This is a genomic window from Pseudomonas helleri (assembly GCF_001043025.1).
GTDB lineage: Bacteria > Pseudomonadota > Gammaproteobacteria > Pseudomonadales > Pseudomonadaceae > Aquipseudomonas > Aquipseudomonas helleri.
On sequence record NZ_JYLD01000018.1, the window covers coordinates 57,672 to 106,014 of the forward strand.

At 57.2% G+C, this 48,343-nt stretch carries 38 protein-coding genes (1 of these 38 running past the window's edge); 23 read left to right on the forward strand and 15 right to left on the reverse strand.

From position 1 onward, the window contains the following. Positions 1-744: the final stretch of a translocation/assembly module TamB domain-containing protein gene (locus TU84_RS22530; protein ID WP_048373116.1), read on the forward strand. It extends 2,940 nt beyond the left edge of the window; only the last 744 of its 3,684 coding nucleotides appear in the window; the start codon falls outside the window, past its left edge; its stop codon occupies positions 742-744. Between the two features lie 136 nt (positions 745-880). On the opposite strand, the gene TU84_RS22535 is transcribed toward TU84_RS22530, so the two are convergent. After that, complete coding sequence (locus TU84_RS22535) at positions 881-1,876, reverse strand: aldo/keto reductase (RefSeq protein ID WP_048373117.1); 996 nt, start codon at positions 1,874-1,876, stop codon at positions 881-883. Between the two features lie 110 nt (positions 1,877-1,986). Between TU84_RS22535 and TU84_RS22540 the strand changes: the two genes are divergently transcribed. Further along, positions 1,987-2,892, forward strand: a complete 906-nt coding sequence (locus TU84_RS22540) for a LysR family transcriptional regulator (protein WP_048373119.1) — start codon at positions 1,987-1,989, stop codon at positions 2,890-2,892. A gap of 66 nt (positions 2,893-2,958) precedes the next feature. Here the strand turns inward: TU84_RS22540 and TU84_RS26640 are convergent, their stop codons facing one another. After that, positions 2,959-3,093: a hypothetical protein gene (locus TU84_RS26640; RefSeq protein WP_256677180.1), complete on the reverse strand. Its 135-nt coding sequence runs from the start codon at positions 3,091-3,093 to the stop codon at positions 2,959-2,961. Between the two features lie 116 nt (positions 3,094-3,209). Here TU84_RS26640 and TU84_RS22550 point away from each other — a divergent pair, with 116 nt between their 5' ends. Then, on the forward strand, positions 3,210-3,398 hold the full coding sequence (locus TU84_RS22550) for a hypothetical protein (protein WP_048373123.1): 189 nt from the start codon (positions 3,210-3,212) through the stop codon (positions 3,396-3,398). On the opposite strand, the gene TU84_RS22555 is transcribed toward TU84_RS22550, so the two are convergent. Next, the gene (locus TU84_RS22555; RefSeq protein ID WP_048373124.1) at positions 3,395-3,781 is read right to left on the reverse strand and encodes a fe2+ zn2+ uptake regulation protein; all 387 of its coding nucleotides are present in this window, start codon (positions 3,779-3,781) and stop codon (positions 3,395-3,397) included. The genes TU84_RS22550 and TU84_RS22555 overlap by 4 nt on opposite strands. A 268-nt stretch (positions 3,782-4,049) precedes the next feature. Between TU84_RS22555 and pvdQ the strand changes: the two genes are divergently transcribed. Further along, positions 4,050-6,341 (forward strand): bifunctional acylase PvdQ, encoded by a 2,292-nt coding sequence (gene pvdQ / locus TU84_RS22560; RefSeq protein ID WP_048373127.1) that lies wholly within the window; start codon positions 4,050-4,052, stop codon positions 6,339-6,341. A 12-nt stretch (positions 6,342-6,353) separates the two neighbouring features. On the opposite strand, the gene TU84_RS22565 is transcribed toward pvdQ, so the two are convergent. After that, positions 6,354-7,355 carry a FecR family protein gene (locus tag TU84_RS22565; RefSeq protein ID WP_048373128.1) on the reverse strand — a complete coding sequence of 334 codons (1,002 nt, stop codon included), beginning with the start codon at positions 7,353-7,355 and terminating at the stop codon, positions 6,354-6,356. 162 nt (positions 7,356-7,517) lie between these two features. Here TU84_RS22565 and TU84_RS22570 point away from each other — a divergent pair, with 162 nt between their 5' ends. Further along, complete coding sequence (locus tag TU84_RS22570) at positions 7,518-7,796, forward strand: PepSY domain-containing protein (RefSeq protein ID WP_048373129.1); 279 nt, start codon at positions 7,518-7,520, stop codon at positions 7,794-7,796. 75 nt (positions 7,797-7,871) lie between these two features. Here the strand turns inward: TU84_RS22570 and TU84_RS22575 are convergent, their stop codons facing one another. Then, the gene (locus TU84_RS22575) at positions 7,872-8,426 is read right to left on the reverse strand and encodes a GNAT family N-acetyltransferase (protein WP_048373130.1); all 555 of its coding nucleotides are present in this window, start codon (positions 8,424-8,426) and stop codon (positions 7,872-7,874) included. 341 nt (positions 8,427-8,767) lie between these two features. On the opposite strand from TU84_RS22575, the gene TU84_RS22580 reads away from it, so the two are divergent. Next, a complete protein-coding gene (locus TU84_RS22580; RefSeq protein ID WP_048373134.1) occupies positions 8,768-12,415 on the forward strand; it encodes a toxin VasX in 3,648 nt (1,215 codons plus the stop codon). 323 nt (positions 12,416-12,738) lie between these two features. Next, complete coding sequence (locus tag TU84_RS22585; protein ID WP_082148792.1) at positions 12,739-13,560, forward strand: hypothetical protein; 822 nt, start codon at positions 12,739-12,741, stop codon at positions 13,558-13,560. Positions 13,561-13,580: 20 nt separating this feature from the next. Here TU84_RS22585 and TU84_RS22590 read toward each other — a convergent pair whose 3' ends face one another. Beyond that, the gene (locus TU84_RS22590) at positions 13,581-13,838 is read right to left on the reverse strand and encodes a DUF2790 domain-containing protein (protein WP_048373140.1); all 258 of its coding nucleotides are present in this window, start codon (positions 13,836-13,838) and stop codon (positions 13,581-13,583) included. Positions 13,839-14,205: 367 nt separating this feature from the next. Between TU84_RS22590 and zapE the strand changes: the two genes are divergently transcribed. Beyond that, positions 14,206-15,324, forward strand: coding sequence for a cell division protein ZapE (gene zapE / locus TU84_RS22595; RefSeq protein WP_048373142.1), 1,119 nt, complete (start codon positions 14,206-14,208; stop codon positions 15,322-15,324). Between the two features lie 44 nt (positions 15,325-15,368). On the opposite strand, the gene dkgB is transcribed toward zapE, so the two are convergent. Then, complete coding sequence (gene dkgB / locus TU84_RS22600; protein WP_048373145.1) at positions 15,369-16,172, reverse strand: 2,5-didehydrogluconate reductase DkgB; 804 nt, start codon at positions 16,170-16,172, stop codon at positions 15,369-15,371. A 191-nt stretch (positions 16,173-16,363) separates the two neighbouring features. On the opposite strand from dkgB, the gene pvdP reads away from it, so the two are divergent. After that, the gene (pvdP, locus tag TU84_RS22605) at positions 16,364-17,983 is read left to right on the forward strand and encodes a pyoverdine maturation tyrosinase PvdP (protein ID WP_048373147.1); all 1,620 of its coding nucleotides are present in this window, start codon (positions 16,364-16,366) and stop codon (positions 17,981-17,983) included. Positions 17,984-18,045: 62 nt separating this feature from the next. Here pvdP and TU84_RS22610 read toward each other — a convergent pair whose 3' ends face one another. The 3 genes from TU84_RS22610 to TU84_RS22620 are packed head-to-tail and all read right to left on the reverse strand — an operon-like array spanning position 18,046 to position 22,591. Then, a complete protein-coding gene (locus TU84_RS22610; protein ID WP_048373149.1) occupies positions 18,046-19,440 on the reverse strand; it encodes an efflux transporter outer membrane subunit in 1,395 nt (464 codons plus the stop codon). Positions 19,441-19,447: 7 nt separating this feature from the next. Next, positions 19,448-21,418 (reverse strand): MacB family efflux pump subunit, encoded by a 1,971-nt coding sequence (locus TU84_RS22615; RefSeq protein ID WP_048373150.1) that lies wholly within the window; start codon positions 21,416-21,418, stop codon positions 19,448-19,450. Then, a complete protein-coding gene (locus TU84_RS22620; protein WP_048373152.1) occupies positions 21,419-22,591 on the reverse strand; it encodes an efflux RND transporter periplasmic adaptor subunit in 1,173 nt (390 codons plus the stop codon). A 309-nt stretch (positions 22,592-22,900) separates the two neighbouring features. On the opposite strand from TU84_RS22620, the gene TU84_RS22625 reads away from it, so the two are divergent. The 7 genes from TU84_RS22625 (at position 22,901) to TU84_RS22660 (ending at position 33,605) form a co-directional block, all read left to right on the forward strand. Further along, on the forward strand, positions 22,901-23,380 hold the full coding sequence (locus tag TU84_RS22625) for a sigma-70 family RNA polymerase sigma factor (RefSeq protein ID WP_048373154.1): 480 nt from the start codon (positions 22,901-22,903) through the stop codon (positions 23,378-23,380). Between the two features lie 117 nt (positions 23,381-23,497). Further along, positions 23,498-24,835 (forward strand): lysine N(6)-hydroxylase/L-ornithine N(5)-oxygenase family protein, encoded by a 1,338-nt coding sequence (locus TU84_RS22630; RefSeq protein WP_048373156.1) that lies wholly within the window; start codon positions 23,498-23,500, stop codon positions 24,833-24,835. 748 nt (positions 24,836-25,583) lie between these two features. Continuing rightward, the gene (mgtA, locus tag TU84_RS22640; RefSeq protein WP_048373159.1) at positions 25,584-28,346 is read left to right on the forward strand and encodes a magnesium-translocating P-type ATPase; all 2,763 of its coding nucleotides are present in this window, start codon (positions 25,584-25,586) and stop codon (positions 28,344-28,346) included. Positions 28,347-28,698: 352 nt separating this feature from the next. After that, positions 28,699-29,325: a response regulator transcription factor gene (locus tag TU84_RS22645; RefSeq protein ID WP_048373160.1), complete on the forward strand. Its 627-nt coding sequence runs from the start codon at positions 28,699-28,701 to the stop codon at positions 29,323-29,325. After that, positions 29,326-32,595 carry a transporter substrate-binding domain-containing protein gene (locus tag TU84_RS22650; protein WP_048373161.1) on the forward strand — a complete coding sequence of 1,090 codons (3,270 nt, stop codon included), beginning with the start codon at positions 29,326-29,328 and terminating at the stop codon, positions 32,593-32,595. Between the two features lie 112 nt (positions 32,596-32,707). Beyond that, complete coding sequence (locus tag TU84_RS22655) at positions 32,708-33,037, forward strand: ANTAR domain-containing protein (protein WP_048373162.1); 330 nt, start codon at positions 32,708-32,710, stop codon at positions 33,035-33,037. A gap of 82 nt (positions 33,038-33,119) precedes the next feature. Beyond that, positions 33,120-33,605, forward strand: a complete 486-nt coding sequence (locus tag TU84_RS22660) for a GNAT family N-acetyltransferase (RefSeq protein WP_048373164.1) — start codon at positions 33,120-33,122, stop codon at positions 33,603-33,605. Between the two features lie 151 nt (positions 33,606-33,756). On the opposite strand, the gene TU84_RS22665 is transcribed toward TU84_RS22660, so the two are convergent. Further along, positions 33,757-35,496: a phosphoethanolamine transferase CptA gene (locus tag TU84_RS22665; RefSeq protein ID WP_048373165.1), complete on the reverse strand. Its 1,740-nt coding sequence runs from the start codon at positions 35,494-35,496 to the stop codon at positions 33,757-33,759. A gap of 426 nt (positions 35,497-35,922) precedes the next feature. Here TU84_RS22665 and gnd point away from each other — a divergent pair, with 426 nt between their 5' ends. From gnd to nudC, 5 genes are all read left to right on the forward strand, one after another. After that, positions 35,923-36,903: a phosphogluconate dehydrogenase (NAD(+)-dependent, decarboxylating) gene (gene gnd, locus TU84_RS22670; protein WP_048373167.1), complete on the forward strand. Its 981-nt coding sequence runs from the start codon at positions 35,923-35,925 to the stop codon at positions 36,901-36,903. Continuing rightward, positions 36,900-38,423 (forward strand): glucose-6-phosphate dehydrogenase, encoded by a 1,524-nt coding sequence (gene zwf / locus TU84_RS22675; RefSeq protein ID WP_048373173.1) that lies wholly within the window; start codon positions 36,900-36,902, stop codon positions 38,421-38,423. Before gnd ends, zwf begins: the two co-directional genes overlap by 4 nt. Continuing rightward, positions 38,420-39,238 carry a Cof-type HAD-IIB family hydrolase gene (locus tag TU84_RS22680; protein WP_048373175.1) on the forward strand — a complete coding sequence of 273 codons (819 nt, stop codon included), beginning with the start codon at positions 38,420-38,422 and terminating at the stop codon, positions 39,236-39,238. Before zwf ends, TU84_RS22680 begins: the two co-directional genes overlap by 4 nt. A 123-nt stretch (positions 39,239-39,361) precedes the next feature. Continuing rightward, positions 39,362-40,174: a crotonase/enoyl-CoA hydratase family protein gene (locus TU84_RS22685; protein WP_048373176.1), complete on the forward strand. Its 813-nt coding sequence runs from the start codon at positions 39,362-39,364 to the stop codon at positions 40,172-40,174. Positions 40,175-40,217: 43 nt separating this feature from the next. Then, positions 40,218-41,048 (forward strand): NAD(+) diphosphatase, encoded by an 831-nt coding sequence (gene nudC, locus TU84_RS22690; protein WP_048373178.1) that lies wholly within the window; start codon positions 40,218-40,220, stop codon positions 41,046-41,048. Here nudC and TU84_RS22695 read toward each other — a convergent pair. Together TU84_RS22695 and TU84_RS22700 are read right to left on the reverse strand one after the other, a co-directional pair. Further along, positions 41,016-41,801 carry a TSUP family transporter gene (locus TU84_RS22695; protein ID WP_048373180.1) on the reverse strand — a complete coding sequence of 262 codons (786 nt, stop codon included), beginning with the start codon at positions 41,799-41,801 and terminating at the stop codon, positions 41,016-41,018. The two genes, nudC and TU84_RS22695, sit on opposite strands and share 33 nt — an antisense overlap. A 187-nt stretch (positions 41,802-41,988) precedes the next feature. Further along, the gene (locus TU84_RS22700) at positions 41,989-43,098 is read right to left on the reverse strand and encodes a sigma-54 interaction domain-containing protein (protein ID WP_048373181.1); all 1,110 of its coding nucleotides are present in this window, start codon (positions 43,096-43,098) and stop codon (positions 41,989-41,991) included. A gap of 334 nt (positions 43,099-43,432) precedes the next feature. Here TU84_RS22700 and TU84_RS22705 point away from each other — a divergent pair, with 334 nt between their 5' ends. Next, positions 43,433-44,602 carry a cysteine desulfurase family protein gene (locus tag TU84_RS22705; protein ID WP_048373183.1) on the forward strand — a complete coding sequence of 390 codons (1,170 nt, stop codon included), beginning with the start codon at positions 43,433-43,435 and terminating at the stop codon, positions 44,600-44,602. A 55-nt stretch (positions 44,603-44,657) separates the two neighbouring features. Continuing rightward, a complete protein-coding gene (locus TU84_RS22710; protein WP_048373186.1) occupies positions 44,658-46,469 on the forward strand; it encodes an aminopeptidase P family protein in 1,812 nt (603 codons plus the stop codon). Positions 46,470-46,530: 61 nt separating this feature from the next. Here TU84_RS22710 and TU84_RS22715 read toward each other — a convergent pair whose 3' ends face one another. Both TU84_RS22715 and rhtA read right to left on the reverse strand, forming a co-directional pair. Then, complete coding sequence (locus TU84_RS22715; protein WP_048373188.1) at positions 46,531-46,812, reverse strand: hypothetical protein; 282 nt, start codon at positions 46,810-46,812, stop codon at positions 46,531-46,533. 165 nt (positions 46,813-46,977) lie between these two features. Beyond that, entirely contained in the window at positions 46,978-47,865 is an 888-nt protein-coding gene (rhtA, locus tag TU84_RS22720; protein ID WP_048373190.1) for a threonine/homoserine exporter RhtA, read from the reverse strand. Positions 47,866-48,343 lie beyond the last annotated feature (478 nt).

Sequence of the window (48,343 nt, forward strand, 5' to 3'; positions counted from 1 at the left end):
GACACGGTGATCGTCGGGCAAGACACTGGCGATGAGTCCGCGTCGCCACCGATGGTGGTCGACATGGACATCAACGTGGTGGTGGGCCAAGAGTTGCTGACGTTCTCCGGTTTTGGGTTGAACGCCGATCTGGCGGGGCAGTTTCATATCGGCAACGACCTGGACACCCGCGGCGAACTGCGCCTGATCAATGGCCGCTACCGGGCCTATGGTCAGAAGCTGACCATCCGCCGGGCTCGCCTGTTGTTTGCCGGGCCGATTTCTCAGCCTTACCTGGACATCGAAGCGGTGCGCCAGACTGATGACGTGATTGCCGGGATTCGCCTTACTGGCAGCGCCGAACAGCCGACCACGCAGATCTTCTCCGAACCGGCCATGAGCCAGGAACAGGCGTTGTCTTATCTGATTCTGGGGCGTCCGCTGACCGGTACCGGTGAAGACGACAACATGCTCGCGCAAGCGGCGTTGGGGTTGGGCTTGATGGGCAGCTCGGGGGTGACCACCAGCTTGGCCAACCACCTTGGGCTCAAGGATTTCGAGCTGGATACCGAGGGCAGCGGCGACAACACCGCTTTGGTGGCCAGTGGCAAGATCAACGAGCGCCTGAGCGTGCGTTACGGTTATGGCGTGTTTGAGCCAGCCAGCACCATTGCTTTGCGTTACAAACTGAGCAAGCGGGTGTACGTCGAAGTGGCCAGCGGCCTGGCCAGTTCGCTGGATATTTTCTACAAACGGGATTTTTAGAGCAAAAAAACCCCGTAGTCGCTGACGAGGTACGAAGGCTGCGATGGGTTGCGAAGCGACCCTGGACGGCGGTCCTGCGGCCCGTATCGCAGCCTTCGTGCCTCGTCAGCGACTACGCGGTTTACGCCGTGCTGTTTCAGCGATTCAAATGCTTCATCGACTCTTCGCCATAACGCAAACCCGACACCGCGCCCGCCGGGAAGATGGCGGCCAGGGCGGCCCATTCGCTTGAGCTCAACCGGACGTCCAGCGCAGCAACGTTTTCTTCCAGGTATTTGCGTTGCTTGGTGCCCGGAATCGGGATCAGGTAGTCGCCCTGTGCCAATACCCAAGCCAGGGCCAATTGCCCGGCGGTGACACCTTTATCGGCGGCCAGCGCTTGTACTTGCTCCACCAGCCGCAGGTTTTTGCCGAAGTTCTCACCTTGAAAACGCGGGTTGGTGCGTCGGAAGTCGTCTGCGGCGAAGTCATCCGGGCTTTTCAGGGCACCGGTCAAAAAGCCTCGCCCCAGCGGGCTGTATGGCACGAAGGCAATGCCCAGGCGCTCACAGGTGGCCAGACAGCCGTTTTCTTCCTGGTCGCGGCTCCACAGCGAGTACTCGCTTTGCAGTGCGCTGATGGGGTGCACCTTGTGTGCCCGTTCAAGGGTGGCCGCCGAAGCTTCGCTCAGGCCCAGATAACGAACCTTGCCTGCCTTGACCAGATCCGCCATCGCACCCACGGTCTCTTCAATCGGCACGTTAGGGTCCATGCGGTGCTGGTAGTACAGGTCGAGGGTGTCGACCCCAAGACGTTTCAGGCTGCCTTCAACAGACGCCTGGATATAGTCGGAACGCCCGCTGATGCCGCGGGCCGACGGGTTGGCTGGATCGCGCACAATGCCGAATTTAGTCGCGAGAAATACCTGGTCGCGCTTGCCACGAATTGCTTGGCCGATGAGCTCTTCGTTGGTGTGCGGGCCATACATGTCGGCGGTGTCGAGCAGGTTGATGCCCAACTCCAGCGCGCGGTGCAAGGTGGCCACGGCTTCACGGGTATCGCTACCGGTGGTGTAGAAGTCAGTCATGCCCATGCAACCTAAACCTATCGCGCTGACGTGCGGGCCGTTGTTGCCGAGTTGGCGAGTGTGCATGTGAGGTGCTCCTGAGTGGGGGTGGCGCTATTGTTTACCTCGACACGCAGCGGATAAACCGGGTAGAAACGCTATCACTGTTCGTATTTTCTAAATAATAGGGGTGGGGCATGGACCGATTTAATGCGATGCTGGTGTTCACCCGTATCGTCGAGCTGGGTGGTTTTGCCAAGGCCGCAGACAGCCTGCAAATGCCCCGGGCATCGGTAACGGTATTGATCAAGCAACTGGAAGCGCATGTGGGGGTGCAGCTGTTGCATCGCACCACGCGGCAAGTGAGCCCCACCCTCGATGGCGCTGCGTATTACCAGCGGTGTGTGCGGTTGTTGGCGGACCTTGAAGAGTCCGAGGGATTGTTCCGGGGCAGCCAGCCCAAGGGCACCTTGCGGGTTGAGATGCCAGCAGCCGTCGGGCGCCTGGTGGTGTTCCCGGCGCTGCCGGAATTTACCGATCGCTACCCGCAGATTGATTTGGAAATCGGTCTTAATGATCGGCCCGTCGACCTGATTCGCGAGGGGGTGGATTGCGTGATCCGCGGCGGCCTGACTGTCGACGATTCACTGGTGGCGCGACCTTTGGTGCAGATGGACCAGATGACCTGCGCCAGTCCGGATTATTTGCGTGCCCATGGCGTGCCGCAATCGCTGGACGACTTGAACGGGCATCGCATGATTGAGTATTTTTCCAGCGCCTCGGGCAAGCGCTATGGGCTGGAGTTTCAGCTTGGCGATGACGTACGTTTGATCAACCTGCCCAAGCAAGTCTCGGTCAACAGTGCCGAGGGTTACCTGGCTGCGTGCGTGGCCGGTTATGGATTGGTGCAAACGCCGCGCTATCACGTGGCGCAACAGGTGCGGGAGGGGAGCTTGCAGGAGGTACTAAGTGATTGCTTGCCGCCGCGTCTTGCGTTGACGGCGTTGTATCCGCCGCATCGGCAACTGTCACCGCGGGTGCGGGTGTTTGTCGACTGGCTGGTAGACCTGTGCAGCCGGCCCGACAGCGGTTTTAAACGGTAAACGGCTGTAGGAGCGAGCTTGCCTCGCGATCTTTTGATCGTTAAAAAGATCGCGAGGCGTAAAGGCTTAACGCTGGTAATACCCAGGGCCACCACCGTAATAGCGGTGATCGTGATGCCATCCATGGTCAGGGAAAAATACGCACCCGCTCATGGCCAGGATGAGCAACAGCGGAACCAGCCGAATGACACGACGTAACATCTGTAAATCCTCAGGGTTGAGCCGGTGGCAGCTAAAAAGCTTCCCCGGCTGTAAGATGAGACCCTGTTTGTTTCAATTCATCTCCGGCAATTCACATTATTTTTCAGGAACAGGTAATGACTCCTAAGCAACGATTGGTGTACTCGATTTTGATCGCTCTGGTGGTGCTGGGCATCATGTTTGGTCTGTCGTATCTGCAAAACACCGGCGTGATCACCGAAAAAACCTTCCAGTACATCGCCATTGGCGTGGCTGTGGTTGTGGTGGTGATCAACGGTGTGATGCGCCGCAAGACCAAGCTTTAAGCCTCGATTTTACCCATCAGCACGGCTTCAGCCTGTGGATGCAGGCTGTAGCTCTTGTCGCTGTTGAGGACCACCACGCCTTCGCTGCATAAGCGCTTGAGCACTTCACGCACACTCAGAAACGACAGCGGGATATCCAGCGCCAGCAAGTGGCTGTGCATGCCACGCACCCCCAGCCTGCGGTCGTTACCGGCGGCAGTCAGCAAGGCATCGATGACCTTGAGACGCACCAGACTGGTTCGCAGCCCGAAGCATTTGAGTAGCTGGCGGATCCGTTCATTACCTTGCAAAGGCGCAAGCGCTTCCAGCAGGCCTGGGTCAGGCTGAAAAGCGGTATTGCGACGCTGTGGGTTGCCATCCGTTGGCAATTGCGGGTTCTGCATGCAAAAACTCCTTTCAGAGCCTGATCAGGAAAATAAAAAAGCGCTCTTACTTAACTAGACGAATGAGCGGCGTAAATCATGAACATCAAAATGTAGAAATTTTGTCGTGAATTATTCTCAATCGCGATTCGATCCCGTGTGGCCGGGGGTTTTAGGCGATTATTAATTTTTTTTAACCTGCTTCGTTTCTTGTACAGGCTGTTCCCGGCCCGCGGTTTTCAATCGATGACGCAGCCGGGCCTTTTGTACTGATCGAGCAGGAGTCCGCGTGAGTATTTTCAAGCCGCTGAGCAAGTCGTGTTGTGCTGCGTTATGCCTGAGCCTGAGTGTGTCCGTATGGGCTCAGACACCTGCCAGCGAGGTGAGTGCAGAGATTCGTCGTACCACGTTTGGGGTGCCGCATATTCGCGCGGCCGATGAGCGCGGGTTGGGCTATGGCATCGGTTATGCCTACGCCCAGGACAACTTGTGCCTGCTGGCCAATGAAGTGGTTACCGTCAACGGCGAGCGTTCGAGGTACTTTGGCCCAGAGCAGATGACCCTCGAAGAGCGCGATAACCTCTCCAGCGACCTGTTTTTTACCTGGCTCAATACCCCGCAGGCCGTGGCTGCTTTCTGGCAAGCGCAAACGCCTGAAGTGCATGACCTGATCGAAGGCTATGTGGCCGGTTACAACCGTCAGCTCGGCGAACGCAAAGGCCTGCCTGAGCAATGTGATAACCCGTCGGTGCGGCCGATCACCACGGCTGATGTGGTCAAGTTGACCCGTCGCTTGCTGGTCGAAGGCGGTGCCGGCCAGTTCGGGGAAGCGTTGGTGGCTGCTGCGCCACCGCTCACAGCATCGCACGCGGCAACTCTCAATCCGGGGGCTGAGCGCTTTGCCGTGGCGAGCGAGCGGATGCAGCGTTTTGCCCTGGATCGCGGCAGCAATGCGGTTGCCATTGGCAGCGAACGCTCGCAAACCGGCCATGCAATATTGCTCGCTAACCCGCATTTCCCGTGGGTGGGCGGCATGCGTTTTTACCAGATGCAATTGACCATCCCCGGCAAGCTGGATGTGATGGGTGCGGCTCTCCCGGGCTTGCCGATGATCAACATCGGCTTCAATGCGAACGTGGCCTGGACCCATACGGTGGATACGTCCAGGCACTTCACCCTGTATCGACTTGAGCTCGACCCCAAAGACCCGACACGCTACCTGCTCGACGGCCAATCGCGAGCGCTGGACAAACAAACCCTGACGGTCAACGTCAAGCAGGCCGATGGCAGCCTGGTGCCGGTGTCGCGCACCTTCTACAGCTCGGTATTCGGACCGGTGGTGCAATGGCCGGGCAAGCTCGATTGGGATAACCGCGTGGCGTTCAGCCTGCGTGATGCCAACCTGAACAATGACCGTGTCTTGCAGCAGTGGTACGCGATGAATCAGGCGCGCAACCTTGATGCCCTGCAGGCATCGGTAAACACCCTGCAGGGGATTCCGTGGGTCAACACCTTGGCGGTAGATGACCAAGGGCAGGCGTTGTACATGAACGTGTCGGTGGTGCCCTACGTGGACAAGGCCAAGCTGGCGGCGTGCAGTGACCCGCGTGCGGGCCTTGAAATGATTTTGCTCGATGGCAGCCGCAGTGCCTGCGACTGGACGATTGACCCGAGCGCGGCGCAGCCGGGTATTTACCCGGCCAGCCAGTTGCCACAATTGCGCCGTAACGATTACGTGCAGCACTCCAACGACTCGGCCTGGATGGCCAACCCCAACGCGCCGCTGAGCGGGTTTTCACCGCTTATCAGCCAGGACGGCCAACCGCTGGGGCCGCGTGCTCGTTTTGCCCTGCAATGCTTGAGTCAGCCGGGGCGTGTCAGCGTCGCAGATTTGCAAGGCATGGTGATGGATGACCGGGTGTACCTGGCAGGGCAAGTCATGCCCGACCTGCTGACCGTGTGTGAAGCCCGGCAAGGGCCCGTGTGTGCCAGCCTCAAGGCGTGGGATCAACAAGCGAATCTGAACAGCGGGATGGGGCTGGTGCATTTCCAGAACATCATGGCTCAGTTGCTTGATGTCCCGGATGTGTGGCGGGTGCCTTTCAATCCGGCAGACCCGCAGCACACCCCGCGTGGTCTGGACCTGGAGCAACCGGCCGTGGTTGAAGCCGTGCAGCACGCGCTGCAAGCGTCAGCAGCTACCGTGGCAGAGCAGGGTTTAACGCCGGAGATGGCTTGGGGTGATATCCAGGGGGTCAACAGCGCAGGTCAGCGGATTGCGATCCACGGCGGCCCGGCCACGCTGGGGGTGTACAACGCCATGCAAAGTGTTCCGGTTGAGGGCGGCAAGCGTGAGGTGGTCAGCGGCACCAGTTACTTGCAAACCGTGACCTTCGACGAGCACGGCCCACAGGCGCAGGGCTTGCTGGCTTTTTCAATCGCCAGCGACCCGGCTTCAAAGCATTCGCGTGATCAGACTGAGGCGTTCTCAAACAAGCAGTGGCCGCGCTTGCCCTTCACCGAGGCGCAGATCAAGGCCGATCCACAGTATGAACTGACCACGCTTCGGGGCCATTTGTAATTTTGCAGCGCTCTAGCCGCGAGGCAGGGCGTTGATCACCGGCAGGCCGTTTTGATCGACGCGCACATACACCGGCAACACCTTGGGCAAGGACGCCACCAGGTTCGGGATCTCTTTCGTGTTGAAGACCCCGCCAATCCGCAACTGGCCAGTGGCGGTGTCGGCCAGTGACAGCGGCGTGCTCAGGTAGCGGTTGATCATGGGCAAGGCGTCGGCCAGGGTCAGGTTGTCGAGAATCAGCTTGCCATTACGCCAGGCCAGGTCGGGGGCGTTGGCATAGGTCTGGCTGATTTGCGGCGCGTAGTCGCCCCCTCTGTAGCTGGCCTGCATGCCGGGCTCCAGACGCAAGCCGTCGCCACTCAGGTTCTTGTTGCTGGTGACCAGAACTGACCCTTCCAGCAGCGTGACCCGCACCTGATCTTCGTACATCCACACATTGAACTGGGTGCCGGTGACCCGGATACGCCCGTCAGCCGCCTGAACGACAAACGGGTGCGTCACATCGTGGCTCACCTTGAAAAACGCCTCGCCTTTGTTCAGGGTGACCTGGCGCTGGTCTTTGTAATTGAGGTAGGTCAGTTGGCTGCCCAGGTTCAGTTCGACCTGGCTGCCATCGGGCAACGTCGCGTTGACCACGCTGTTGTCTGCCTCAAGGCGTTTGTACGCGCTGGGGATGACGCCGAGTTGCCAGCCGCTGTAGGCCGCCACAGGCACCGCGACAAGAGCAATGGCGGCCGCTATGGCCACACGCTGCCAAAGGCGGCGCTGAGCCTTGCGGGGCAGGGGCACGACCTGTGCGACAGCGGGTTGTGGCCGTGGCAAATGCTCGCTGGTGTCCCAGATGTCGAGCATTGCTTCATATTCAAAGGCGTGCAGCGGATCAGCGTTTAACCACACAGAAAAAGCGGCACGTTCCTGGTCAGTACAGTCAGGCTCGTGCAAGCGCATGCACCACTGAGCCGCAGCCTCGGTGATGGCATCGTATTCAGCTTCTGTGAGGCGTGTTTCGCTCATGTGCGCTCCTTGGTGAGGTGCATTCTAACCCTGCGCTTGTGCTAACGAGAACATGAGCCATGTCAAAAGGATGTCATTTATTGCGATGCCAGGTTTTTTCTCTGCTACGGTTACTTCGGCATCTTAGTACCAGACGCAACATCAATTAATGGAGTTAAGAACATGTTGAAGAAAACTTTTGCTGCTGTGCTCACCACTGCTGTTTTGCTGGGCTCCAGCGTTGCGATGGCGCAGCCGAATCTGGATCCGAACTGGGCGTTCTCCAAAGAGCTCGTTGAAGTGCTGAAGAACAAAAACGGTTACACCGTGATCAAGAAAATTGAAGCGGAAAACCCTGCCAATGGCCTCTGGAAAGCTGAAGGCATCAAAGCGGCTGATGGTGTTCAGTACGAAATCATTTTCGACTCGACAGGCAAAGTGATCTCCGAGAAGAAAGACTGATTCTCGCCGATTTCAGTCCAGGCACTCACTGAGTGTTTGCAGCCCGATCCTGCCTGTGCGGATCGGGCTTTGTTTTTAGCGCCTGGCTCTGTGTGCGAGCCATTGTTCGCGAGTAATTTCCCATAAGTCGCACGCAAATTTGCCACCGACAAAGCTGCTTTCCTGAGTGCTCACCAGACGCATTGCGCCACGCTCCGAGATACGCCGAGATCCCGCGTTAGGGGCCGCCTTAGGCACGCGCATCACTTCGCGGCCCAGCGTCTCAAACCAGTAAGCGTCCACCACAGTGCAGGCTTCGCTCATCAGTCCTTGACCTTGCCAGGGCGGTGACAGCCAGAATCCCCGGTGGTTATCGACGTGATCCATCAAGCTGATACTGCCAATGACCTCTTCTGGCCGGGTGCGCAAACGCAGTGTCCAGTGCCATTCTTCGCCGCGGGCCATGGCCGGCAGAGCGACGTCACGCAGGTAACTGAGGGCGCCGTCATCCGGGTACGGCCACGGCACGACATCGTTCAGGTAACACACCACTTCCCAATGCGGGAAGCGTTGCTGGATGGCATCAGCATCCGCCAGGCTCAAGGGCTGCAGGATCAACCGCTGGGTTTGCAAGGTGGGCGGCGCGTCCATGTGAATGGCTCCTTGCCATTAATTTGCATCGAGATTAACTCTGAATACACATCTGCGCTTTACGAGTGCGCAAAAACTTGCGCAGTTAAACGCTGTTTTTACATGGATTAACGTGCTGTAAGCCCCGTGAATAAAGGGCTGTAGCGAACTGCGCAACTTCTTGCGCAGTACTGAGCAGCTTTTTGCGCACTTTTAACCTGTTTGTGCCAGTTTCGGTGGTGGTTTTGGCCGTTAGTTAGCGCCAAACGTTTGTTTTATATGGAGTGTTTTGTTTCTGGCACGGTGCTTGATATCTCGTATGGATCTAGTAGGCGAGCGTTGCGTTCGCCGGAGGCTCCAAGATGTCAAAGCCCTTCTGGCCCAAAAACCCCAATAACGTCAACCTCTCCCGCGATGATGCGCGAAACAGTATGGGCACCTGCCCGCTGATGAAAACCACCGTGCAGTTGATCCCGCTGCGCTACGCCATCGTCGACAATCCGGGACTCGATCCCGCGAGCGAGGTTGCCATGCCCTACAGCCTCGACGCCCGGCCGCTGGGTATCCGGCTGTTGCGCGATGGCTGGTTGTACGTGATTGAGGGCAGCAGTGGCACCTTGTCCGAGTACCGTATTGAAGACGGTCTGGTCAGCGCCATGCTGTGGCAAGGTCGTGAGGTATTCGAAGACGACCGTGAAGCACCGATCCATGAACCGAGGCTGATTTACGCCAAAACCAGCACGCTGTACGTCACTTATTCTGAAGTTCCGTGGACCGCGAAAAAGTGCCAGCAGGTGCTGAGTTCAACGTCCGAGCGTAATCACTTCATGCAAGCGGTCGACTTGAGCAAGGCCAAGTGCGACACCGGCGGGCCCCACCTGCTGACCCCGGACATGACCGAGCATTGGCTGGCCGAAGTCGCCACCGAACGAATCGAGGCAGAACAACAGAACCCTGCCACCACGCTGGCCGAGCACACCAGCAGTACCCAACAACGGCTGGACGCGGAACTGCCCGAGCACGAGCGTTTGCCCTACCTGTGGGAAACCCCCGCGCGTTTCTCCCAAACCTCCATGAACCGCCTCACTGGCTGCATTCATCCACAGTACCGGCACGACACGCTGTATCTGGTGCTGGAAGACACCTTGGGGGTGATGCGCGACCTGGCCAATTATCAGGACCACGTGGTTGGCTGGATCGACGACTGGAGCAATGGCGGGGCGAAACCGGGCCACAACGAACGCGACTATGTACTGGCGTGCTACATCGAATCCCTCAGCCAGCTCAATGCGCGGGATGTCAAAACGCTGATCGGTGAGAGTACGGACCCTGCGCACAAAGCACTGCTGGATGATTTGCTGTGCATGGCTCAGCCGCAGTACGGTGTGACAGATGCCGCGATTATTGAGTACCTCGAAAGAGGTGGCTTGATGACGCCGCCCGCGGGCAGCCCGGTGCCGGCGGAGCTGGAGGTGTTGCGTCAACGGGCGCAGGCGCTGGCCGAGAACATTGACTATTCACGTGGCATGAGCAACAGCGCTGATGCGCTGAATGTACTTGAAGACGTTGATCGTCGTTTCTTCACTCGTGAACACTTTCGCGTAGCGCCACCGGCATTTGTCGATGAACACTTCGAAGCGTTGATTGCTCTGGGTAAGCAACAGAGCCAGCAGATCACTGGAGTTTTGTATGGGACCAAGCTGGGCCAACGCGGCGTCAATGAACTGATCGACCGCGAAGCAATGGACCGAGAATTACTCGCCCATCGAGCCGGGCTGGCGCGCTGGAACCACCTGCTCGATGCCATCACTGCCGACCGGGTCAAACTGACGTGTTCGGGCGCGTTTCATAAAGCGGGCTGGTACTTCGACCCGATGGACATCGGCCACGCCGGGCACGCGTTTGCCACTGAATATGCCTGCCTCAAAGACATTTGCCGCAGCGACGACGCTTGTGAACAACTGCTGGCGTACAGCGAGCGCAACCCCCAATTCAGCCGCCCGCTGTATTACACCTTGCCCTACAGCGACCAAACCACGCTGTGGGTGCACTACGCATTTTTGCTGGCCGCGGGCATGGTCCTGTTCAACAACAGCCCTGAACTCCTGGCCCGCCTGCGCAGCATTGAACAGAGCCGTTTACCGGCACTGGACGATCTCCCCGACAGCACCCGCTCAGTGGCCAATGCCGCCCTCAACACCCTAACCCCGGCGCTTAATCGCGGGTTGGAAAACGTGCTGGTCAACTTTGACGAGTTCTTCAAAAACAACGCCATGCCCGACGTTGAAGAACTGCTGCGCAAACTGCCCGTGGCCCTGAAGTCGCGGATAGTGCAGGCCGCCAAAACCGAAGGCGTGACGTTCCATTTTGCGACACCGCAAGAACAGGCCGCGTTACGCGAAACGCTGAGTGAAACCTTCAAGCTGCGCCAGGAAATAGCCCTGCTTAAAAAGAAGCGGGCCCAATCCAATCGTCAACACGGGCACAAATCGCAGACCTCTCGGGAACTGCTGGAGAAAATCCAGTACGACAGCCAACGGCTGGATCTGGAGCAAAGACGGCTGGCAGCCAGCCTGAGCCCCATCCCGGAGTTGCCGGATGAACATGCGCGGATTTTCGGTTCGACGCAGGGCAAAGCAGGGCTGATGGTGATCTTCCCGAATGAAGGCAAACGGCAAGTGGCCGGGTTGATGGATAACTTTCGTAAAGGTGTCCATCGCGCGCCGGTAATGAACGTGCTGGGGGATGGCGCGGCGTTGTTGCTGTTTGTGGCGCAGGCGGTGAATTTGGTGCAGGTGGTTAAAGAAACAATGGCTGTTTCGAGTGATAAGAGGGTTTGGGTGCCTTTTGTGAGTGCTGCACTTGCAACGGGTGCGGCTGGCTTTGCAGCTGCGCAAGGCATATTTGATACCGCCTTAAGTGCTCAGGCTAAAAATCTCGGCGAGGTTCTCGCAAGAAACTCGCTTAGCCGGCTGCAGGTCACCATGGGTAAGTTACATATTGGATTGGGCTTTGTAACTTATGCTTTGGGTTTTGCTGCGGCTTTAGTAAGTTTCAACGGCTATCAAAAACAATGGTCTCAAGCCGTACTTACAGGCAATCGCGGAGCCCAAAATGGTGCATTGATCGCAATGGTCGCATCGGGAGGTTTGGCCACTACTAATGCTTATGGTTTTGGTCATACCGCAAAAGCCGGTTATCAAGTGCTGATGGCTGCCAAAGGTGAGGCCCGTAAGACGGCGTGGAAGGTCGCTGGAGCGCGTCTTGGCAGCGTCTTTTTCCGTTCCAGTTGGGCCGGTGGGTTTTTCACGATACTGGAGCTGGCCGGCACCTGGCTTTACAACCGCTACAACACCAGTGGCCATGATCAGTGGCTGCAAAGTACTCCGTGGGGGCGGGATGTTGATAAGCGCAAAGATTTAAGTCTTCAAGAGTTCCAGCATTACTTGACGTTGCAGCAGCAGGCGCCCTTTGTAGAAGTCAAACGTTCAGACGATGAGCCGTTTTGGCAAAGCATGTTGGGTGGCACTAAGCCGGGCGAGATTTTCGTGATCCTGCCGGGGCTGACCCTGGCCGATTATCAAGACAGGCTGGACGGGCGGGCCAGTCATGGCCTTAAGATCGGCGCACAGCGAATCACAACGTTTCTTCGGGGGGATCGAGGCATTCCCGTGGAGCAGCGTGAGGTTGTAACCGAGCAGGTGCAGGCAGGGTTGTATCGAATGGTGAGCAAGCCCGAAAAAGAACAGAGCGGGCCAGCACCCTTATTGATCAAACTGACTTATCCACGCAATACTGAACGCACTATCGGCAATATTTCCGAGGAGTTATTGATTGAGCTTGAGCTCCAGTCGTTAGATGACGAGGGGCAGTTGGTCCGGCGTAATTACCGTATTCTCTTCAATCCTCTTGAAGGTGGACGCTTTCTCTCGGCGAAGCAGCATTTCGATTCGAGCGTAGAAATGCCTTTGTTAGGGATTGATGTCATGGCAATGGAGCCTTTGCAATGAGCCCTTCCAAGTCCATATCAATTCAACAATCATTAGAAGGTTCTCCTAAAAAAGCGGGTGACATAGAGTTTTGTCTTGCTGGACGACAAACCTACTTGGCCCCTTTACCGCTGCCCACAGAGACAGATCCTTGCTGTCCCTATATCAGTGATTACAACGATATTTATTTGGACTTTGGAGGGGGAGAGCCGAATGTCTTTTCGTACCAAGTTAATCTGGGTGGGCCATTTAGCTGTGCATGCTTGGTCGCAATTGTATGTCCACTATTAGGTGGCTTTATTGCGTTAACTTTAGGTTACGGTGCTGATGAGAGCTTGGAGGCTGTGAGCGGAATATTTTTGGTGGCGTGGGGCATCGCTATAAAAATGTGGCTAGCAACCTCAGCTGTCTGCTTCGTCATTTGGCTCCACCACCACAAACTTTTCACCAAAGTCATCCCCACCCGCTTCAACCGCCAACGCCGTGAAGTCTGTTTTATCCCCGAAGGCGCCACAGAACCCTTGTTCGTCCCTTGGGAATCCCTGTCTGCCTGGGTGGTTCAAGGCCAAAGCGCGACGCAATACGGCGTGACCCGTCACTACGGGATGGGCATGGGCTTTATGCATGAAGGCGAGCTGGTCAGCGTCGAATTCCAGTGCGGTGCCCTGCAACTGGCGATTGCCAATTGGGAGGCCGTTCGCGGTTATATGGAGTACGAACTCAACGACCTGCACGCCATCCAGGATCCGCTGGAACTTCAGGCTCCCGGCGACCCGCCCCATGAAGGTCTGCACACGTTTCGCAATGCTCGCGCCAGTTTGCATCGGCGTATCCGGGAGAAAGAAGTGGGGTGGATCTACGGCTTTTTTTGGTACGTCTACCACGTCATGACGTTATGGACCCTGCCCAACCATTTGGTTGAGTGGGAGATAAAACGCATCGCCAAGGTCGGCCGCAAAGCGCTGCCCGAGGCGATGCGTGAATGGTCCGAGCCGCTGCCGCCCGAGCAATGGGCCAAGCCCAGCGCCGAGTTGCTCCGATTGAGCGCCAAGGTCAAGGCGTTGATCAAACGCTCACCACGCAAGTTGATTACCGAGGTGTTTGCTGAGGCGTATCGCAGTGAGCCCACCCATAAAAAAGCCCCCGTCAAACGGGGGCTGATCTGAGGCTTAGGTTGCTGCGGGTGTTAGCCGTTGGTGCAACCGTTACCCATGACGCGGTATTCGATGATGTGACGCTGACCTTGATGGTCTTCGTACGTCATTTTTGCCGGAACCACTCCACACACATCGGCGACAGGCGACACATTAATGACTTTGGCGATGTCCAGGTCGGTGGCGTAAGTGTATTGCTCAACGGCAGGTTGGGCTTGTGCAACTTTAAGGTCGTCTGCCATCGCCAAAGTAGACAGACCCATCAGAGCAAGTGCAATCAAACGTTTCATTTTCAATAAGACCTTAAAACAATCACGACTAACTGACTTCAAGTGCCGGATGGCGGTAGAAGTTGCCAGACCACTGAGTGTGTGTCTGCCACGAAGTACCGTGCCCTGTTTCAATGTTGTTTCTAGGGGGTGGTTCAATCATAAGGTTTTGCCGGGCAGGTTAAAGACCGAATGCTGCCATGCACTTATGCAGGATCGGTAACAATCCTGTAGGAGCGAGCTTGCCTCGCGATCTTTTCAACGATTAAAAGATCGCGAGGCAAGCTCGCTCCTACGCAGGGTTGGTTCAGCAATTAATCGTTTAAGTGCCTGTCGGACAAAAACCGCTGGCATACTGCCGCGTCTGATTCAGGAGCCAAACCCAACAATGAATGTCGAGTCCCCCCTCAGTGCCTGGCAACGGGCCGTTGAACAGCAAGGTTTTGTCCAGGATCCTGCGCAATGGCAGGCGGTGCAGGTGTTGCAGCGCTCTCACGAGGCCTTGCACTCAGGGGCTCGTTCGGTCAAAGGCGTGTACCTGTGGGGGCCGGTCGGGCGAGGTAAGACCTGGCTCATGGATCAGTTCTACGAAAGCTTGCGCGTCCCGGCGCGGCGTCAGCATTTCCATCACTTTATGCAATGGGTGCATCAACGGCTGTTTCAGCTAACCGGCGTCGCTGACCCGCTCAAGATCATCGCCAAGGACTTGGGCAAAGAACTAAAAGTGCTGTGTTTTGACGAGTTGTTCGTTAATGACATTGGCGACGCGATCATTCTTGGGCGGTTGTTTCAAGTGATGTTCGACGAGGGCGTGGTGCTGGTGTGCACCTCGAACTTGCCACCGGAACAGTTGTATAGCCACGGCCACAACAAAGAGCGTTTTGCCCCCGCGATCACCGCCATTCTCAAGCACATGGACGTCGTCTCGGTGGACGGCGCTGAAGACCATCGCCTGCATCCCGGCATTGCGCAGCATCGTTATTGGGTGAAAGCAGCAGATCAGCCGAGTGTGATCGGGCAGGTGTTCACGGAGCTGACACAAGGTAAGGAAACTTCGGATGCTCCGATTGCTGTAGGTCATCGCTCGCTGAACGTTGTGCGAGCCGGTGCGGGGGTGTTGTGGTGCAGCTTTCATGAGTTGTGCGAGCAACCGTTGGCGGCCACGGAATTTATGCAGATCTGTGATCAATACACGGTGATTTTGCTCAGCGACGTGCCTTGCCTGAGTGCCGAGCAACGCGAGGGCAAGATCGCCCGTGGTACGGAAGATGGACCGGTGAAGGTCGAGGCGGGTGATCGCGATCTGCCGCAGTTGTCGATCTATGACGACAGCGTGCGGCGATTTATTGCGCTGGTCGACGAATGCTACGACCGCAAAGTACCGCTGTGTATTGAGGCGCAGGTGCCGATGGACCAGTTGTATACCCAGGGCTACCTGGAGTTCGCTTTCCGCCGGACCTTGAGCCGCTTGCAAGAAATGCAATTGCAGCGCTTTGGTGTGCATTGACCCTGTAGCCGCAGCCTGCGGCAGCGGCTACAGGTGTTTAGCGTTTAATCCCACTCAGGCGCCACGCTTTGCGGATTGGTCAGGCGATGCCCGCGATCCAGCTGGGCAATCTGCGCCATGTCTTCTGCGGTCAGCTTGAGCGATTGTGCCTTGAGGTTGCTCTCAAGGTTGGCGCGCTTGGTTGACGACGGGATTACCGAATAACCCAGTTGCATCGCCCACGCCAGGGTCACTTGTGCCGGGGTGGCGTTGTGGCGTTTGGCAATGTCGACAATCACCGGATCTTTCAGCACTTCGCCGTAGGCCAGGGTCATGTATGAGGTGATATGGATCCCGTGGCTTTGTGCGAACTCCACCACTTTGCGGTTCTGCAAGTAGGGATGCAGTTCGATCTGATTGGTGGCGATGTTCTCGGCACCCACCGCGGCAATCGCTTCTTTCATCAGCGCGATGGTGAAGTTGGACACGCCGATGGCCTTGGTCAGACCTTGTTTCTTGGCTTGTAGCAGTGCACCCATAAATTCTGCGACCGGTACTTCATGCTTGGGTGAAGGCCAGTGAATCAGCGTCAGGTCCAGGTGATCGGTGCGCAGTTTTTTCAGGCTCTCTTCGAGGCTTGGAATCAACTTGTCTTTAGTGAAGTTGCTGACCCAGATTTTGCTGGTGATATACAGCTCACCACGCGCAACGCCGCTGCTGGCAATGGCCTGGCCGACGTCGGCTTCGTTCTCATAAATTTGCGCCGTGTCGATTGCCCGGTAGCCCAGTTCAAGGGCGTTGGTAACCGAATCAATAACCACTTGGCCCTTGAGGCGGAAGGTGCCGAGGCCGAATGCTGGGACTGTCATGGATAACTCCTGGGTGGTCGTAAGAATGGGGTGAGTATCTACGGCTTGAGCGGTGGGAAAAACCATAGCCCACGCAAAGCAATCTTGACCGCAAGGCATGAATGAATGATCCCCGTGCGAGTTAAATTTCATCGTTGAGCAAACGTTCTAGCTTGGATAACGCCTGCATTCAGGCTTGGACAGGTAGTGCAATGACGATTTCTCGACGATGGTTTATCGCTGGTTTGGCGATCACCGGCGCAGCAGCGCCTGCGGTGTATTTTGGGCATCGCGAGCTGACCCGGGTCGATGAGCCGATTACGCCCGGTGAAGCAACTGTCGATTTGGCAGACACGGCGGGCCAGCAGATCGCCGATCAATTGCGTGGGTTGTGGACGATCCGTTTCACTGGCCGTGATGCCGGGCTGGACGGTTTGCCTGCGGATGACCTTGAAGTGTGGCTGGATATTGCGCCGCGTGGGCGTGGGGTGCGCGGTTATCTGGACACAGCACAGGTGCTGCACAGTGAGCAAACGCCGCGCTATCGCATTTTGGCTGATCTGGTTGAGCCGGACCCCAAGCACATGTACTGGCGCCTGACCCGCAGCGCCGCCGCCAACGGTCAGCCAGATTACGAGTTCAGTTTCAGTCTTGATGAGGTCTGGGGCATGTTCGGCAACGCTGGCAGTGGCACCCTGAGTGGCCGTGTGCAGCGTCTGGACCGAGCACTGGCGTTGCCCGAGCAAGACAACCGTTTTGTCGCGCTCAAGCGCACCTTTCCCGAGGCCCGGCAACGTATCCCGCTCAACCCCACATTGCTGGACTGGCTGGTATCGCCTGAGCACCGCTTGTTCCACCAGCTGTGGCATGCCTCGCGTGATACTTGGCATGAGCTGTCCGAGGACAAGCGCAATGCGCTGCGCGGTATTGGCTGGCAGCCCGGTCAGCGTGACAGGGAGCGCGATGCGCGTGGCCCTCGTAAAGACCGTAACGGGTCGGGCGTCGACTTTTTTTTCATGCACCGGCACATGCTGATGGCTGCACGCTCGATGCAGGACTTGCCGTCGTGGCCTTCGTTCCCGATGCCGCAGCCCGAGCTTGAACGCGACCGGGCCGGATTTGCCCGTTATTTCGACAACCATGATGGCAGCGCCTTGCCGCCGGCCTGGCTGGCAGAAGGCGATGACACCTATACCCAATGGCTGAGTGATATCAAACAGGCCGAGACGTATCACAGCAACTTCGAAGTCTGGGAGTCGCGATATCGGGACCCGCGCTACCTGTCGACACTGACCCTGGGCCAATTCGGCTCTGAGGTAGAGCTGGGCCTGCATGACTGGTTGCACATGCGCTGGGCATCAGTACCACGTGACCCGTCCAACGGCGCGCCGGTGCCCTTGGCGCGGGATCCGGCAGACTTCGCGGCACGTTGGTACGTGGCGGAGAACGATTTTCTGGGCGACCCGTTTTCGTCTCATATCAACCCGGTGTTCTGGCGGTTTCATGGCTGGATCGATGATCGTCTGGAGGACTGGTTTCGTGCCCACGAACGGTTTCATCCCGGCGAGTTGACGCGCCTGGAGGTCAACGGTGTGCCGTGGTTTGCGCCGGGGCGCTGGGTTGAAATCGATGACCCGTGGTTAGGCCCGGACACCCACGGTTGCAGCACCACACCGGGGTTAAGTGTGGGCAAAAGCGTCGAGATGGACCCGGAAACCATGAAGCTCGCGCTGCGCATTACCTTTGGCGATGACAAGAAAATTGGCGACTTGCTGCGCCGGGTACCGCGTCGGCCGTGGTATGCGCGGCATTTGGTGGTTAAACCCGTGTGAGCCCCAGGGAAGATCAAAAGATCGCGAGGCAAGCTCGCTCCTACATCGCGATCTTTTGGTTGTTATTGCACCTGCCAGCCCCCGCCCAACGCTTTGTATAACGCGATGCTGGCTTGCAAGCGAGCCATGCGCAGTTGCACGTGCTGGTCTTGTGCCTGATACAGCGTGCGTTGGGTTTCCAGTACGGTCAGCATGACTTCGGCGCCGGCTTTGTAGCGGCTTTGGGCAATGTCGAAGGCCTGTTGCGCCTGTTGCAGTTCTTCGTCTTGCCATTGCCGTTGCTGGTCCAGGCCACTGGCGCTGTTGAGGGCTTTTTCAACGTCGGCAAAGGCGCTGATGATGCTCGCGCGATAGGTTTGCAACAGCTCTTGCTGGCGCGCCACGGTTTTGTCGCGCTCTGCGCTAAGGCGGCCGTTGTTGAAGATCGGTGCGGCCAACCCGGCCGTCAGGTTGTAGAAAGGGCTGCGCAACATGTCGCCAAAGCGGTCCGCGCCTGAGCCCAATGTCGCGCTCAAGGTCAGACTGGGCAGCATGGCCGCACGTGCGACGGTGATATCGGCTGAGGCCGCAGCCAGTTTGGCTTCGGCGCTGGCAATGTCGGGGCGTCGGCTCAGCAGTGCGCTGGGCAGCCCGCTGCCGATGTCTGGCCACTGCAATTGGGCAAATGCCGTGTCGCCCAAAGTGAGGCGTTGCACGGGTTCGCCCAACAAGACTGCGAGGGTAATACGGGCTTCCTGGGCCTGTTGCGCCATCAGTGGCAATTGCCGTTGTTGAGCGGCCACCAGGCTTTTTTGCTGAGCCAGCTCAAAGGCCGTGGCAGAGCCTGCGTCATAGCGGGTCTGGACCACGTGCAAGACGCTTTGGGCGTTGGTCAGGTTGAGCCGCGCAATGCGCAGTTGCTCGTCAAAGGCCAGGGTTTGTACGTAGCTGCTGGCGACGCCGCTGAGCAAGGTCAGCTCGACGGTGGCCTGGTCAAACTCGCTGGCATTGAGTGTGTGCAGAGCGCTGTCACGGGCTGCGGCTTTGCCACCCCAAAAGTCCACTTCGTAGCTGGCCGTCAGGTTGGCGTCAAAGTAGTCGACTGCCTTGTTGTTGTCGGTGGCGTCCAATTGGCTGTAGCCCTTGCCGCGCAGCAGTTTTTCACGGTTGGCGCTGCTGGCAAACTTCACTTCGGGCAGCAGCGGAGCGCCAGCAATAACGGCTGTGGCACGGGCTTGCTGGACGCGGGCAATGGCAGCAGCCAGGTCGTAACTGCCAACCCGGGCTTGAGCGATCAGACGGTCCAGGGCCGGGCTGCGAAAATGACTCCACCATTGCTGGCTGCTCAGTTGGCTGGCCTGCGTGTGGGGCGATTGCCAGGTCGGGGGCAGTTGCACCGGGTGCTCGTCGTGCGGCGGGGTTTGGCTGCATGCGGCCAGCAACAGGCACGTGGTCAACAGACTCAAAGACGGCTTCATCAATAGATCATTCACTGGTAAGGGCCGTGACCGGGTCAAGCCGGGCAGCTTTGCGGGCGGGCATAAAACCGAAAATAACGCCGGTCACCAGCGCACAGGCAAACGCGCCGAAGACCGCAACCATAGAAAATGCCACGGCCACATCGCACAGCAGCAAAACCCCGCCGATGATAAAGGCCAGGGTGATGCCCGCCAGGCCGCCGACCACCGACAGCATCAGGGCTTCGGTCAGGAACTGGCGCAGAATGTCACGCTGGCGGGCACCGGTTGCCATGCGAATGCCAATCTCACGGGTGCGCTCACGCACGGTCATCAGCATGATGTTCATCACCCCGATGCCGCCGACCAACAGCGAAATGGCGGCAATCGAGCCGAGCATCAACGACAGCGTGTTGCGGGTTTTGGCTTCGGCCTGGATCATCGCGGCGTTGTTGGTGATCTCGAAATCGCGCTTGCCGTGGTGGAGCTTGAGCATCAATTGTTCGATGGATTTTTCGGTCTGTTTGACCTTGCTCGCATCGGCGGCGGCAATCACCACGTATTCCGGATTGTGCGTACCGAACAAACGCACGCTGGCGGCGGAGTAGGGCACCACGATGCGGGAGTCACTGTCTGAGTCTGCTGAGCTGGCGCCTTTTTCAGCGAGGATTCCGACCACGCGAAACGGCACGTTCTCCAGCAGGATGTATTGCCCGATGGGGTTGGGCACGTCCTTGAGGACTTTGTCGCGGACCTTTTTGCCGATCACCGCCACGGCGGCTGCGGCGTCTTCATCGGCCTGGCTGAAGAAGCTGCCTTGCACCACCGGCCAGTTGAAAATGGCCGGGAAGTCGATGCCGTTGCCGCCGGTGTACATCGTGTGGTCGACGTTGCCATAGCGCACGCCGATCTCGGCGCCGTTGATGGGCATGATCATCTTTACTTGAGGCAAGGTCGACAGCGCGGCCACGTCATTGAGCGTGACAATTCCTAGCGGCGCCCGGGGCCGGGGTGACATGCCGCTGAGGTAGATGATGTTGGAGCCAAACGCACCCATTTCGGCCATGACCTGGCGTTTGCTGCCTTCGCCGACAGCCAGCATCACCACCACCGATGCCACGCCGATGACGATGCCGAGCAAGGTCAGGGCGGTGCGAAAGCGGTTGATCCACATGACTCGCCAGGCCGCGTGCAGGGCGTCGACCAATTCGCCTTTCCAGGCGCCGCGGGCTTCACTGCCCTCATTCAGGCGCTGACGCAGGTCAATTGCTTGCAGTGCCTTGGGGTTTTCGCTGGTAGGCGCTGTGGCACCATTGGCGCAGTCGCTGATGATCTCGCCGTCGCGCACCTCAATGATCCGATTGGCCCGCGCCGCGACCTCGCGGTCGTGGGTAATCAGGATCACCACATGGCCCTGGCTGGCCAGCTCATCGAGCAGCGCCATGACTTCTGCGCCGCTGTGGCTGTCGAGCGCACCGGTGGGTTCGTCGGCCAGGATGATGTGCCCGCCGTTCATCAACGCGCGGGCAATCGATACGCGTTGTTGCTGACCGCCCGACAGTTGATGCGGACGGTTGCCGGTGCGCGTGCCAAGGCCCAAGCGGTCGAGCAGGGCGGCGGCGCGGGCATGCCGCTCGGCCGCTGGAGTGCCGGCGTAAATGGCGGGCATTTCGACGTTTTCCTGGGCCGATGCCGAGGGGATCAAATGGTAGCCCTGAAAGACAAAGCCGAACGCCTCGCGGCGCAGCCAGGCGAGCTCATCGCTGGCGAGGTGGGCAACGTCTTCGCCGGCAAACAGGTAGCGCCCTGAGGTGGGCCGGTCGAGGCAGCCAAGGATGTTCATCAAGGTGGATTTGCCCGAGCCCGACGCGCCGACAATGGCGACGAATTCACCAGCGTGAATCGACAGGCTGACGCCTTTGAGCACGTGAACTTCGGGCGTGTCGATACCGGCGTAGACCTTGCGGATGTCTTGCAGTTCAATCAGGGGAGTGCGCATTTAGCCTCCGTTGCCGGTGGCCGGGCCGATCAGCAAGTGATCGCCCTCGTTTAACCCTTCGAGCACTTGCACGCGCAGGCGGTCGCTGATGCCGGTACGAATGTCGCGGTGTTCGATCTTGCCGTTTTTGCTCACCACGTTTGCGCTCTGCCGATTACCCTCGGTGCTGCCTTGCAGCGCGACAATCGGGGCCAGCAACACGTCTTTGGCTTGATCAGCAACGAAGAACACTTGCGTGGTCATTTCTGCCATCAACGCCTGGTCGCTGTTGTCGACATCCAGCAGCACGGTGTACAGCACCACTCGCGCGCTGCCGCTTTTGCCCGAGCTGGCCGGGCTGCCGCCACCCTGGCTGGCTTCATTTAGAGGTTTGGGCGGGACCGGAAGAATCTGCCGCACGGTGCTGTTCCAGCGCCGATTACCGCCACTCAAGGTGGTGAAGTAAGCCGGCATGCCCGCTTTGACGTGGCCGATATCGGCCTCAGAGACTTCGGCCCATACGGTCATCGGTGAGAGTTTGGCGATGCGCAGGATCAACGGGGTTTGCTGTTGTGCATTGAGGGTCTGGCCTTCACGCGCATCAAGGGCGACCACGGTCCCCGTCATGGGCGCGTAGATGCGCGTGTAACCCAGCTCGGCTTCATCGCTGCGCAGGCTGGCCTGGGCTTGGCGGATTTGCGCCTGGAACATGTCAATTCGGGCCTGGGTGGTTCGCACTTCAGCCTGTGCTGACTGAATGTCTTCTTCGCGGGTAGCGCCGCCTTTGGCGAGGTTTTGCTGGCGCTGGTATTTCTGTTTGGCCAGGTCGTGCAAAGCGCGTTGTTCCTGGAGCTGGGCCGTGAGGTTTTCAACGGCATAGCGGCTGGCGTCGAGCTTGGCTTTTTGAGTGGACGGGTCAATTTCGACCAGCAATTGGCCTTCTTTAACCTCGTCACCGACCTCAACGTGAATCGTCCTGATTTGCCCGGAAGCCTGCGCGCCCACGTCTACATATTGTCGGGGTTGCAGTGTGCCCAGCGCTGTCACGCTGCTTTCAATGTCGCCGCGGGTGATGGGCACGGTGTCATAAGCGTCGCGGCCAGTGGTCAAAAAGGGCCATGCCGCCAATGCGGCAACCAGCAGTAAAAACAGGGCAACAAAGAGCGCACGGCGGGTCTGTCGAGGGCGTTTCATTCAGGGTTCCGGCCAATGGGGATCGGCCCGTCTTCGTTGCACTGGCACAAAAAGCCCGGGGCAATCGCTGTCGAGCAATCGACAAACACGGGGAGCTGTTGAGTAAACGAAGGATTTAGCTAGATATTTAGGCGTTTAATCCTGTGTCTGTGACTAAATATTTCGAGGCTGTTTTTTCAACAGGCCTTAAATCTATATGAGAATTACTATAAATTACGGTCGCAAAAGTGCCATCATCATGCCGCTTACTCATTCGGTCTGTTTCTGCGCTCATGGAATGTTGCCGCGCTGCTGCGGCCGGGAGTCCTGTTGGAAAACTACTATCGCGAACTGGTGAGCTTTTTGAGTGCCAGATTGGGCAACGCTCAAGCGGCAGAAGATGTGGTGCATGACGCTTATGTACGGGTGCTGGAGCGCACCAGCGATGAGCCGATTGAACAGCCACGGGCGTTTTTGTATCGCACCGCGCTTAATCTGGTGATCGACGGTCACCGCCGCAGCGCCTTGCGCCAGTCTGAACCGCTGGAGGTGCTGGACAGCGAAGAGCGTTTTTTCAGCCCGTCGCCACAGCTGCTGATGGACCAGAATCAGCGCCTGCAACAGATCCAGCAGGCGCTCTCGGAATTGCCGGCGGCGTGCCGTGAGAGCTTTTTGCTGCGAAAGCTGGAAGGCTTGTCCCACGTTGAAATTGCCGAACGCCTGGGCGTGTCGCGCAGCGTGGTCGAGAAGCACATCGTAAATGCCATGAAGCATTGCCGGATTCGAATTCGGCAGTGGGACAAGTCTTAAATTTTTTTTCCGTGTCCTCGTCCCTACTCAACAGACGACCTGCTGATCTGTCACAGAACAGTCGGGTTACGGGTTTTTTAATCCCTCTGTTGAGGGGCAATCCAGAGGACACTGGAAATGACACAGGCAATCGCTTCGGCCGTCGTTCATGATCTGATCGGCATCGGTTTCGGGCCTTCCAATCTGGCCCTGGCCATCGCCCTGGAAGAGAGCGGGCAGGTGCACGGTCCCTTGGATGTGCTGTTTTTAGACAAGCAGGCGGACTACCGCTGGCACGGCAATACGTTAGTGACCCAGAGTGAGTTGCAGATTTCCTTCCTCAAGGATCTGGTGACGCTGCGCAATCCCACCAGCCCTTATTCGTTCGTCAATTACCTTAAAGCCCACGATCGTCTGGTTGATTTCATCAACCTTGGGACCTTCTATCCTTGCCGGATGGAGTTCAACGACTACTTGCGTTGGGTGGCTTCACACTTTGAAGCGCAAAGCCGGTATGGCGAAGAAGTGCTGGCCATCGAGCCGGTGCTGCACCAGCAGCAGGTTGAGGCGCTGCGGGTTATCTCCCGCGATAGCCAGGGCCAGCACCATGTGCGCACGACGCGTTCAGTGGTTGTCAGCGCCGGGGGCACGCCGCGCATTCCGGCCGCCTTCAAGGCGTTGAAAGATGATGCGCGGGTGTTTCATCACTCGCAGTACCTTGAGCGCATGAGCCGCCAGCCCTGCGTTAATGGCCAGCCGATGCGCATTGCAATCATTGGGGGCGGGCAGAGTGCTGCCGAAGCGTTTATCGACCTGAACGACAGCTACCCGTCGGCGCAGGTGGATTGGGTGTTACGCGGTTCGGCGTTGAAACCGGCGGACGACAGCCCGTTCGTCAACGAAGTGTTTTCGCCGGAGTTCACCGATCTGGTGTATCAGCAGGGCACTGCCGAACGCGAGCGGTTGATCACTGAATATCAGAGCACCAACTATTCGGTGGTGGACATCGACTTGATCGAGCGCATCTACGGCATTTTTTATCGTCAGAAAGTGTCCGGTATTGCCCGCCATGTGTTCCGCAGCCTGACCAGCATTGAAAGTGCAACCTCAGACGAGCAGGGCGTCAAGTTGGTTCTGCGCAACAGCGCCAGCGGTGAAGTCAGCGAGCAGCACTACGATGCAGTGATTCTGGCCACCGGCTATGAGCGGCAAATGCACCGTCATTTATTGGCGCCGCTGGCGCAATACCTAGGTGATTTTGAGGTGGATCGTGACTACCGGATCGTCACGGACAAACGCTGCAAGGCCGGGATCTACATGCAGGGTTTTTGCCAGGCCAGCCATGGTTTGAGTGACACCCTGTTGTCGGTATTGCCGATTCGCGCGCAAGAAATTTGTGCTTCGTTGTACGCCCATGACCAACATCACAAGCAGGGCAGCCTGACGGATGAGCGGGTGTTGGCGGCGGCGATATAACCATGTAGTCGTTGACTCGCAGCGCGAGGCTACGTCCGATGGCGCAGCGATCGTGAATCCCGAACCTGTGTCTTTACTGAAAGACTGCGGTTACCTGATTTACGACTGCTATGCAGCCGGACGTAGCCTCGCGGTGCTCGTCAACGACTACGCAGAGATGTAGGTGCGCGCAAACTGAACCCTTCCTGAAGATAAATCTGATTCATAAAACGCAAGCTTTCCTGCGGTTTACTCTGCGAAATGCCGGGAGTAAGCTTTCCACGTTTTCATCAAGAGCGCAGATCCTAAGTGGGTAACAGTTCGAGTGACAGTAGTCGGCCGGTTTTGAAGACCGGCACATTCTCGGCAAGCTAACGCGCAGATTCCCCTGTCGTTGCTTGCTGACCAGCGAGCAGCGGCATCCTGAACGGGGTTGTGACCCCGAACCCGAAGCCCTCTCCCAGACACTGAAACGTGTTGCGCAGTGCAACACGACGTTCGCGCGTGCCTTCGGCACGGGGCGCACGTTCGGCTGTGCCTGCTTCAAGGCTGCGTTGACCGTTAGGGGAAGCACCATGACGCACTTTTTTACGCCCGTTCGCCGTCGCCAGCATCGTCCAGCCTTACCTGGTTGCGTGTACGCCAATAATTGACGGCGGGCATCAGGCCCGCTGACCGAGACTAAAAAATGAATGACGGTTCGAGTTTAAGGCTGCTTGGGTAATCACGCTGAACAGGGTGACTACGCAGGCAGCGCAGGAGTAGCACCATGAAACACACCCTGAAAGAGTTCTTCGCAGGCTTTCTACGCACTCGCCACATTGGACGGCATTTTCGCCGTCTGGCATTGCTCGACAGCCTGACCAACACCACGGTCAGCCGTGAAGTACCGCCTACCCTGGCACAAACCCTGGTGGCTTCGGCCAACACCGAAAGTGCGGCGTTGATCGACAAGCTCGGCACCCATACCGATGGCTTGAGTGAAGCTGAAGCACAGACACTGCGTGACCGCCACGGCCTCAACGAGATTGAACACGAGCAGCCCCTCAGCCGCTGGGTGCACCTGTGGCACTGCTACAAAAACCCGTTCAACTTGCTGCTGACCTTGCTCGCGGCGGTCTCGCTGGCCACCGACGACGTTCAGGCGGCAGTGGTCATCAGCACCATGGTGGTGCTGTCTACCCTGCTGCGTTTTTGGCAAGAAGCCCGTTCGAACAAAGCAGCCGACGCTCTCAAGGCGATGGTGAGTAACACCGCCACGGTCATGCGCCGGGACTTCAGCGCAGAAGCGTCACCGATGTTTGGCAAGTTCTATGGTGCAGCCCAGCTAATTAAAGGTGCGCAACGCATTGAGTTGCCGATCAAACAATTGGTTCCGGGTGACCTGATCGTGTTGTCGGCAGGGGACATGATCCCGGCCGATTGCCGGGTATTGAGCGCCAAGGATTTGTTTGTCAGCCAAGCGGCCATGACCGGTGAGTCGATGCCGGTGGAGAAGTTTGCGCATCACTCTGACAGCCAGACCATCAACCCGCTGGAGCTGGAAAATATTTTGTTCATGGGCACCAACGTGGTGTCCGGTGCCGCCTCCGCTGTGGTCCTGACCACTGGTAATAACACTTACTTTGGTGCGCTGGCCCAGCGTGTCGGGGCCACCGATCGTGGACCGACTTCTTTTCAGACCGGGGTTAACAAAGTCAGCTGGTTGTTGATCCGCTTTATGTTTGTGATGGCGCCGTTGGTGCTGTTCATCAATGGTTTTACCAAAGGTGACTGGACTGAAGCGTTGCTGTTCGCGCTGTCGGTGGCGGTGGGCCTGACCCCTGAAATGCTGCCGATGATCGTGACCTCGACCCTGGCCAAGGGCGCGGTGTTTCTGTCGCGCAAAAAAGTCATCGTTAAACGTCTGGACGCTATCCAGAACTTTGGTGCGATGGACGTGCTGTGTACCGATAAAACCGGGACTCTGACCCAGGACAAAATCTTCCTGGCGCGCCATGTGGATGTGTGGGGTGAAGAGTCTGACGACGTGCTGGAAATGGCCTACCTGAACAGTTACTACCAGACCGGCCTGAAAAACCTGCTGGACGTGGCGGTGCTGGAGCATGTGGAAGTGCACCGCGAATTGAACGTGGGCACAGCGTTCAACAAGGTTGACGAGATTCCGTTCGACTTCACCCGCCGCCGTATGTCGGTGGTAGTCGCCGAGCAGGATCAGCCGCACCAGTTGATCTGCAAAGGCGCTGTCGAAGAAGTGCTGTCGGTGTGCAAGACCGTTCGCCACGGCGATCAGGAGGAAGCCCTCAGCGACGAGTTGCTGGCGCGTATTCGCCAGGTAACGGCGGCCTTCAACGAGGAAGGTTTGCGCGTGGTCGCGGTGGCTGCGCGTTCGATGGCTGCGGGCCGTGACACCTACAGCCTGGCAGATGAGCAGGAACTGACGCTGATCGGTTATGTTGCGTTCTTGGACCCGCCCAAAGAAAGCACTGCGCCTGCGCTCAAAGCGCTGGCCGAGCATGGTGTAGCGGTCAAAGTGCTGACCGGTGACAACGAACTGGTGACGGCCAAAATTTGCCGCGAAGTGGGCCTTGAGCAACAAGGCTTGCTGATGGGCAATGACATTGAGCGCATGACTGACGCCGAGCTGGCGGTTGCGGTCGAGACCACTAACGTCTTTGCCAAGCTGACACCCACTCACAAGGAACGCATTGTCCGTTTGCTCAAGGCTAACGGCCATGTGGTGGGCTTTATGGGCGACGGGATCAACGACGCCCCGGCGTTGCGCACTGCTGACATCGGGATTTCAGTGGACAGCGCGGTAGACATCGCCAAAGAAGCGGCCGACATCATTCTGTTGGAAAAAAGCCTGATGGTGCTGGAGGAGGGCGTGCTGGAAGGCCGTCGCACCTTCGCCAACATGCTCAAGTACATCAAAATGACCGCCAGCTCGAACTTCGGTAACGTGTTCTCGGTGTTGGTCGCCAGTGCGTTCATTCCGTTTCTGCCGATGTTGCCGATGCACCTGCTGGTACAAAACCTGCTGTACGACGTGTCTCAGATCGCGATTCCATTTGATAACGTCGATGACGAAATGCTGAAAAAACCACAACGCTGGCAGCCAGCGGATGTCGGACGTTTCATGCTGTTCTTCGGGCCCATCAGCTCGGTGTTTGACGTGCTGACCTTCGCCCTGATGTGGTACGTGTTCAAGGCCAATACCCCTGAGCATCAAACCCTGTTCCAGTCGGGCTGGTTCGTGGTCGGGCTGCTGACGCAAACCCTGATTGTGCACATGATCCGCACACCGAAAATTCCGTTCCTGCAAAGCCGTGCAGCGACGCCGTTGATGGTGATGACCGGGGTGATCATGGCCATCGGTATTTTCCTGCCGATGGGGCCGCTGGCCAGCTACTTCAAACTGGAGGCGCTGCCACCGCTGTACTTCATTTTCCTGCCGGTGATTTTGCTGGCGTACATGGCGCTGACTCAAGCGGTTAAGGGCTTTTATATCCGTAAGTTTGGCTGGCAATAAGGACTTTCAAAGCGTGGGCTGCGGCATGTAACGATCGCAGCCCATGCCCCTTGGAGGCATTTAATCTCGGGCGCGCCCCATCATTTAAGAAATTTCCTACATCCAGTGTGGTACTTTCCCTTCTCGTAAGTTGCACCCGAATGGCGATTATTCGCGGCTTGATTTCAATCGGGTATCGCGATGTTGCGTTCAAGTAGCGGTGAGGACGCACGGGAGGTTTGTAGGAAATATCCTATACTTTCCCTTGTATTCATAAGCATGTTAATCATGAGGAAGTTACGGAGTTATCTATTCAAAAAAATAGATAAAGCCGCCCACGTCCTGTTATTGGCAGTTTTTGGCAGGGGGTCAAATGTATAAAGTCTTGATTGCCGATGATCACTCCTTGATTCGCACGGCTGTGCGACTGCTGTTGGAGAATCAGGGTTACACCGTCGTGGCCGAAGCGACTAACGGAATTGATACGGTGCAGTTGGCGCGCCAGCATGCGGTCGATCTGGTGGTACTGGACATCACCATGCCGGGTCTGGACGGTCTGGAGGTGATCAGCCGGATCAAGGCCTCAGGGCTGAGCTGCCGGATTTTGGTGCTGACCTCCCAAGCGGCGCTGTTTTATTCGCAGCGATGCATGAAGGCCGGTGCAGCAGGGTTCGTGACAAAAAATCAGGAGCTCAGTGAGTTGCAACGGGCGGTCAGAACGATCATGGACGGTTATACGTTTTTCCCTAACTTGGCGATCAGTTCGGTTCGAAACAGTGATGCAACATTGACGGACATCGAGTTGATTGAAAGTTTATCGGCCCGCGAGTTAACTATTTTGCAGCAACTTGCTCGAGGTATCAGTAATAAACAAATTGCACTGGATATGACCCTGAGCAGCAAGACAATCAGTACCTATAAGGCACGGTTAATTGAAAAGTTAAACATGAAGTCAGTTGTTTATCTGGCAGAGTTTGCCAAACGTAATGGCTTGATTTAAATGAAGCTTTTTGTGCGGCACGGGCTGTTGATCGTGTCGCTGGTTCTGGGATGGCCTTACGCACTGGCGCAGCCGACGGTGCAGTCGTTGCAGTTGTTGGGCCGCTCAAATGTTGAAGCCTACAGCGTGGTGCTTGAGGCGCCCGACTGGCAATGGCTTAAACAGCACGACACCTTGCGGCTGGGCATTTCGGCACCGGATTACGCACCCTTTGACATGACCGGTAATGATCAGGACTTTGAAGGGCTGACGGCGGATTACATGCAGCTACTGTCCGAGTTGTTGCACGTTAATGTTGACGTTAAACGGTATGCCTCAAGGGCGCTGGCGATAAACGCGCTCAAGCGCGGCGAGCTGGACTTGCTGAGCAGCGCCAACGGCTTTGAAGCGCAAGATCGCGCACTGGTGCTGAGCCAGGCCTATGCCGACGACTCGCCCACGCTGGTAACGCGCAGCGCTAACCAACCGGTGATGCCGGCTGATCTGGCAGGCAAGCGCTTGGCCATGCTAGATCACTATTTGCCGCCGCAAGAAGTCCGGGCGTTTTACCCCAAGGCCGAGTTGCAGCTTTATCCCTCAACACTGAGTGCTATTGGCGCTGTGGCGTTTGGTCAGGCTGATGCTTACCTGGGGGACTTCATCAGCGCCAACTACCTGATCAATAAGAACTACCTCAACAATGTGCAATTGGCCGACTTCTCGCGCATCGATGTCAGCCCTTTTGCGTTTGCACTGGCGCGCGATAACGCCCGGTTGCTGCGTATAGTCAATGCAGGGCTGGCGGCGATTCCGGCCAGTGAGCGGATGACGATTCTGCGCCGCTGGAGTTCGGAAGGGCCGCAAGTGAGTAGCCATTCGCGGCTGAACCTGACCGCCAGTGAACAGCGTTGGCTGGATGCGCATCCGCGTCTGCGGGTGGCGATCAATGATCAATACTTGCCGCTGTCGTTTATTGACGAGCAGGGTGTGTTTAAAGGCGTCAGTGCCGATGTGCTGTTTAATATCAGCGCGCGCACCGGCATTGAGTTCGAGGTGGTTAAAGGCCACTCGGTGCAGGACCTGATCAGTCTAGTCAGCAGCGGCAAAGCCGATGTTATCGGCGCCTTCACCCCTAGCGTCTATCGCGAAGCGCAGTTGCTGTTTACCCGGCCTTATCTGACCACGCCGTTTGTGCTGGTGACCTCTACCCGACTTGAGAGCCCTGACACGCTGGATGAGATGGCGGGGCAACGCCTGGTACTGGTGCGAGGCAATGTGTTGCGCGAGTTTGTATTGCGGCACTACCCCCGCATCCAATTGCTGGAGGCAGACAACGCTGCCGATGCCATGGCGATGGTGGTTGCAGGCAAGGCGGATGGCGCCATCAACGCATTGATCAGTGCGCGCTACATGATTTCGCGGCGTTTTAACGGGCAGTTGCACATCACCAGTACGGTGGGCACTCAGCCCGCACAGATCGGTTTTGCCACCGCGCGCGATGCACCTGAACTGCATGGGATTCTGGACAAGGCGTTGCTGAGTATTTCTCCTGAAGACATGAGCGTGCTGACCAATCGCTGGCGCGACGACTCGCCGGAGAGCGAAAGTTATTGGTTGCGTAATCGGGCTGCGATTCTCCAGGGCTTTGCCATTGCGGCAGTGCTGCTGTTGCTCGCGTTTGGCTGGATTGCCTATTTGCGTCGCAGTGTCGCCAGGCGCCAGCAATTGCTGGAGCAAGTGCAAATTGCCAAGCAACAGGCCGATGAGGCGAACCGCGCCAAAACCACGTTTTTAGCCACCATGAGCCATGAAATCCGCACGCCCATGAATGCGGTGATCGGCATGCTTGAGCTGGCGATGAAAAAAGCTGATCAGGGCGTGATGGACCGGCTGGCCATTGAAGTGGCGTCGGGGGCTGCTCGCGAATTGCTGGAGTTGATCGGCGATATTCTGGACATCGCCCGCATTGAGTCCGGGCATCTGTCATTGAGCCCCAAGCGCGCCAATGTGCAGGCGTTGGTGATGTCGGTCGTGCGTATGTTTGATGGTTTGGCCCGGCAGAAACATCTGAGCCTAGTGTATGAACCCGCTATATCGGCGGCGGATATCGACGTGTTGATCGACCCAATGCGCTTTAAACAGATTGTTTCCAATGTGCTGAGCAATGCCATCAAGTTTACCGAGCAGGGTGAAGTCCGCCTGACGTTGACCTTGCAGCCTCACCCTGACGGGTCGCAGGTAGCGATTGGTATACGGGTTGATGACACCGGAGCAGGCATTGGCGAGGAGGATCTGCGTCGACTGTTTAGCCCGTTTGTTCAGGCCAGCAACAATCATCAATCGGCGCGCAGTGGCTCAGGGCTGGGGCTGGTGATTTGCCGCACGCTCTGCGAAATGATGGGCGGGACGATTCAGATGAGCAGTGAGCCGGGCACAGGCACCCACGTTGATATCAGCCTCAACGTGACGCGCCTTGAACCCGATGCCGGGCTGGCCGATGACGAGGTAGAAGGGGTGGCCTCGCCGGGCTCGATGAGCATTCTGGTGGTGGACGACTACCCGGCCAACCGGGTGCTGCTGGCTCAACAATTGAGTTACCTGGGGCACCGCGTCATTGATGCCGAGAACGGTGCCCAAGGCCTGGCGGCGTGGCGCGCGGGCAGGTTTAACGTGGTTATTACCGATTGCAACATGCCGGTCATGAATGGCTACGATTTGGCCCGCGCCATACGCAGCGATGAGGCCGTGCGGGCGATTGATCCATGCCTTGTTTTGGGCCTGACAGCCAATGCCCAGCCAGAAGAAATTGAACGTTGTCGGCAAGCAGGGATGGATCAGTGTCTGTTCAAGCCGATCAGCCTGCAGGACTTGAGTCTGTGCCTGGCCGCCGGAACTCCTGGCCTTGAAAGCGTGTCTTACGCCGAACCTCTTGCCGAGGGCAGCGATGAAATTGACTTGGCCTACCTCCAACAATTGGCTCAGTGCGATGACGCGCTGGTGCATCAGTTGCTGACGGATATGGCCGTCAGCACCGATGAGGATCTTGCGCAGTTGATGCAGCTTTTTGTCAGCGATGATTTTGAAGGGCTGGCTGCGCTGGCGCACAAGATCAAAGGCGGCGTTGCCCTGGTCCAGGCCAAAGGCTTGATGCGTTGTTGCGAGCAACTTGAGGCCGCGTGCGCATTGGGCGATCCGCCGTTAATCCTTCCGTGTGTGGATGCGTTGCATGCAGAGATGGAGCGCTTTGCCCAGGCACTGGAGGAGCATATGCAGCATCAGGGAACGCAGTGATCCGCAGACAAGCGGTGCCTTGAAAAACAGGGCACGCCACCTATTAATCGTTGAACCGGGCTGTTTTGTTTAAACATTCAACGCAACGACGTGTGACGACGGTTAAAGCACTATGCCGAATAAGTCTTTACGAATATTGATCGCTGACTCCGATACCGAGCAGGCGTTAAAAATAGACAGGGCGCTCAATCTGGCGGGATACCACCGGGTCGCCCCTCTGCGCGCAGTTGATGCGCTAAAAGGGCTTCGCGACGCCAAACCTGGTGAGTTCGACTTGCTTTTGATCAGCCAGAAAATGGCCGGTGGTCCGGCTGTCGATGCAGCGCAATACCACCGCGACAACGCGCAGTTTCGGCATATCCGCATTTATCAGGATGCCGACGCGCTGGCCGCGAATATTGTTGAACTGATGCAGAGCATTGACCCGCCAAAGCGCCCTTGAGACGAATACTTGTTTGCGTCACTGCTGGCACGCTAAGGTCGCAGGCTATCAAAATAAAATCAGACCTTGGGGAAGATGCGCGATGTCGCAAGTGGTAATCGTACAAGCAAACTATACGGACCCGGTTCATGCTCAAGCACTGCGAGATGTTTTGAACCACTACGCGCAGGACCCGATGGGTGGTGGCGAGGCGTTATCAGCCCAGGTGCTGGAACAACTGCCGGGCGAGTTGGCCAAGCGTGCACATGCATTCAGCGTGCTGGCTTTTGTGGATAGCCAGGCCGCCGGGCTGGTTAACTGTTTTGAAGGTTTTTCGACGTTTGCCGGGAAGCCGCTGGTCAACGTGCACGACGTGTCAGTGGTCGATACCTACCGTGGCTTGGGCCTGAGCCAAAAAATGCTGGACAAGGTCGAGGCCATTGCGCGGGAGCGCGGCTGCTGCAAAATCACCCTCGAAGTTCTCGAGGGCAACCCTGTGGCTCAGGGTTCTTACCGCAAATTCGGGTTTAGCGCAGGGCAACTGGACCCGGCCCACGGGCGTATGCTGTTTTGGAACAAGCCGCTGTAACAGCGCGATGCTGTTCTTTTGAGCGATATTTTGCGCCTGTGGGAGCGGGCTTGCTCGCGATGGTCTTCAGAGCACCTGATTTACTCAGTTAATACGCGTCATTGTTAACGACCATAGCGAGCAAGCCCGCTCCCACTTTGAGTAGCATCTATTAATTGACCGCGCTTTGCACCGGCGCCGCTTTGGGCTTGATCAGACTGAAATCAATCAGGGCTTTTTGCGGGCGAGAGTAGGGGTCGCCTATCAATTGCGGGCGTACGACAAACTCGTCGCTGACCAGGCTCTTCTTGTCATCCAGCTCTTTAGCGCTTAACCCGGCAAGATCCGCCCAGGTGTGGATGAACTGTGAGCTGCTGTAAGGGCGCTCCAGATCACCGGCGAAATCCCAGGTGTGGTCTTCACGCCATTTGGGTGAGGCCCAGGCCAAAAAGGGGATGGTGTACATCGGCGCGGTTGGCTTGGCCTCGTTGCGTCCCAACGTGTTGTGGCCCACAGAGTCGAACACGTCTTCACCGTGGTCGGACAAATACAGCAAAAAGCCGTTCGGATCGGTTTTGGCGAAGTCCTTGATCAGGCTCGACACCACGAAGTCGTTATACAGCACCGCATTGTCATAGCTGTTGTAGGTGGGGATCTGGTCATCACTCAACCCGGCAGGCGCACCGGTACGGTCGGTGAATTTGTCGAAGGTCGGTGGGTAGCGGTACTGATAACTCATGTGAGTGCCGAGCAAGTGAATCACGATGAGTTTGCGCGGTGCGCTGTCGGCCAGGATCTTGTTAAAAGGCTCAAGGACATCGCCGTCATATTGGCGGGCGTTCTGGTTGCGGTTGTTATTGAGGTACACCTGCTGGTCGGCCTGCTCGGAGAAGGTGGTGAGCATGGTGTTGCGTTTGGTCATGGTCTGCTGGTTGGTGATCCAGAAGGTTTTGTAACCCGCTTGTTTCATCACGCTGACCAGCGACGGGGTGCTGAGGTACAAGTCCGGGTTTTCTTCGTCGGCGAAGGTCAGCACTTGTTGCAGGGCTTCGATGGTGTAAGGGCGTGGCGTGACGACGTTGTCAAAGATCGCCAACTGGTCGCGCAATTTGTCCAGGTTGGGCGTGGTTTCGCGAGGGTAACCGTACAGGCTCATGCGCTGGCGGTTGGTGGATTCACCGATGACCAGAACCAGCGTGGTCGGTTGGCCTGCTTCTTCGTCTGTGAGGTTGGTGAGCGGCGGGATTTTGCTGGCGCTGGCGAGCATGCCCTGCATGCTGTCCAGTTGTTGCAGATAACGACGATAAGCGACCACCATTTGCCATGGCACGGCGGGTTCTACGCGGCTTTCAAAGCTTTCGAGGGCTGAGGCGAAGGTGTCGTGTTTAAGCGTCTGTTTGATCAGCGGGTAGCCGACCACTGCGAGCACGATCGCCAAGGCTGCGGCCCAGGCTTGGGCGCGGGGCAGGTACACAGGGCGCAGACGTGTCCAGAGGAAAACCGCGAACGCGGTGTGTGCCAGGAAGGCCAGCACCATCCACCAGGCAAAGTATTGCGTCATGTACTCGCCGGCTTCAGAGGTGTTCGACTCGAACATGATGAAGATGACGCTTTGCGAGAACTCTTGCTGGTAGATAAAGAAATAGCCAAGGCTGGCCATGGAGCAGGCCCACAGCACCACGCCGATCACCGCGGCCATGATCCTGGTGCGGGCGGGGAACATCAGCATCGGCGCCAACCACAGGGCGCTCATCACGAATGCCTGGCGAAAGCCTGAAAAGCCCGAAGTACCGGTGAGCTGTATCAACAGTTGAGTGATGCCGGAAAAGTACCAGAAGAATAGAAACAACCAGCCTAAACCAGCCCAATCGAACCCGTTCGCAGATGCATTACTGCGTTTAAACAACCCCATACAACACTCCAGCGCAATACAGCTTGAATGGTCGACGCCGGATGACCCGGCACAACGCGTGCGGGCTGTCTGAAAATAAAACAGCCACAAAGTGATCAATTGTCACAAAAGTCATGTGAAAACTTTGTGCGGGAGATGAAACCTCAAGAGGGGTGATGGCCGTAGGAGCGAGCTTGCCTCGCGATCTTTTGATCTTTAAAAGCTCACGAGACGAGCTCGCGCCTACACGTTAGGGAGGGGTTTTTAGTGTTTTTTTGTGCAGATCGCCGTTCATCCGTCCGCTGAGTGGATTCAATCGGGAATCTGCCCCGCTGCTTGTGCGAAACTATGCGCCATGCGATAGGACTAATCCTTAGCCGAGCACCTTAAGCATTGCTGAACTAAGGTGCTGTACACCTATTTATTTGCCGTTGGGAGCAACAGTACATGCAGTTGGGAATTATTGGATTGGGCCGTATGGGCGGGAACATCGCACGGCGTCTGATGCTCAATGGGCATACCACCGTGGTTTTTGACCGCAATACCGATTTCGTCAGTGCTCTGGAACAAGACGGCGCCACTGGCGTTGCTGACCTGCCCGCGCTGGTGGCTGGCCTGGCCAAGCCTCGCGCTGTGTGGGTCATGCTGCCGTCTGGCGCGCCGACAGAAGACACGATCGATACCCTGAGCCAACTGCTCGACGCCGATGACATCATCATCGATGGCGGTAACACCTTCTATAAAGACGATATTCGTCGCTCCAAAGCGCTGGCTGAAAAAGGCATTCGTTATGTCGACGTCGGTACTTCGGGCGGCGTCTGGGGCCTGGAACGCGGTTACTGCATGATGATCGGCGGTGACACGCAAGTGGTTAAACACCTGGACCCACTGTTTGCGGCGCTGGCCCCGGGCCTGGGCGATATTCCACGGACCAAGGATCGCGTGTCTGATGACGATCGCGCCGAGCGCGGTTACATCCACGCAGGCCCGGCGGGTGCAGGGCACTTCGTGAAAATGGTGCACAACGGTATCGAGTACGGCTTGATGCAGGCGTATGCCGAAGGCTTCAATCTGATGAAGATGAAAGGCGGCGAAAACCTGCCTGAAGACCAGCGTTTTGACCTGAACCTGGGCGATATCGCTGAAGTGTGGCGTCGTGGCAGTGTGGTGTCGTCCTGGTTGCTGGACCTGACCGCCGACGCCCTGGCCGTTGACGCACCGCTGGACGGTTACTCGGGCGCCGTGGCTGACAGCGGTGAAGGCCGCTGGACCATCGAGGCTGCCATGGAGCAGTCGACGCCGGTGCCGGTTCTGTCCAACGCCCTGTTTGCCCGTTACAGCTCGCGTCAGCAAAGCCTGTATGGCGACAAATTGTTGTCGGCCATGCGCTTTGGTTTCGGCGGCCATGTGGAGACGCCTAAAAAATGACCGAACCGTCCAGCAAATCCAACGTTAAACCTGCGCCTCCAACCACACTGTTTCTGTTTGGGGCCCATGGTGATCTGGTAAAGCGCTTGTTAATGCCGGCGCTGTACAACTTGACTCGGGACGGTTTGCTGGACGATGGCTTACGCATTGTGGGCGTTGACCACAATGCGATCAGTGATGAGGGCTTTGCCAAGAAACTGGAGGACTTCATTCGCACGGAGGCCGCCAGCAAGGTCAACCATCCTGATGGTCAGGGCTTGAATGCTGACTTGTGGGCCCGCTTGGCGAAAAACATCAGTTATGTGCAGGGCGATTTCCTTGACGACAGCACCTATGCAGCGCTGGAGCAGAAGATTTTCGCCAGTGGTACGGGCAATGCGGTGTTTTACCTGGCCACTGCCCCGCGCTTTTTCAGCGAAGTGGTGCAGCGGCTGGGTGCCAGCGGGCTGCTTAAAGAAACCCCGGAGGCTTTTCGCCGGGTAGTGATTGAAAAACCTTTTGGCTCGGATGTCGACACGGCTCAAGCGCTGAACGCTTGCCTGTTGAGCGTCATGAGCGAGAAGCAGATCTACCGGATTGACCATTATCTGGGCAAGGAAACGGTCCAGAACATTTTGGTCAGCCGTTTTTCCAACGGGCTTTTTGAGTCGTTCTGGAACAACCATTACATCGACCACGTGCAGATCACGGCCGCTGAAACGGTCGGGGTCGAGACCCGTGGCAGCTTTTACGAAAACACCGGCGCCTTGCGCGACATGTTGCCTAACCACCTGTTCCAGTTGTTGGCCATGGTGGCGATGGAGCCACCGGCGGCGTTTGGCGCAGATGCAGTGCGCGGCGAAAAGGCCAAAGTGATTGGCGCGATTCGGCCGTGGTCGATTGATGACGCGCGCAAAAACTCGGTGCGTGGTCAATACACGGCGGGCGAGTCGGGTGGTAAGCCTGTGCCCGGTTATCGTGAAGAAAACAACGTGGCTGAAGACAGTGCGACGGAGACCTTTGTCGCCCTCAAAGTGATGATCGACAACTGGCGTTGGGTGGGCGTGCCGTTTTACCTGCGCACCGGCAAACGCATGAGCGTACGTGACACCGAAATTGCGATCTGCTTTAAACCCGCGCCGTACGCACAGTTTCGCGATACCGAAGTGGAACGCTTGAAGCCCAACTATCTGCGTATCCGCATCCAGCCCAATGAAGGCATGTGGTTTGACTTGCAGGCCAAGCGTCCTGGTCCGGGTCTGAACATGGCCAATATTGAGCTGGGTTTTGCCTACAAGGACTTCTTTGAGGTGCAGCCGTCTACCGGCTACGAGACCTTGATTTATGACTGCCTGACTGGCGATCAAACCTTGTTTCAGCGGGCCGATAACATCGAAAACGGCTGGCGCGGTGTGCAGCCTTTTCTCGATGCCTGGCACGAGCAGGCGGACGTGCACTTCTATAAAGCCGGTGAAGACGGGCCGCAGGCCGCCAGGGATTTGTTGGCCCGCGATGGCCGAGTATGGCTGGACATCGAATGAGTACGCCGACGCAAGAGCCGATTCAGTTGGTGCTGTGCGACATGGACGGCACCTTGCTCAGGTCCGATCACAGCATCAGCCCGCGCACGTTGGCGGCGGTAAAAGCGCTGCAGGCTGCGGGCGTGTACTTCACGCTGGCCACTGGGCGACCGCCGCGAGGCATGCGTGAGCAGATCAAACAGCTGGGTATCGAGTTGCCAACGGCTGCCTTTAACGGCGGGGTGCTGGTTAACCCTGATGGCAGTTACCTGCAAACGCATCCCGTGCCCTATGAGGCAGTGAAAACGACGTTGAATGTTCTGGCTGACCACGACGTTGAAGTCTGGGTGTTTGCCGATGATCAATGGTTGTTGCGCGACCCCGATGGCCCCATGGTGGCGCAGGAGCAGAATGCGCTGGGCTTTGCTCCGCGGGTGGTCACTGACTTTGGCGACTATTTGCACCGGGTCGACAAAATTGTCGCGGCCAGTCGTAATGCTCCGTTGTTGGTTGAGCTTGAGCATCAGCTCCAAGGTGTATTGGGTGACGAGGCGCTGGCCAGCCGCTCGCAGGCGTTTTATCTGGATATGACAGCCTTGCATGCCAACAAGGGCGAGGCGCTTGCCACCTTGGCTGCGCGTTTAGGGGTGCCGCTGGAGCGCACCATGGCCTTGGGTGATGGCGGCAATGACCCGGCTATGTTCAAGCGTGCCGGGCTGTCGGTTGCCATGGGCCAGGCAGACGAGGCGATCCGCAAGCAGGCGATGTATGTCACCGCAAGCAACGAGGACGATGGCGTGGCGCAGGCACTTGAGCGTTTTGTCCTGAAGCCTTGATGGCTGATCGAAGACGCCACTTTGTCCGGTTTTTGGCGTAATCACGGTCTTTTTCGGGGCGCGCTGCTTGTTATAGTCGCTCGCTCATTGACCGGCGACAACGCCCCAAAAAGGATTCAGGTTATGTCCGAATACCAGGCTTTCAAGGTTGAGTTAAACGACAGAATTGCCCACGTGACGATCAACCGACCTGAAAAGGTCAATGCGATGAATGCGGCATTCTGGACTGAGATCATCGAGATTTTTCAGTGGATCGATGAAACCGATGCCGTGCGCGTGGTGGTGATCAGTGGCGCCGGCAAGCACTTCTCGGCCGGCATTGACTTGATGCTGTTGGCGTCGGTGGCCAATGAGCTGGGCAAGGATGTCGGGCGTAACGCTCGCCTGCTACGACGTAAAATCATGCAAATGCAGGCCTCGTTCAATGCTGTTGATCAATGTCGCAAGCCTGTTCTGGCCGCTGTCCAGGGTTATTGCCTGGGGGGCGCCATTGATTTGATCGCGGCCTGTGACATGCGCTATGCCGCAGCAGATGCACAGTTCTCGATCAAGGAAATCGACATGGGCATGGCCGCTGATGTCGGCACTTTGCAACGTTTGCCGCGCATTATCGGTGACGGCATGCTTCGAGAACTGGCGTATACGGGGCGCATGGTCGACGCTGAAGAAGCGCGCAGTATTGGTCTGGTCAACCGGGTCTACAGTGATCATGAGCGTTTGCTGGAAGGGGTGATGGCCATTGCCCGGGACATCGCCGGCAAATCGCCGATTGCGGTGGGCGGGACCAAGCAAATGATCAGTTACATGCGTGATCACCGTGTCGATGATGGCCTTGAATATGTTGCCACCTGGAACGCGGCCATGTTGCAATCCACGGACTTGCGTTTGGCCATGGCAGCACATATGAGCAAACAAAAGCCTGAATTTCAGGATTGACGCGGTCGCCGCGTCGCACCTCAACTTGACCTGGGATGTTGTGATGACTTCGCGTTGGACTACGGCAGTACTGGACACCGATTTTGCTGGCGGCTTGGCCGTGGCGCGTGGGCCAGAGGGTTTTTTGCTCGACGACAATGGCCCATTGTTTCCACGTGAATGGCTCAAGCGTCAGGACCTGCCGGTTTTGGCTGAGCATGGCATTGGCCATCTGGACGGCGAGCCGGTCTACCTGCTGGAATTGAAGGGCACTGCCCAGGTTCAGGGCTGCCAGTGGCAGGGTTTGCGCGCGTTTATGCTGCAAGGCGACCACACGTTGTACAAGGTGTTGGGTTACGCCGCGCAAATTGGCACGTGGGCCCGTGAGCACCGTTTTTGTGGCAGTTGCGGGCAGGCCATGACGCAGGTGCCGAGAGAACGGGCGATGTATTGTGCGACGTGTGACTTGCGCAGCTATCCGCGTATCTCGCCGAGCATGATCGTGCTGATTACCCGTGGCGATGAAGTCTTGCTGGCGCGTTCGCCACGGTTTGTGCCAGGTGTTTACAGCACCCTGGCCGGTTTTGCCGAGCCGGGTGAGTCGGCCGAAGACTGCCTGATTCGTGAGGTGCACGAAGAGGTGCAGGTCCAGGTCAAGAATATTCAGTATGTGGGCAGTCAGTGCTGGCCGTTCCCGCACTCGATGATGCTGGGCTTTCATGCGGAGTATGCGGGCGGTGACATCGTGCCCCAGGTCGACGAGATTGAAGATGCGCAGTGGTTCAACATTCATCAGTTGCCGCCATTGCCTGCGTCGCGCTCGATTGCGCGTTATCTCATCGACCTGTACGTGGCTCGGCGTTTAGGCCATATCGAACCAGTGTTGCCAGGCTAGGCGCACAGTCAGCCCCAAGACCACGGTGATGAACACCGGTCGAATGAATTTGGCCCCGCCGCTGATTGCGCTGCGGGCGCCAAAGAAGGCGCCGATCATGACTGCAAAGCCCATGGTCAGACCGATGATCCAGTCCACATGCCCGGAGAAGATGAAGATCGACAGTGCCGTGATGTTGCTGACGAAGTTCATGCTGCGGGCGACCCCGCTGGCCTTCACCAAGTCGATGGGGTAAAGCAGCATGCTGCTGACGGTCCAGAACGCACCGGTTCCCGGGCCCGCTACGCCATCATAGAAACCCAGGCCAATACCTTGTGGCAGTTGCCATTTCTTCTTGATCGGCGCGTCGTTGTCGATCGGGGTTTTAGGCGTGCCGCCAAACAGTAAGTACAGCCCGCAACCGAAAACGATCACAGGCAGCATTTTGTTGAGCCATTCAGCCGGCATGTAATGGGCAGCGATAGCGCCGATCAGGGCGCCTGTCAGGGTGCCGAAAATAGCCAGCTTCCACTCGCGAGGATGGAACAGTTTGCGCCGGTAAAAGGTGAAGCTGGCCGTGGCTGCACCGAACGTCGAGCTAAGTTTGTTGGTGCCCAATACCAGGTGCGGCGGTAGGCCGGCGGTCAGCAGGGCAGGGGTGGTCAGCAAGCCGCCACCGCCCGCAATCGCGTCGATAAAACCGGCGACAAACGCAACGGCGGCCAAAATGGCGAGGGTGGTCAAATCTACGCTGAGGCTGAGATCAAAAGGCATGAGGTCGACTTAGTTCGGCGGGACGTATGCGCGATGCGCTGAAGGAGGCAGCCATCTTACCCATAACCGCAGGAAGCGGCGACAAGCCTTTTATCACGGGCAACGGTTGCTCAGGCAACGGCTGATCAGTACGTCTGCTCTATAAGTTCGACTCAGCAGCAGCCGTCACCAGGCTGCTGCTGTTTAGCTAGATGGATTGTTGTATATAGGGGGAGGAGGCTGGTGAGTCAGCGCGGCGGGTGTTCACTGATAAGGCGCCAAGCTTGATCAGGCGGGTACGTGTGACGTTGCGGCTCAAGCCCAGCAGTTTGGCGGTATGCACCTGATTGTGATGGCAAAACTCGTAGGCAGCGCGAAGCAGGCTGTCTTCAACCGTTTCATGCAACGCGCCGGGTTCTTCTTCGAACAGCCTGCGAAACGCGCGTTGCAGTAGGTCCTGGGTGCTGTCTTGCGAATGCGTGTGTGACGGCCCGGTTGTTTCCTGACGCCTTACGCGTGAAGGTGACAGTCGCAGGTCTTGCACGGAGATGGTCTGGTTGCGGCACAGCAACAAGCTGTGATGCATGACGTTTTCCAGTTCGCGGATGTTGCCCTGCCATGGGTGTTGGGTGAGGGCTTCTTCGGCGCATGGGCTGAGCGTCGACGGGCCGTGTTGCAGACGTTGCCGATAGGTGTGCAGGAAGTGTCTGGCCAGTGGCAGGATATCCCCTGGTCGCTCGCGCAATGGGCGCAGCACCAGGCTCACGACATTCAGGCGGTAGTAGAGGTCTTCGCGAAAATGCCCCGCTTCGATGGCTTGCTCCAGGTTGACGTTGGTGGCGGCCAGTACGCGGACATTAATCGGCGTGCTTTTGCGCGAGCCGAGCCTGACGACTTCCTGCTCTTGCAATACACGCAGCAGTTTCACTTGAATGGGCAGCGGCAAGTCGCCGATTTCATCCAGAAACAAGGTGCCGCCGTCAGCCTCTTCAAACCATCCCGCTTTGGCCGCTAATGCACCGGTGAAGGCGCCTTTTTCGTGACCGAACAATTCGGCTTCGACAAGCGACTCTGCAAATGCGCCGCAGTTGACGGCGACAAAAGGCTGCTGATGGCGGTGGCTGAGTTGATGAATGTGTCGGGCTACCAGCTCTTTGCCAGTGCCTGTTTCGCCAATGATCAAGACGCTGGCGTCGCTGGGAGCTATTTGTTGCAGATGGGCCAGTAACGCCTTGGACACGGGATCTTCAAACACTTGGGCCGTGGCCCTTATGGAGGTCGCGAGTGCCGGAGTCGACGGTAATGTTAAAAGCTGCAATGGACAGCTCCTTTTATCGGGGGGCTCTGCCCACAAAAGGAAAGCCGAAGGCGACTTTATAAGGGGATTTTGATATTCCGTAAACTAACGTAATTCCATATTTATATATCCTTATGGCATATCGGACTTGCATAACACCCTACTTTTAGCGCTTTATAAGGCTATGTATTAGCGTTTGGCCGAGTTTGGGAAGGCTCCTACAGGTTTTCTCAGCGCTGCCTCTTTGTTTGAGCTGTTCAATCGGTTATTTCTAAATGCCGCGCTTTTCACGCGGTTTCACTTTTCTGCTATCAAGCACTGCCTGATTCCGGAATGCGCTCAGTGGGTTTGCACAATGAACAAACGACCTCTTTATTTCGATTACGCCGCCACCACGCCTGTGGACGATCGTGTCATTCAGGTGATGGTCGAGTGCCTGGGTTTTGAAGGCAATTTTGGAAACCCCGCGTCTGGCTCTCATGCTTTCGGCCAGTCTGCCCGGCAGGCGGTAGAGCTCGCGCGTGAGCAGGTTGCGCAGTTGGTCAACGCACAACCAGAGCACATTATCTGGACCTCGGGCGCCACCGAGTCCAATAACCTGGCCTTGAAGGGCGTTGCCCAGGCCAGCCGCGAATCGCGCGGGCACATCATTACCAGCCAGATCGAGCACAAGGCGGTACTGGATACCGCGCACTTTTTAGAGACCTCAGGTTTCGATGTGACGTACCTGGCCCCAGACAGCGACGGGCTGGTCAGTGCTGAAAAAGTCCGTGCTGCGCTGCGTTCGGACACGCTGCTGGTGTCGCTGATGCTGGTCAATAATGAGCTGGGAACGGTGAATGACGTTCCTGCTATCGGGCGACTGGTTCGTGAGCACGGTGCGTTGTTTCACGTTGATGCGGCGCAAGGGGCAGGCAAGGTCGCCATCGACCTGCAAGAGTGGGCGGTGGACTTGATGTCGTTCTCGGGGCACAAGCTCTACGGGCCCAAAGGGATTGGTGCCTTGTATGTCGGGCCACGTGCGCAGGATCGATTACAGGCGCAGATCCACGGTGGTGGTCATGAGTCCGGGCTGCGTTCCGGCACCTTGGCAACCCATCAGATTGCCGGCATGGGCGCAGCTTTTGCCATTGCCCGTGAATCGTTTACCCAAGAGCTTTCGCATATCCAGGGCCTTCGCGAGCGCTTGCTTGAGCAATTGGGTGATGTGCCAGGTGTGCAGTGCAATGGTTGTCCGATCCAACGAATCCCTCATACCTTGAGCCTGACGTTCGGTGAAGGGCACTTCAATAGTTCGGTGCTGAGTGCAGTGCTGGCCTACTCGGCAACCTCGGCGTGCAATTCGGCCAGCAAGGCACCGTCTCACGTACTGCTTGCTGTGGGCCATGATGCAGACAAGGCGGCGAGAACCATTCGCTTGAGTCTTGGGCGTTTTACCCGCGAGCAGGACATTGATGTCGCGGTAACCGCCATCAAGGCCGCTATTGCAGCGCCTGCCCCTTTTTGGGCGGTTGCCCAGTCTTGATGACTGCTCCATTATCCGCGACGAAGAAAAACAACCGTGGCCAGCAGGAGAGAGGATGAGTATTCAGTCGTTGAATCAGGAATCTGTGGTGCAGCGTTTGGCGCGGACTCGCGCCTTGATGGAACAGAACGGCATTTATGCCCTGTTGGTTCCCTCGGCCGACCCACACCTCTCCGAGTATTTGCCTGCCTACTGGCAGGGGCGTCAATGGCTGTCAGGCTTTCACGGTTCAGTCGGTACGTTGATCGTGACCCCGACCTTTGCCGGGTTGTGGGCAGACAGCCGTTACTGGGAGCAAGCTGGCAAAGAGCTTGCCGGTAGCACTATCGAACTGGTCAAGCTGCAACCTGGCCAGCCAGGCCCTCTGGACTGGTTGGCAGAACAAGCTCCGCAAGGGGCGACGGTATCGGTTGATGGTGCTGTTCTGGCGTTGGCATCCGCGCGCACTTTGGAGAGCAAGCTCAAAGAGCGTAGCGCTGTTCTGCGTACCGATATCGATGTATTGAGCCTGGTGTGGGCTGATCGTCCCGCGCTGCCTAAACAGCCGGTGTATGAACATTTACCACCTCAAGCCACCGTGAGCCGAGTAGACAAGTTGGCGAAGCTGCGCGAAACGCTTAAGCAGCGTAACGCCGATGCGCACTTTATCGCCACGCTGGATGATATTGCCTGGCTGTTTAACTTGCGTGGGTCTGATGTTTCTTTTAACCCGGTCTTTGTCTCGTTTGCATTGATTGAGCCTGATCGGGCGACGTTGTTTGTTGATCTGGAAAAGGTGGGTGTTGAGCTGCGAGACACTCTTAAGCGTGATGGCGTCAATTTGCGTGATTACACCGAGATCAATTCGGCTCTGGCTGCGCTGCCGGCAACAACTCGGCTGCTGATAGATCCTGCACGCGTCACTTGCGGTTTGCTCAACAACGTAAGCCGTGAGGTGGCGTTCGTTGAGGGGTTGAATCCAACCACGTTCGCCAAGTCGCAAAAGAGCCTTGATGATGCGGTTCACATTCGTCAGGCCATGGAGCAGGATGGCGCTGCGCTTTGCGAGTTCTTTGCCTGGCTCGAAGCTGCCTTGGGTCATGAACGCATCACGGAGCTGACCATTGATGAGCAGTTGAGCGCTGCGCGTGCACGTCGCCCGGGCTTTGTATCGCTGAGCTTCAATACCATTGCGGCTTTTAACGCCAATGGCGCAATGCCGCATTACCACGCGACCGAGCAAGAGCACGCCGTCATTGAGGGGAATGGCTTATTGCTTATCGACTCGGGTGGTCAGTATCTGGGGGGGACCACCGATATCACTCGCATGGTGCCTGTCGGTACTCCTACACGCGAGCAAAAGCACGACTGCACCCGTGTGCTTAAAGGTGTGATTGCTTTGTCGCGTGCCCAGTTTCCAAAGGGGATTCTGTCACCTTTGCTCGACGCCATCGCCCGGGCACCGATCTGGGCTGATAACGTTGATTACGGGCACGGTACAGGGCATGGCGTCGGTTACTTCTTGAACGTGCATGAGGGGCCGCAGGTGATTGCCTATCAGGCAGCCGTAGCACCGCACACTGCGATGCAGCCCGGCATGATTACGTCAATTGAGCCGGGTACATATCGCCCAGGTCGTTGGGGCGTGCGAATTGAGAACCTGGTGTTGAATCGCGAGGCTGGCGCCTCGGAGTTTGGTGAGTTTCTCAAGTTTGAAACCCTGACGCTCTGCCCGATTGATACGCGTTGCCTTGAGGCTTCTCTGCTGACGCATGAGGAGCTTAAGTGGCTTAATGATTATCACGAGCAGGTTAGTGAGCGGTTGAGCCCATTGCTTGAAGGTGATGCTTTAGCGTGGTTGCGGGCTCGAACAGCAGCACTTTCTTAAAGTGCGAGGGCGCTCTGTCACGTACTCGACTGAGTGGGTTACGTGACAGAGACTTGGGCTGTTATCTGCAAAGGACGATCATGCTGCGACTGGTATAGCCGGCGGGGTTCAATCCGAAAGGGTAATCCCCAGGTTCTTCAGTGCCATCGCCTGACTTGGCAACAACTCGGTATCCCTTGTCTCCGCACGCCTTTACGGCCTCCGCGTAGCATTTATCCCAAGACGACGATAAACCAGAGCAGTTGATGTGCAAGCCACGCTTGCCACGTTTGACGGCGGTTTCGGAGGTCGCAGCGCAGCCGGAGATCATGAGCACGGCCAAAACTACCAAAAATCGTTTCATTCCTGTCCTTAAAGCGTTTACGTCAGATTTACGTGGTGCGGTGAGCGGTTGATCATTCAGTTGCTCCTTTGGATGTCCTTATCCGGAATCGCCCCAAGTGACACATTCGGCCTATAAACATCCTCTAAATGAGAGTCAATTACCAGAACTGTGTCAAATAGGTGACTAATTGTCTGTGCTGACAGGTGCTGAGTGACCACGCATTGTGAGGGTTGCACCGACCGAGGCCATGATAATGCACAGGATAGCTATCCATTGTGTGACAGACAGAACCTCATGCAGAAACAGTAGCCCCGACAGCGCTCCAAAGGCAGGCTCAATACTCATCAGGGTTCCAAACGTACGGGTAGGCATGCGCGTAAGAGCGATCATCTCTAACGTGTAGGGCAGGGCAGTGGACAATAACGCGACAGCAAGGGCGATCGGGATCAGGGCTGGGGTCAATAGCGCGCTGCCTGCATGAACAATGCCCACGGGGGCAATAAACAGTGCCGCAATAATGACGCCCAAGGCTGCTGTCTGGACGCCGTTATCTGCGCCTGCTTTCTGCCCGAAGAGGATATACAGCGCCCAACACACGCCAGCTCCGAGTGCATAGGCTGTGCCGACAAGATCGATGCCTTGTGCGCCTTCTCCTATAGGGATAAGCAGTAAAAGCCCGGTAATTGCCAGGCCTATCCACACAAAGTCGATTGCCTTGCGTGAAGAGAAGATAGCGACCGCCAGCGGGCCTGTGAATTCAAGTGCAACTGCAATCCCCAGCGGGACGGTACGCAGCGACATATAGAAGAGCAGGTTCATACCGCCCAGCGCTATCCCGTAAACAATGACGGTCTTGAGCGATTTGGCCGTGAGCTTGGCTCTCCAGGGGCGCAGTATCAGCAGCATGATGATGCTGGCAAATATCAAGCGCAGAGTTGTCGTGCCTTGGGCGCCCACAACGGGGAACATGCTTTTTGCGAGCGATGCACCTGATTGGATTGAGGCCATGGCGATAAGGAGTAGGCCAACAGGTAATAGCGTCGATACGAGGCTACGAGAGGACTGTGTCATTGCGGGGGTATGCCTGGGCGATAAGTGTGTAAAGGTCAGGCATCATGCTCAAGTGGCGTGCAGTGTGCAATATAGTGCGCAATATGCTTTTGAATTTGTCTTATATATAGAGAGCGTTAATTAACCCTTGACTCAGAATTATAGCGGCCTATAATTCGCACCAATTCCGGCGCAGTCGAAACGGAAACTCCTTGAATATCAATGAGTTGGATGGTTTTGACGATGCCAGCTTCAGTTCATCGAAGCAGGAAATGAGGTGTTGACAGCAGCGTGTAACGCTGTAGAATTCGCCTCCCGCTAACGAGAGATCGAAAGCGCAAGTGGTTGATGTTACAAAGGAAACTTTGAAATCATCTTAAAATAACCGCTTGACAGCAACAGAGGCTGCTGTAGAATGCGCGCCTCGGTTGAGCGAAAGCTTAACCAACCGCTCTTTAACAACTGAATCAAGCAATTCGTGTGGGTGCTTGTGGAGTCA

Coding starts and splice junctions, on each gene's coding strand:
- TU84_RS22535 (WP_048373117.1), bottom strand. CDS start 1,876: ATGCACACTCGCCAACTCGGCAACAACGGCCCGCACGTCAGCGCGATA.
- TU84_RS22540 (WP_048373119.1), top strand. CDS start 1,987: ATGGACCGATTTAATGCGATGCTGGTGTTCACCCGTATCGTCGAGCTG.
- TU84_RS26640 (WP_256677180.1), bottom strand. CDS start 3,093: ATGTTACGTCGTGTCATTCGGCTGGTTCCGCTGTTGCTCATCCTGGCC.
- TU84_RS22550 (WP_048373123.1), top strand. CDS start 3,210: ATGACTCCTAAGCAACGATTGGTGTACTCGATTTTGATCGCTCTGGTG.
- TU84_RS22555 (WP_048373124.1), bottom strand. CDS start 3,781: ATGCAGAACCCGCAATTGCCAACGGATGGCAACCCACAGCGTCGCAAT.
- TU84_RS22565 (WP_048373128.1), bottom strand. CDS start 7,355: ATGAGCGAAACACGCCTCACAGAAGCTGAATACGATGCCATCACCGAG.
- TU84_RS22570 (WP_048373129.1), top strand. CDS start 7,518: ATGTTGAAGAAAACTTTTGCTGCTGTGCTCACCACTGCTGTTTTGCTG.
- TU84_RS22575 (WP_048373130.1), bottom strand. CDS start 8,426: ATGGACGCGCCGCCCACCTTGCAAACCCAGCGGTTGATCCTGCAGCCC.
- TU84_RS22580 (WP_048373134.1), top strand. CDS start 8,768: ATGTCAAAGCCCTTCTGGCCCAAAAACCCCAATAACGTCAACCTCTCC.
- TU84_RS22590 (WP_048373140.1), bottom strand. CDS start 13,838: ATGAAACGTTTGATTGCACTTGCTCTGATGGGTCTGTCTACTTTGGCG.
- zapE (WP_048373142.1), top strand. CDS start 14,206: ATGAATGTCGAGTCCCCCCTCAGTGCCTGGCAACGGGCCGTTGAACAG.
- dkgB (WP_048373145.1), bottom strand. CDS start 16,172: ATGACAGTCCCAGCATTCGGCCTCGGCACCTTCCGCCTCAAGGGCCAA.
- pvdP (WP_048373147.1), top strand. CDS start 16,364: ATGACGATTTCTCGACGATGGTTTATCGCTGGTTTGGCGATCACCGGC.
- TU84_RS22610 (WP_048373149.1), bottom strand. CDS start 19,440: ATGAAGCCGTCTTTGAGTCTGTTGACCACGTGCCTGTTGCTGGCCGCA.
- TU84_RS22615 (WP_048373150.1), bottom strand. CDS start 21,418: ATGCGCACTCCCCTGATTGAACTGCAAGACATCCGCAAGGTCTACGCC.
- TU84_RS22620 (WP_048373152.1), bottom strand. CDS start 22,591: ATGAAACGCCCTCGACAGACCCGCCGTGCGCTCTTTGTTGCCCTGTTT.
- TU84_RS22630 (WP_048373156.1), top strand. CDS start 23,498: ATGACACAGGCAATCGCTTCGGCCGTCGTTCATGATCTGATCGGCATC.
- mgtA (WP_048373159.1), top strand. CDS start 25,584: ATGAAACACACCCTGAAAGAGTTCTTCGCAGGCTTTCTACGCACTCGC.
- TU84_RS22645 (WP_048373160.1), top strand. CDS start 28,699: ATGTATAAAGTCTTGATTGCCGATGATCACTCCTTGATTCGCACGGCT.
- TU84_RS22650 (WP_048373161.1), top strand. CDS start 29,326: ATGAAGCTTTTTGTGCGGCACGGGCTGTTGATCGTGTCGCTGGTTCTG.
- TU84_RS22655 (WP_048373162.1), top strand. CDS start 32,708: ATGCCGAATAAGTCTTTACGAATATTGATCGCTGACTCCGATACCGAG.
- TU84_RS22660 (WP_048373164.1), top strand. CDS start 33,120: ATGTCGCAAGTGGTAATCGTACAAGCAAACTATACGGACCCGGTTCAT.
- TU84_RS22665 (WP_048373165.1), bottom strand. CDS start 35,496: ATGGGGTTGTTTAAACGCAGTAATGCATCTGCGAACGGGTTCGATTGG.
- gnd (WP_048373167.1), top strand. CDS start 35,923: ATGCAGTTGGGAATTATTGGATTGGGCCGTATGGGCGGGAACATCGCA.
- zwf (WP_048373173.1), top strand. CDS start 36,900: ATGACCGAACCGTCCAGCAAATCCAACGTTAAACCTGCGCCTCCAACC.
- TU84_RS22680 (WP_048373175.1), top strand. CDS start 38,420: ATGAGTACGCCGACGCAAGAGCCGATTCAGTTGGTGCTGTGCGACATG.
- TU84_RS22685 (WP_048373176.1), top strand. CDS start 39,362: ATGTCCGAATACCAGGCTTTCAAGGTTGAGTTAAACGACAGAATTGCC.
- nudC (WP_048373178.1), top strand. CDS start 40,218: ATGACTTCGCGTTGGACTACGGCAGTACTGGACACCGATTTTGCTGGC.
- TU84_RS22695 (WP_048373180.1), bottom strand. CDS start 41,801: ATGCCTTTTGATCTCAGCCTCAGCGTAGATTTGACCACCCTCGCCATT.
- TU84_RS22705 (WP_048373183.1), top strand. CDS start 43,433: ATGAACAAACGACCTCTTTATTTCGATTACGCCGCCACCACGCCTGTG.
- TU84_RS22710 (WP_048373186.1), top strand. CDS start 44,658: ATGAGTATTCAGTCGTTGAATCAGGAATCTGTGGTGCAGCGTTTGGCG.
- TU84_RS22715 (WP_048373188.1), bottom strand. CDS start 46,812: ATGAAACGATTTTTGGTAGTTTTGGCCGTGCTCATGATCTCCGGCTGC.
- rhtA (WP_048373190.1), bottom strand. CDS start 47,865: ATGACACAGTCCTCTCGTAGCCTCGTATCGACGCTATTACCTGTTGGC.